This is a genomic window from Bradyrhizobium sp. RP6 (assembly GCF_003837805.1).
Classification (GTDB): domain Bacteria; phylum Pseudomonadota; class Alphaproteobacteria; order Rhizobiales; family Xanthobacteraceae; genus Bradyrhizobium.
The window spans coordinates 56079-110675 of record NZ_RQIT01000022.1; the positions used below are offsets into that span (position 1 = coordinate 56079).

Here is a 54597-nt window from a genome sequence, read left to right on the forward strand (position 1 = left end):
AGGCCGACCTCGTCCAGCGCCGCATCGACGAGCGGCGCGGCATCGCGAAGGCTGCACTCGCCTGCTCCCATCAGAACGACCTCCTCGACCGTGAACGGGAAGGTGACGTTGATGTGTTGAGAGAGCATCGCGCGGCGCGCGGCGAGCTCGCGCGGCGTGAAGCTGCGGATGTCGCGCTGCTTGAGCCGCACCTCGCCGGCGCTCGGGCGGAGATCGTCGGAGAGCAGCCGCAGCAGCGTCGATTTGCCGGCGCCGTTCGGGCCGATGATGGCGACCATCTCGCCGGCCGCAACCGTCAGGCCGACGCCATCGAGCAGCGTTGCGCGGCCCGCGCGCCTGCTCAACTGTCTTGCCTCGATCACCGCCGTCATAGCGCTGCGAGTGCGCGCTGGCGCAGCAGGATGAAGAGAAAGACGGGCGCACCGACCGTCGCGGTCAGGATGCCGATCGGCATCTCCGCGGGGGCCACGATGGTACGCGCCAGCGTGTCGGCGGCGATCATCAGGATCGCGCCTGATAGCACCGAGGCCGGCAGTAGCAGGCGATGCGCCGGCCCGATGACGAGTCGGAGCAGATGCGGTACGACGATGCCGACGAAGCCAATCACGCCGCTGATCGACACCGCGACGCCCGTCATGGCGGAGACCATGACGATCGCGATCCGCTTGAGACGCTCGACATCGACGCCGCCGTGGAAGGCGTCGGCCTCGCCGAGCACGAGGAGATCGAGGCCGCGCGCGATGAAAGCGCAGGCGCCAAGTCCGATGACCAGGACCGGCGCGAGCACGGCGGCCTTGGTCCAGGTCACCCCGCTCATCGAGCCGAGCATCCAGAACGTGATGTCGCGAAGCTGCCGGTCGTCGGCGATGAATACCAGGAGGCCGATGCCCGCATTGGCGATCGCGGTGATGGCGACGCCGGCGAGCAGGAAGATCGCGATCGAGGTCCGCCCCGAGCGACTCGAGATGCCGTAGAGAATCGCGGTGGTCGCCAGCGATCCCGCGAAGGCGGCGAGCGGCAGCAGCTCGGTCTGGAGAAAGCGCAGCGCCTCGCCGAAGCGCGAATCCGTGAAGACGATCGCGCTTGCGGCCGCGAGCGCGCCGCCGCTGGAGACCCCGACCAGGGCGGGATCGGCGAGCGGGTTGCGAAACAGCCCCTGCATGATCGCGCCGGCCGCGGCGAGCAGGCCGCCGATCATCGCGGCCGCTGCGATCCGGGGAATGCGGATCGACCACAGCACCAGCTGGTCGCGGGCCGTCATCGCAGTGCTTTCGCCGGCAAAGCCCAGCGCAGCAGGCAGCCGGGAGAGAGGGATGCCGGCGGCGCCGACGGTCAGCGCGACGATCGCCGTCACCGCGAGCACCGCGATCAGGACAGGAATCGCGAAGGATGCGGACCGCCGTCTGGCGCTTTGTCGCGGGCTCCGTGCTTCGATCCCGACCGCCACGCTCATTGCCGGCAGTTCGCCGCCGACAGCGCCGAGGTGAACGCGCCGCCCTGGTCGGCCAACGCCGGGTAGAGCCTGACGGAGAGATCGCGGGCCGCCGCCGCCGTCCGCGGCCCGAAGCCGAGCAGATAGAGCCCGTCCATGGTGATGAAGCTCTTGTTGGCCGCGACCGGCGTCAGAGCAAAGCCGGGATGAGCATAGATCGCGTCGGCCTGGAGCGACTCCTTGCCGCGCTCGATCGACAGCACGAATTCGGGCTTGGCCGCCACGATCGCCTCGTCGCCGATGATCTTGTAGCCGTCGTAATCGTTCACCGCATTGGTCGCGCCCGCGAGCTGGATGATCTCGTCGGCAGCGGTCTTGTGGCCGGCCACCATCGCCCGCCCGTTCTGGAGCGACATCACGAACATCACGCGTACCGGCTTCGTCACCTTGGCGCGCAGTGCGCGCAGTTGCGCAAGATCGGCACCGACAGCGGCGCTCAGACATTCGGCACGTGCATCGACACCCATGGCGTGGCCGACCAGTCTTATCTTCTCGATCAGTCCTTCCTCGGAGAAGGTCTCGGGCACCAGCACCAGCGGCACCTTCGCCGTTTCCAGGATGTCCATGGTCTCGCGCGGGCCCGAGCCCTGGATCGCCAGGATCAGGGTGGGGTTGAGGCCGAGCACGCCTTCGGCGGAGATCTGGCGCATGTAGCCGACATTGGGCTTGTCTTGCAGAGCCGCCGCCGGATAGAGGCTCGTGGTGTCGACGCCGACCAGTCGGCTCTCCAGCCCGAGCGCATAGAGGATTTCAGTGATGGCGCCGCCGATCGAGACCGTGCGCGCGAAGTCGGTGACGGCAACATCGCGGTTGCGCGCGTCATGCACGGTGATGCCGGCCGCGTGCGCGGCAGATGCGAGCGCGATTCCGCCGGAGAGCAGGAGATTGGCAAGGGTGCGACAAAATGCCATTGCAGGTTACTTCGTCAGGATCAGCTTGTTCTGCGAGGTCAGGCGCAGGCGATAGCTGTCCTCGCCGTGCGCGATGATGATCTCGCGCTCGGCCGCAAACAGCTCGCGACTGTCGATCCGGCTCCCCCGCATGGTGACGGTTCTCGTTGTCGCAGAAGCACTTCCCGCCGGCCCCGCCGTGACGCCGCTGCTGTCTCCGGATGTTGCTGACATTGTGTTGTGATGCGCTTTCGAAATTTCAGATCTAGCTTGTCCTGTATAAGCGGCGCGAGGCGTATTCCAACGGCCCCAACTTACAATCGATATAAACTGCAGTCAGTTGTCATTGACCGTCAGAGTGTTGCCCCGTAACCAATCATGGCAGCGGGTGACGTCCCCGCGGTTTGAGAAGATCAGCCAGCCAGTCGTTCGCGTTGCGAACGCGCGCCAGCCAAGTAACTCCAAAACTAAAGCGAAGTGCAGGCTGGGGCTGATATGGCTGACGGGGCTAGGTATTCGCGCGCCCTGATTTTGGGCGCGTCGGTGGTTTCAATTGCAGCAGCGATGACGGAGGGCAGTCTCGCGCAGGCCGCATCGCCGCAAACTGAAAGTGCGGCGTCGGAGCGGCCGAAGCAGGCAAAGCGCAAGCCGGCCAAACCGCAGGCGGCGCAGCAGGCAACGCCCGATGTCATGAATGCACACGCGCAAGTCGGCGGTACTGCACCCGTGCAGACGCTCGATACCATCACGGTCGCCGCGACCAAGACTCCGGAACGGGCGATCGATGCCCTCGCGCCCGTCAGCTCGATTTCGCTGGACAAGATCCAGGGACTCCAGCCGAACCGGCTGTCGGACATCTTCTACGCCATTCCCGGCGTATCGTTTCAGGAGCGCGGCGACGATCCCGCGACCGTCATCAACATTCGCGGCTTGCAGGATTTCGGGCGCGTCGCGGTCGTCGTCGATGGCGCGCGGCAGAACTATCAGCGTACCGGGCACAACGCCAACGGCTCCTTCTTCCTCGATCCCGAGTTGATCGGCGGGGTCGATGTCTTGCGCGGACCTACCGCCAACATCTACGGCTCCGGCGCGATCGGCGGTCTGGTCTCGTTCCGCACCAAGGACATCAACGACGTGCTGCGCCCCGGCGAGCGCTGGGGCGTCGATCTCTCGGGCTCCTACGGCTCCAACAACAATCGCGGCCTCGGTTCGGTGTTCGGCGGCGTGCGCGCCACGCCCGACGTCGATGTCTTCGGCGGCGCGGTCTACCGCACCCAAGGCGATTACAAGGACGGCAACGGCACCGAGATCGGCAACACCGGCAACCAGGTCGAGGCCGGGTTGATGAAGCTCACGGTGCGGCCGGCTCTCGGTCACGAGGTCAAGTTCGGCGCCGTCTTCCAAGACTATCAATACGATATCGGCCAGTTCAACCGCGGTCCGGTGGCGACGGCGGCCCAGCGCGCGCTTTATCAGGGCTCGTCGGTGTACGCTTCCGATGCGAAGAATTACACCGGCACCATCACCTGGAACTATTCGCTGCCGAGCGACAATCTGTTCGACTGGCACATGTCGATCTACGGCAATCGCGTCGACAACGACCAGACCAAGACCTATCACTATTCCACGTCCGGCGCCGCCTATTGCGGGACGGGCAATTTCGGCAACAACATTTCGGGTTGTGTCGGCGACAAGCGCGGCTATGTCCTCGATACCTACGGCATCGACGTCAACAACACCACGCGATTCAACGTGGGCGACTGGCGCAACGCCGTCACCTGGGGCATCGACGCCTTCCAGGACGATGTGATCACGACCGACAGCCGCGGCAATTCAAACATCACGACGCCGAGCGGCATCCGCACCGTGTCGGGTGGTTTCCTTCAGCTGAAGCAGAACTACGGCACCTGGTTCGAGGCGGTGAGCGCGATCCGCTATGACCGCTACGACCTCGATTCGGGGCGGACCAGCGCCGGCGGCGACCGCTTCTCGCCGAAGATCACCCTCGGTTTCACGCCTGTGCCAGGCTTCCAGCCCTATGTCAGCTACGCCGAAGGCTATCGCGCGCCCTCGATCACCGAGACGGTGATTTCCGGCGCACATGCGACTGGTGGCGGACCGGCCTTCTTTCCCTGTCCAGACGGTACCGTCGGGCTGTTCTGCTTCCTGCCCAACCCGAATCTTCGTCCCGAGGTCGGCAGGAACAAGGAAGTCGGCATCAACCTGAAGTACGACAACATCTTCAGCGCCAACGACTCGTTCCGCGGCAAGATCAATCTCTTCCGCAACGATGTCAGCGACTACATCGACCTCGTTGCTTCCACGCCGGTGCCGACCGGGTTCAGCTCGTTCAGCCAGTACTACCAGTATCAGAACATCGCCAACGCTCGCATCCAGGGCTTCGAGGCTGAGACGATGTACGATGCCGGCGACTGGTTTATCGGCGTCGCCGGGCACTACATCCAGGGCAAGAACGTCGCCACCAATATCGGGCTCGCAACCATCACCCCACGTAAGGTCGTCACGACCGGCGGTGTCCGCCTGCTCGATCGCACGCTGATCCTGTCGGCTCAGTGGGCCTCGTTCGGTCCCAACAACGACGTCCCCGCGGGCTATCTGCCGGCGACCGGCTACGAATTGGTCAACCTGTACCTGACCTACAACGCTACCAAGGACATCGTGTTCACGGCGTCGATCGACAATCTCTTGAACCAGTACTATCGGCCTTACGCCGTTCCCGGCAGCTCAACCGACGGCACGTCGCAGAACGACGTGCTGTGGTCGAGCCCGGGCCCGGGCAGGGTTTACAAGGCCGGCATGAAGATCCACTTCGGAGGTGCGTAAGCCGACCGGCGTCGCCGCAACACAACAACCTCCCGGGCCGCGCTGATGCTCCAGCGCGGCTTCGGCGCGCTTTCACTTTGATCAGAAGGAGAGACCAAATGTTCATCGCAATGAATCGTTTCCAGGTGAAGCCCGGCTCGGAAGCCGCGTTCGAGACCGTCTGGCGCACCCGGGAGTCCTATCTCGGCAGCATGGCGGGGTTCGTCGAATTCCATCTGCTCAGGGGGCCGGTCGCCGAGGACCACACGCTGTACTCCTCGCATACCGTGTGGGTCGACAAGGCGGCTTTCGAGGCCTGGACGCGTTCTGAGGAATTCCGCCGTGCTCATGCGCGCGCCGACAACAAGACCGGCGAGAGCCTCTATCTCGGCCACCCCAAGTTCGAGGGCTTCGAGGTCATCATGACCGAGGGCAAGACGAGCGCGGCCGCCTGAGACGGCGAGCCAGGGAGTCGGACATGCTGAGCACGGATCTCGCCGATCTCAGGGCGCATATGGCGGACAATCCCGGCGCGGTGATCGAGGATGTTGCGCGCGAGCGCAGCGTCACTCCGCGTGCGGTGATCGAGGCGCTGCCACCGTCCATGGTGCGCATGGGGAGCGGCGAGCATTTTGCCGCCGCCATGAAGGACATCGCAGAATGGGGCGAGGTCACCCTGATCGTCCACACCGATGATGCGATCTTCGAGTTCACCGGGACCGTTCCCGCGGGCGAGATCGGCCGCGGCTATTTCAACCTGACGCAGCCAAAGGGCCTGCATGGCCATCTCCGCCACGAGCGCTGCGCAGGCATCGCCTTCGTCGAGCGGCCCTTCATGGGTAAGTCCTCGGCCTTCGTTGCGTTCGTCAACGCCGACGGCGGCATCATGTTCAAGGTCTTCGTCGGCCGGGACGAGACCCGGGCGCTACGCGGAGACCAATTGGCGCGGTTTCGGCAACTTACGGACCGGATCGCGGCCGCCCCAGAGGCGTAGCTCGTTTCAATCGGACGGGAGATCGGGATGCAGCGCAATTCCAGGCTTCGGCATGCAATCCTAGCCATCGCGTTGGCGCTCGCGCCGGCACCGGCCTTCGCGATCGACGAGGCCCTGCTGCCGCGCAATCTGTCGCCCTGGGGCATGTTCCTCAGTGCCGACATCATCGTGAAGACGGTGATGGTCGGGCTCGCCATCGCGTCGCTGGTGACGTGGACGGTGTGGCTCGCCAAGACTATCGAGCTGCGCCGCAAGGGCTCACTCGCCGGGCAGCGGACGCGCGCCCTCGAGGGCAACATGACGCTGGCCGAGGCATCGGCGCGGACCGGCGACGCGCGCGACGCAGTCGCGCAGCTGATCCAGTCCTGCGCCAGGGAGGCCGAGCTCTCCGGCGGCACCCTCGACGACGGCCTGCAGGAGCGCGTCGCGTTGCGGCTGGAGCGGGTCGAGGCGGCGATGTCCAGGCAGATTGCGCGCGGCACCGGCGTGCTCGCGACCATCGGCGCCATCGCGCCGTTCGTCGGCCTGTTCGGCACCGTCTGGGGCATCATGGATTCCTTCATCGGCATCTCCGAGAGCCACACCACCAGCCTCGCGGTGGTCGCGCCCGGCATTGCGGAAGCGTTGCTCGCGACCGCGCTCGGGCTCGTCGCCGCGATTCCGGCCGTCGTGATCTACAATCACCTCGTCCGCGGCATCGCCAATTACCGCGCTTTGCTCGGCGACGCCTCGGCGCAGCTGATGCTGCTGGTGAGCCGCCAGCGCGACCACGGCCATTTCCGTCTGGCCCGGGCGGCGGAGTAGGCCATGGCCGCCAAGCTCGGGACATCGAAGCTCCGCTCCCGCGGTGACGCGAGCGATCTCGAAGTTACCCACGAGATCAACGTCACGCCATTCATCGACGTGATGCTGGTGCTGCTGATCATCTTCATGGTGGCCGCACCGCTCGCCACGGTCGACATCGGCGTCGATCTGCCGGCGACGGCCGCCGAGCCGGCGCCGCGGCCGGACAAGCCGGTCTTCGTCACCGTCAGGCCGGATCTTTCGATTGCGGTGGGTGAGGAACTCGTGGACCGCGAGGCGCTCGGCAGCTCGCTTGCCGCCGCCACCAAGGGCCGCAAGGACGAGCGCATCTATCTGCGCGCCGACAAGGCGGTCTCCTATGGCGACCTGATGGAGGTGATGAACACCTTACGCAATGCCGGCTATCTCAAGGTCGCGCTGGTCGGCCTCGACGGACGCAGCTGATGGCCGCGAACGCGTTTGCCCTGCACGAGCCGCTCTGCGAACGCGACGGCGCGCGCTGGGGTGTCTCGGCGGCCGTGATCGTGGTGTTGCATGTGGCTGCCGCGCTGCTTGCGACGAGCTGGCTCAGGTCGCAGCCCGAACAGGGCGTCAGCCTGCCGGCGATCTTGATCGACATGGCCCCGGTGACCTCGGCGCCGCAGCCGACGCAGGACGACGTCGCCCCAGGACCGGTGATGCAAGAGGCCGACGCCTCGCCGCCGGAACCCGTACAGCAGCAGGCCGTCGACGACACCGTCGCGCCGACGCCGCCGCAGGAGAAGCCGGACGTCGTCGCGCCACCGGAGCAGAAGCTGGAGCCGACGCCGGCCAAGCCCGAGCCGGCGAAGATGGTGCCGGTCGAAAGGCCCGCCCCAGTGAAGCCGAAGGCGGTTCGCCGCGAGGCGAAGAGGCCGTCGGAAGCGACGCCCGCCCCCCGCACCAGCGCGCCGCCGCGCGCCGAGCGCGATGCGCCGATGGCATCTGCCATGAATGCGGGTGCGATGGCCTCCGCGATTGCATCCTACAATCAACGCGTCCGCGCGCATCTGATGCGCTTCCACCAATATCCGTCAGGTGGGGGCGACCAGCGCGGCGTCGCGCGGCTGAGCTTCACCCTCAGCCGCAGCGGGCAAGTCACGTCCAGCCGCCTCGGCGGCTCGTCAGGCGTCGCCGTCTTCGACGCCCAGGCCATGGCGATGATCCGCCAAGCCTCGCCGTTCCCGCCGATCCCGGACGAGATCAAGAACGGTTCGATGAGCTTTTCGATCCCGGTGGAGTTCACGGTGAGGTGAGGATGCTCGCTCACACCCATCGACGGTCTGACGTGCAAAGGGTGCGAGGGGTTGGCTTCGCGCGACCTCATTGAGCGTGAGGGACTGAAGTTCTATCCTCGTCATTGCGAGCGCAGCGAAGCAATCCAGACTGTCTCCGTCGAAAAGATTCTGGATTGCTTCGCTGCGCTCGCAATGACGGAGGATGAGGCCGCTGTCATTTCCAACCCTCTCCCCGCAAGCGGGGAGAGGGAGAGGAGAGAACTCGTCCTACTTCGCCTTCAGGAAATCCGCGACCTCGAGCAGTACGAACTCGTTGTCGTCGGCCTTGTTGGGGTCGCGGCTGGAGGAGAACGGCAGGTTGTTGTCGTTGCCGACGATGATGTGGGTCTCGTCGACGCGATCGACGTTCTCGATGGTGAAGAACGGGAAGGTGTAGACGCCGTCGTTGAGCGGCTTCTTCGCCTTCTTGTCGGGATCCCTGATCTTCATCAGGTCGATATAGCCGATCTTGCGCACGGGCTTGCCGACATTGGCGTCGGTCAGCTCGATCTTGTAGACGCGCTTGAACTTGGCGAGGTCAGGGAAGCAGCTCTCGCCGCGGGTGCCTTGCGGGCAGGCCTTGTCCGCCGTGCCTTCGCCGTTGTCGCGCTCGATGACGAGGCCGGAGGCCTGATCGATCATGTTGAAGTCGCCGATGGCGTTGCCGTTCTGCTCGAACACATACTGCCAGTAGCGGCCGGTGAACTTCTCCGCGGCGACGTCGAATTCGAGGATGCGGGCGGCTTCCTTGCCGTCGACCTTCTCCCAGTCCTTCTTCTCGGCATCCCACAGCGGTCCTTCGAGCAGGCCGTAGAGGAACTTGCCGTCTTTGGACGCGGCGAAGCCCTCATAGCCCTTGGAGCGGCGGAGATTGACATTGGTGTAGGTCGCGCCCGGCGCACCGGGCGTCGCGACGGCCCAATTGTCCGGCGAACGCACCGGCTTGCCGTCGGCAACCGTGTCGAACACGCCGAGGATCTTGCCCGACTTGTCGGCCTTCAGGATATAGGGGCCGAACTCGTCGCCGATCCAGAAAGAGTCCCCGACGATCTGGAAGCCTTCGGTGTCGAAATCGGAGCCGGTGAGATAGCGCTTCCGGGTATCCTCATGCACGATGCGGAAGGGCACCTTCTTGTCGGGATCGTGCAGGAAGATGGTTTCCTGTCGCTCGATCTTGCCGCTCGCCCAATCCATCTTGTAGCGGTTCAGGTACAGCATCGAGTCCGGCGAGTTGGCGCGCGCACCCATGCCATTGTCAGTGATGACCCAGAAGCTGCCGTCGGGCATGGTCTTGATGCCCGAATGCCCCTGGAGCGGCTGGCCCTTGAACGGCAGCGACACGCCCGTCGGTCGCTCGTAGGACTTGCCCATGACGGTGCCAAGCGCGTCGACCCGCTTGCCGGTGGTGTATTTGCCTGCGGTCTTGAGATCGGCGGGTGCGTCAGCCGGCACATCGATGAACGAGCTGGCTGGCATCACCACGTGGCCGGCGAGCTTGGCCGGGAATTCGCCTTCGCTCTGCGCCAGCGCAGAACTGGCGGTGAGAATGATCATTGCGACGGTGCTGAGAAAAGTCGCGCGCATGTGCGTCCCCTGTTGGCGGACGCAACGCTTATGGGGACGGTGCATTGCAGTTTTGTGAAGCCGGGTCAAACGCCGCAGCCGCCCGCGGCGCGTCACACGCCTTCGTAGACCAGCCTGGTGAAATAGCCGGGATCTACGACGAACTGCCCCCATTTCGCGTCGAACGCTGCGGTCGGCTTGGCGGCAACAGCCTCGTCCCGGGTCTTGCCCTGCTTCTTGAGGTTGCCGACATTGTCGCGGATGGCAACCAGCATGTCGCGGAATTCCTGGAGTTCGGCTTTATTGCTGACGGGCTTGCCGTGACCAGGAATGATGATGGTATCGCTCTTGGTCGCGGCGAGATTGGCGTCAGATGCCGAGATCATGCCATCGATGCTGCCGCCAGTGGAATAGTCGATGAAGGGATAGATGCCGTTCCAGTAGGTATCGCCCGCATGCAGGATATTGGCCTCCGCCAACCAGACGGAAATGTCGCTATCGGTGTGTGCGGGTCCGTAGTGCTTTAGCAAGATCGATGCGCCGTTGAGCTTCAGCTTGTGCTCCTTGGCGAAGACCTCGGCCGGTAGGGCACCGGCGGGAGCGGGGAGGAAATTGTAGTCCCAGTCCTCGACCCGCTGAATGCCGGAAAGATGCTTGCGCGTGTTCTCGTGGGCTACGATCTTCGCGCCCGCCGCATGCAGCCACTCATTGCCGTCGGCATGGTCGAAGTGCCAGTGCGTGTTGATCAGATGCGTGACCGGCTCGCCACCGAGTTCGGCCAGCGCCTTGCTGAGCTGCGGCCGCGACACGCCGATTCCGGCATCGACCAGCACCTTGCCGTCTGGCCCGGTCAGGACGGCGATGTTGCCTCCGGACCCCTCGAGCACGCTGACGTCGTTGCGCAGCTTGTAAGTCGTGATAGGCGCTGCTGCAGCGCTGTCCTTGATCAAGCTGACGATGCCTCGGGCCTCGGCATAGGCCTGACGCGGCGTGAGCCAACCCGCGGTGGTCGCGAACGTTGCGCCACCGACGCAACACAAGCAGAAGCCGCGTCGGGATAACGAATTGAGTTTTGGCGATGCCATGCAATGCTCGCTTTCGCGCGATCATCGACGGCGCCGGCGATCGACGTCGTCTTCTGCGTGGCAGGTGGGACCGAAAGCGTGAAGCGGTCTATCACGATCGCACGATCGCTTGCGAAACCGCTGTCTACTCCTTCACCGCACCGGTCAGCGAGGACACGTAGTAATCCACGAACAGCGAGTAGAAGATCGCGACCGGCAGCGAGCCGAGCAGCGATCCCGCCATCAGTGCGCCCCACTGGTAGACGTCGCCGGTGACGAGCTCGGTCAGGATCGCGACCGGCACGGTCTTGTTGGCGCCGCTCTGGATGAAGGCGAGCGCGTAGATGAACTCGTTCCAGGACAACGTGAAGGAGAAGATGCCGGCCGAGATCAGCCCGGGCACCGCGAGCGGCAGCGTGATCCGCCGCAGGATCTGCAGGCGTGTGGCACCGTCGACCAGCGCGCATTCCTCGAGCTCGTAGGGGATCGACTTGAAATAGCCGATCAGGAGCCAGGTGCAGAACGGCACCAGGAAGGTCGGGTAGACCAGGATCAGGGCAAGCGGTGAGTCGAACAGGCCGAACTGCACCACGACGGTGGCAAGCGGAATGAACAGGATCGACGGCGGCACCAGATAGGCGAGATAGATGCCGAGGCCGATATAAGGACTGCCGCGGAAGCGCAGCCGTTCGATGGCATAGGCGGCCAGCGTGCTCGCGATCAGCGACAGCGTGGTCGAGCCGATCGCCACCAGCATCGTCGTCCACAGCCAGTGCGGATAGGCGGTGTTGAACAGCAGGTGCTTGATGTGCGCCAATGTCGGCGAGGAGATCCAGAACGGATTGTGCTCCTTGTAGTTCATCAGCTCCGCGTTCGGCTTGAACGACGTGATCGCCATCCAGTAGAACGGGAACAGCAGGATGAGCACGAAGCAGCCGAGCGGCAGGTAGATCATCATCAGCCGCCGCAGCCCGGAATCCCAGGCCATGGTATCGGGCGCCGCCTTCGCGTCGGCGACGGCCGGTTGGGCGACACTATCAGTCATTGCTTTCTCCCTGCTGCCATTTGCGGCGGGCCAAACCGAAATAGGAGAACAGCGTCGCGAACACCAGGAACGGGATCATCGACACCGCGATCGCCGCACCTTCGCCGAGCTCTCCGCCGGCGATGCCGCGCTGGAAGGCAAGCGTTGCCAGCAGGTGGGTCGAGTTGCCGGGCCCACCGCGTGTGATGGCGTAGACGAGCTGGAAGTCGGTGAAGGTGAAGATGATCGAGAAGGTCATGACGATGGCGAGGATCGGCATCATCATCGGGAAGGTGATGTAGCGGAAGCGCTGCCAGGCGCTGGCGCCGTCGAGCATCGCCGCCTCGTACAGCGAGGGCGAGATGGTCTGCAGGCCCGCGAGCAGCGAGATCGCGACGAACGGAATGCCGCGCCAGATATTGGCGGCGATCAACGAGAAGCGGGCCGGCCAGGGCGAACCGAGGAAGTCGATATTGCTGTCGCGCCAATGCAGCACATCGACCAGCAGGTAGGAGATGATCGAGAACTGGGGATCGTAGATCCACCAGAAAGCGAGCGCCGAGAGCACGGTCGGCACGATCCAGGGCAGCAGGATGATCGCACGCAGCACGCTCTTGAACGGAAAATGGTTGTTGAGCAGCAGCGCGAGCCAGAAGCCGAGGGCGAACTTCCCGAAGGTCGCGACGGCCGTGTAGAGGACGCTGTAGAACACCGCGTTCCACCACAGGGAGTCGGTGAGCAGGTACTGGAAGTTCTCGAGGCCGACGTAGATGCCACGCCGGCCGATCGTGGTGTCGGTGAAAGCGAGCCAGATGCCGAGCCCGAGCGGATAGGTCAGGAACACCGAGAGCAGCCCGATCGCGGGCGCGAGACACATCACGATCAGGAATGGCTTGTAGTCGAACAACCGCACCAGCCAGTTCGGCTGCCGGGCCGCGACGCTGTGCGTTGAAAGAGTGGTTACGGACATCGGACCTTTGTCTTTTCAGGGCTTCAAGGTCATTCCGGGGCGATGCGCAGCATCGAACCCGGAATCTCGAGATTTCCCGGTGCGCAATTGCGCACCCGAAGTCTGGTGCTTGCGCACCATCCCGGAATGACGGTTTGTCATTGCTCGGCGCAATGACGTCCGTCGTGCTTGCTTCTCACCGGTTCTGCCGCCGGAAGTACCGCTTGCAGCGCTGCTCGGCTTCGGCGGCGGCGGCCTCTGGCGTGGCCGTGCCGGTCGCGACGGACGAGAACATCTGGATCAGCACGTAGTCGGCGCTGACGGCACCCGTCGCCGTCGAGATCGGGCCCTTGTAGCCGTCGTAATAGGTGCTGTTCATCGTGTCCTTGAACAGCTTCACCTTGGGATCCTGCGACCACACGGCGGCCTCGGCATAGGCGGCCAGCGGCTGGGACCAGTAGCCGGAGTTGGCGTTGAGCCACGGCTCGTACTGGTCCTTTTCCAGCATGTATTGCAGGAAGGCCTTTGCCGCGTTGGGATACTGGCTGTGCTTGAACACCATGGCGTTCAGCGTCAGGCCCGCCATGGGCGAGATCTTCGCAAGGCCCTTGGGCAGCAGCTGATGCTCGCTGTCTTCTGCGATCGCCTTGGTCGCAGGGTCGTTCTTCAGCGAGAAGTACAGCGATACGCCGTTCGCAGTCAGCGAGATTTCCTGCGAAGAGTAGGCGCGGTTATTGCTGACGTCATTCCAGGATGGCGTGCCGGCGATGAAGGTTGGGTACAGCTGCTTCACCCAGTTCAGCGCCGCGATGGTCTCCTTGCTGTTGATGACGACGTTGCCCTCTTCGTCGAGCAGGGATCCGTTGTGCGACCACAGCGCCCAGTTGGCGAAGCCGTTGCCGTCGCCCTTGGCGTTGCCGAGCGCGAAGCCGGCCGGCTTGCCGGCCTTGTGCAGCTTTTGGCACAGGTCGACTATTCCGGCATGGTCTTCCGGCACCTTGTCGAAGCCGACCGATTGCAGGATGGATTTGCGGTAGATGAAAGGCCCCGCGGTGGCGCCGAACGGTAGTCCGATCCAGGCGTCGCTCTTGTTCTTCTTGCCATAGCGCTGCGCCAGCGGCAGCCAGCCGCCATATTTCTTACCAACATAATCGGCGACGTCGGTCAGCTCGATCAGCTTGTCGATGTAGATGTGCGGCGCATCGGAGAAGCCGATGATGATGTCGGGGCCGGCGCCGGAGTTGGCGGTCACCGCGGTCTGCTGGTTGATGTCTTCCCAGCCGACGAAATCGACCTTGACCTCGACCCCGGTCTCCTTGGTGAATTTTGCAGCATTGGCGCGGAACACGTCCTCATCCGCCTGGACGAAGCGCACCGGGCGCAGCATGCGCAAGGATGCGCCCTTCTCGATCTCGCGCTTGGGTGCCGGAACATCGGCAGCCTTGATGTTGGATGTTTGCGCTGCAGTACCGGTAGCAGCAAGGGTTGCAGCGGACAGGCCCAGCGCCAAGGCATCACGACGTGTGATGTCGTTCCTCATCAGTACCTCCCTATGATGTTCCCTTCCCGGCGTTGATCGCCGGTGAAGGGCCGTTTCGGTCGTCGGCGCTTCTACGCCGGCCGCCTAGCTGTTTGGGCCGCGGTCCATGCTGACGGGCTGCCAGCGGCGGAGCGCGGTGTTCTGCAGCACCGACGGATTGACGCAGCTTACCGGCCACATGCCCTGGAGCACCAGTGACAATTCGTAGCCCACGCGGCGCTTGCGCGCCTCGTCGAACCGTGCCGAGGCCGAGGCGACATGGGCTGTCAGGGTCACGTTCTCCATGCCGAGCAGCGGATTGTTGTGCGAGGGCGGTTCCTTCTCCAGAACGTCGAGGGCGGCGTGCGCGATCCACCCCTCTTGCAATGCCTTGATCAGGCTCTCCTCGTCCACGGTGGCCCCGCGCCCAGTGTTGATGAAAATCGAACCCTTCTTCATCTGCCGAAAATGCTTCTCGGTCAGCATGTGATGTACCTCGGGCCTCGCCGGGGCGTGCATCGAAACGAAGTCGGATTGCGACAGCACCTCGTTCAGCGTCGCCGGGATCACGCCGTGGTCGTACATCAGCGTTTCCTGGATGAAGGGATCGTAGGCCATCATGCGCAGGCCGAACGGCGCCGCGCGTTTCGCAACCGCACGCGCGACGCGGCCGAACGAGATGAAGCCGAGCGTCTGGCCCATCAGCCTCGGGATCTTGAGCAGCGCCGGCCGGCCCTCGGCCCAGCGGCCGTCTCGCGCCATCCGGTCCTGCTCGACCAGGCGGCGGAAGCCGGCGAGCAGCAGCATCATGGCGTGGTCGGCGACCTCCTCGATGAAGGTGTCGGGGATGTTGGTGACCGGAATTCCGCGGGAGGTGGCGGCCTTGACGTCGACACTGTCGACGCCGACCGAGCCGAGCGTGATGACCTTGCAGCGCTCCAGCGCGTCGATGATCGGTTGGGTGATCGGGATGCCCTTGGCGTAGATGGCGTCGGCGTTTTTCGCGGCGGCGATGAACCCGGCCTCGTCGGCAGGCGCCTCGACGATCTCGGCGTCGATCGGATCGAGCGCCTCGCGCTCGTAGGAATAATCGCTGCCCGCGACGGTGAAGCTCGCACCCTTCGGCGTCACCACCCTGTATTTCGGCATGTCATGCTCCCGATTTGGTTTCTTGTTGTGACCCGCCTTCGTGGCGGGCCTTTGCGTCTTTTACGCGAAATCGGGGCGGGCGCGTACAATTTCCGGTTGTCGTGAGTCAGGTATATTTCCGTTTTTCCGTGCGCGGTCCGGGCTTCTACGGAGGCACGTAAGTAACTTGCTAAGGGCTGCCCCCCTAAAAATTGATTCGATTTTGATCGATCTGTCGCGTGCCCGTATCCTTTTTTGCCGGAGCCATCCCGTGAAGTTGAGCAATCTGAAGATCGCCCCCAAGCTCGGCATCCTTGTCGGTGTCACCTTGTTGGGGCTGTGCATCTCCGGGGTCCTTGCCGGTTATCTGATGAAGCGCGAGATGGTGAATGCGCGCATCGACCAGGCCAAGGCGATCGTTGAGCTGGCGCGCAACTATGCCGCCGCGCTGAAGAAGCGCGTCGATGCCGGCGAGCTGACCAAGGACGCGGCGATGGCCGAGCTTCGCCGCTACGGCAACGCGATGACCTACGACAACGGCGCCGGTTATCTGTTCGGTACGTCCTACGACGGCATCACGCAGCTCGCGCCCGATCCCAAGCAGATCGGCGCTAACCGCATGGATGTCGTGACCAACGGCCGCAAGCTATCCGTCGAACTGATGGACGGCGTCAAGGCGAACGGGTCGATCCTGCTGTACTACGAATACGTAAAGCCTGGTCAGCCGACGCCCATCCGCAAGATCGGTTACGCCGTCGCAGTCCCCGGCTTCGACATGTATCTCGGCACCGGCGCCTATCTCGACGACATCGATGCCAAGATGGGCCCGGTCTACTGGATGCTCGGCCTTGCCATGCTTGGCATCGTCATCGTCGCCGGCAGTGTCGCCTGGCTGATCGGCCGCAGCATCAGCGCTCCGCTCGCCCTGCTCGGCACTCGGATGCGGGAGCTGGCCGACGGCAAGCTCGAAGGTGACATCCCCGGCGTCGGTCGCGGCGATGAGGTCGGCTCGATGGCTTCCACCGTGCAGACCTTCAAGGACAATGCGGTTCGCATCCGCGAGATCGAGCGAGCCGAGGCCGATGCCAAGGATCGTGCCGCGGCGGAACGTCGTAGCGCGATGGAAGAGATCGCCAACGACTTCGAACGCAGCGTCAACGGCATCGTCCGCTCGGTCTCCTCGGCCGCGGCCGGAATGCAGACGACCGCGCAGTCGATGACTGCAACCGCCAGCGACGCCTCGTCGCGTGCGGCGACGGTCGGCGCTGCCTCGCAAAAGGCCTCCGGCAATGTCGGCACGGTCGCGGCGGCCGCCGAAGAGCTGTCGAGCTCGGTTGCGGAAATCTCCCGCCAGGTCACGCGCTCGACCGAGGTGGCGAGCCGCGCCGTCAACGACGCCGAGCGTACCAACGCCACCGTTCAGGTGCTCTCCTCGGGCGCCGAGAAGATCGGCGAGGTCGTCAAGCTGATCCACTCGATTGCGGCGCAGACCAACCTGCTCGCGCTCAATGCCACCATCGAGGCGGCCCGCGCCGGCGAGTCCGGCCGCGGCTTCGCCGTGGTCGCCTCCGAGGTCAAGGCGCTCGCCAACCAGACCGCGAAGGCGACCGAGGAGATCTCGGCGCAGGTCGCGGCGATGCAGACCTCGACCAGCGACGCGGTCGCCGCCATCTCCGGCATCACCCAGACGATCGCCGAGATGAGCGAGATCACCGCGGGCATTTCCACATCGATCGAGCAGCAGGGCGAGGCGACCCGCGAGATCGCCCGCAACATCCAATCGGTCGCCGCCGGCTCGAGCGAAATCAACGCCCATATCGGCAGCGTCACCTCGGCCGCGGAAGCGACCGGCAGCGCGGCCACCGACGTGCTCTCCAACGCCCGCGAGTTGGACAACCAGTCCGGCGCGCTGCGCTCCGCCGTCGATGGCTTCCTCGCCAAGGTGCGGGCGGCGTAAATTCTTGCGCTGAACTCGTACGGTGGGCAAAGACGCGAAGCGTCGTGCCCACCTTTATTTTGAGTTCGGCGCCACTCGCGGTGGGCACGCTTCGCTTGCCCTCCCTACGAGACCGTCCTACTGCTTCTCGATCTTCGCGTTCGTGATCAGCTTCTCCCACAGTACGAGCTGATCCTTCACGAACGCCTGGAGTTCTTCCGGCGTGCCCGAGAAGGCGTCCATGCCGAGCGTGGCGAGCTTGGCCTTGATCTCCGGATTCTCGACGATCTTCCTGATCTCGGTGTTGAGCCGGGTCACGATCTCCTTCGGCATGCCGGCGGGGCCGAAATAGCCCTGCCAGGACGAGATGTCGAAGTCCGGCACGCCGGCCTCCTGCATCGAGGGCAGGTGCGGCACCAGCGGCGAGCGGTTCTTGGTGGTGACGGCGAGCGCGCGCAGCGCGTTGCCGTTGACGTGGGGCAGCCCGGTCAGGATGTCGACGAACATCATCGAAACGCGACCGCCCATGACGTCGTTGAGGGCCGGCGGCGAGCTCTTGTAGGGCACGTGGAGGAGGTCGAGGCCGGCATTGTGCGCGAAGGTCGCCCCCGAGACGATCGCCGAGGACGAGCCCGAGGCGTAGCTCAGCTTGCCCGGATTGGCCTTGCCGTACGCGACGAGCTCGCCGACGGTCTTGGCCGGCACCTCCGGATTGACGACCAGCATGAACGGCAGGTCGCCGGTGCGCGCGATCGGGGTGAAATCCTTGACCGGATCGTAAGTGAGGCTCTTGAGCAGATAGGGATTGGCCGAATGCGTGGTGTTGGTCGTCACCAGCAGCGTGTAGCCGTCGGGGGCAGCCTTCGCGACATAGGTTGCTGCGAGCATGCCGTTGGCGCCCGCCTTGTTCTCGATCACGATGCCTACGCCGAGCGCTTGCGACAGGTGCTGCGAGATCAGCCGCGTCGTGGTGTCGGTGCCGCTGCCGGCCGCAAACGGCAGTACCAGCGTGATGTTGCGGCTGGGATAGTTGTCGGCTTGAGCCGTGGATGCTGCGGCGAGGCAAAGTGCGGCGGCGCCGACGGTCCGCAGGTTTCGAATCAACGCTGAAATCATATTTGGTCGTTCCCTCTTTTCGTTGGCGGGGAACCTAGCTTCTCTTGGTCAAAATCGGAAGACGTGAGTTTCGCGCCCCGGGGCGCAGTGCAGCAGGCCGGTCTTCGCGGCGTGATGCACTGCTGAACCGGGGCCCACGCCGCGGCACACTGGGTCCCGGCTCTGCGATGCACCGCTTGCCCGCTGCATCTTGTCCGGGACACGAGAGCCCAATGACCGCGCTACGGAATTACTTCACCGCCGAGCCCTGCCGCGATGCGATCACGACGCCGGCGAGCACCAGCGCGTAGCCGATCAGGTGGAACGCTTGCAGCTTTTCGCCCAGCAGCAGGATCGCCATCGCCGAGCCGAACACCGGCACCAGATGGAAGAACGGTGCCGCCCGGTTCGGCCCGATCAGCGCCACGCCGCGATTGAAGAAGAGGTAGGCGAGGGTGGAGGGAAAGATCAGGATGTAGCCCAGCGTCGCCAGCGTCATCAGGTCGAGCTGCAGCACGCGGCCGCTTGCGGCCTCCCACATCGCCGTCGGCAGCAGCATCGTCGCGCCGCAGCAGGTGGTGAAGGACAGGAAGGAGAGCTGATGGATCCTCGGCCGCCGCGGGATGAAGGCGGAGTAGATGCCGAACGCCACCAGCGACGAGGCGAACATCATGTCGCCCCTGTTGAAGCTGATGCTCTTGAGCGCGGAGAGATCGCCGCGGAGGATGATGATCAGCACGCCGAGAAGCGAGATCGCGATGCCGCCGAGCTGCGCGCCCGTCAGCCGCACGCCGAACAGCACCAGCGACCACAACGCCACGAATAGGGGACCCGCCGACTGGATCAGGAGCGCGTTCAGCGCCTCGGTGTATTGCATCGCCCAGTACGAGATCGCGTTGTTGAAGGCAAAGCCGACCAGCGACAGGAACAGCATCAGCGGCAGGCTCTTGCGCAGGGCAGGCCAGTCGCGCTTCAGATGCGGCCAGGCGAACGGCAACAGGATCAGGAACACGCCGTACCAGCGGATCGTCGTCACCGTCAGCGGCGGCACATGTGCGCCGACATGGCGTGCGAGCACGATGTTGCCGGCCCAGAACAGCGAGGTCAGGCTGAGCAGCAGATAAGGCTGGTTGTTGAGCCAACTGGCCGGATTCGAGGCCGGTGGCGCGGGCGAGGCGGTCGTCATTGGCGTTGCATGGAAGCTTGCGCCGGATTGTCGTTGTGACACAAGTCACAGGGCCGCAATGCTACAATGCAGACACGACCCGAGGAGGTGCCATTGGCGGTCAATATGTTGAACGTTGAGGGCCTGGAGCAACTCGATCCGCAGGCGCCGGTGGTGATGCTGAACCTGATGCGTTTCCATGCGCGCTCGCGCGACGGCGACGGGTCCGGCTGGGACGCGTATCTGCGCTACAGCGCGATCACCGTGCCGATGATCAGGGCGCGCGGCGGCACGCTGCTCTGGACCGGTGAAGCCAAAGCCATCGCGCTCGGTTCGCGTGACGGCAACAATTGGGACTTCGTCGCGCTCGTCTATTATCCGACAGTCGCGGCCTTCCTCGACATGATGACATCTGAGGCTTACGAGACGCAGGCCGACCCGCATCGCGTCAACGGCTGCGCCGAGCACGTCATCATCGCGACAAGCGAGGCCTACAGCAAGTTCAAGGTCAAATAGCGCTTGTTCCTTCTTACCCTCCCCTGGAGGACCCTCCAGGGGAGGGTAAGAGGCACCTGCGTGTTTAGAAGGAGCGGCGCCTATGCCGCCTGCTTCCGCGACGCCGCGAACACGCCCGCGAGCACCAATGCAAATCCGATGAAGTGGAACGCCTGCGGGTGCTCACCGAGGAACGCCATCGCCATGATCGAACCGAACACCGGCACGACGTGGAAAAACGGCGCGGCGCGGTTGGCGCCGATCAGGCGCACGCCGCGATTGAAGCAGAGATAGGCGAGCGCAGAGGGGAAGACGGCGACGTAGAACAGGGTCAGCAGGTTCGGCCCGTCGAGCTTCATGACCGGACGCGCGGACAGTTCCCATATCTCCAGCGGAATGAGACAGGCGGCGCCGCAGCCGAAGGTGAAGGCGAGGAACGAGAGGCCGTGCATCGGCGGACGCTTCAGCGTCAGCACCGAATAGAGCGCGAAGATCAAGAGTGCGAGGAGGAAGATCAGGTCGCCCTTGTTGAAATCGATGTTCGACAGCGTGGTGAAGTCGCCATGCAACAGGATGATCAGCACACCGCACATCGACAGCAGCACACCGAGGGCCTGCGCCGCGGTGAGCCGGATGCCGAGAATGACCAGCGACCACAGCGCCACGAGCAGCGGCGCGGCCGACTGGAGCAGCAGCGTATTGAGCGCCTGGGTATGCTCCAGCGCCCAATATTGCAGCGTGTTGAAGGCACCGATGCCAGTGACCGAGAGCGTGACCATCAGGCCGAGCTTGCCGCGGATGGCCGGCCAGTCCTGCACGAGGTGCTTCCAGGCAAACGGCAGCACCAGCAGGAAGGCGAAGAACCAGCGCAGGAACGACAGCGTGACCGGCGGAATGTGTCCGGCGGCGAGCCGTCCGACGATGGCGTTGCCGGCCCAGCACAGCGCGGTGATGCTGAGCAGCAGATAAGGCTGATTGGCGATCCAGCTGTGACCGGATGTCTCCGCGCTCCTGGTGTGGCCGGTGGCGGACATTGTGGTTGTTGGGGCCCCGCGTGGAGTGCGCCAAGGCCTCCGGCCCGGCGAGGCCCGGGCCGGCTGATCACCCGGCATTGTCCAAAGACACGGAAATCGAGGTTGCATCAATGGGGGGCGGATGCATCACGACCATGCAGCGGTGAAGGCGGCCTCTCACGCTTTGGTCGAAGCCATTGCGCCGGCCTGGAAGGTTTCTGGATTTTCCGGGGATATCAAAGGCTTGGAGTGCACGCTGGGCCTGAAAAAAGCCCCGTTCTTGCTTGCCTAGAGAGGCTGCTTCCTTTATCCGGTTGGGCTGCCTCGCGTGCGAACGGCCTCGGCCGGGAATTGGGCTGGGCGCAGGCATGATCCCGGAAAAGTGGGTCCCGGTTTTCCGTTCGGATCGTGCCACTTACAGAGAAATCTTCGAAGGATTACCCGCGCATGGCCAATGTTGTCGTCGTCGGCGCCCAATGGGGCGACGAAGGGAAGGGCAAGATCGTCGACTGGTTGTCGGAGCAGGCGGATATCGTCGTCCGCTTCCAGGGCGGCCATAACGCCGGCCATACGCTGGTGATCAACGGCAAGACTTACAAGCTCGCACTGCTGCCCTCCGGCGTGCTGCGCGAGGGCAAGCTGTCGGTGATCGGCAACGGCGTGGTGTTCGATCCCGCCGCCTTCCTCGACGAGGTCGCGAAGCTCAGGTCGCAGGGAGTCGATGTCAGCCCCGACAACCTGCGTGTCGCCGAAAACGTCACCTTGATCCTGCCGCTGCATCGCGAGCTCGATGCGCACCGGGAATCCGCCAGCGCGGCGACCGCGATCGGCACCACGCGCCGCGGCATTGGGCCCGCCTATGAAGACAAGGTCGGCCGCCGCGCCATCCGCCTGATGGACCTCGCCGACCTCGACACGCTCCCGCACAAGATCGACCGGCTGCTGGCCCACCACAACGCCCTGCGCCGCGGCCTCAACCTGCCGGAGTTCGACGGCAAGATAATCCTGAAGGAGCTGAGCGCGCTGGCGCCGGAACTGCTGCCCTATGCCGAGACGGTCTGGCGGCTGCTCGACATCAAGCGGCGCGAGGGCAAGCGCATGCTGTTCGAGGGCGCGCAAGGGGCGCTGCTCGACGTCGACCACGGCACTTATCCCTATGTCACCTCGTCCAACACGGTGGCGGCGCAGGCCGCGACCGGCGCCGGCCTCGGGCCGGGCGCGGTCGGCTACGTGCTCGGCCTGTGCAAGGCCTACACGACCCGCGTCGGCCAGGGTCCGTTCCCGACCGAGCAGGACAACGAGATCGGCCGCAAGATCGGCGAACGCGGTCGCGAGTTCGGCACCAATACCGGCCGTCCGCGCCGCTGTGGCTGGTTCGACGCCGTGCTGGTCCGCCAGGCGGTTCGCACCTGCGGCATCAACGGCCTCGCGCTGACCAAGCTCGATATCCTCGACGGCTTCGATTCGATCGAGGTCTGTACCGGCTACAGGCTCGACGGCAAGGAGATCGACCATTTTCCGGCCGGCGAGGGCGCCCAGGCCCGGGTCGAGCCGATCTATGAGACCATCGAGGGCTGGAAGGAGCCGACCGCCAGTGCGCGGTCCTGGGCCGACCTGCCGGCCCAGGCCATCAAATATGTCCGCCGGATCGAGGAATTGGTGGGGTGCCCGGTCGCGCTGCTTTCCACCAGCCCCGAACGCGAAGATACTATCCTCGTGCAAAATCCGTTCGAGGCTTAACGATATCTTACCGGGACGCGCGTATAGTTGAGTAGAAATGGCTGATTACTATCCGCTGATCGCCCGTGCTATTGCCGCCCTGGACCCCAACGCTCCCGGCGAAAGCCGTCGCGCGCTCTATGAGCGGGCGCGCACGGCGCTGATCGCGCAGCTGCGCAGCGTGCAGCCGCCGCTCTCCGAATCCGAGATCACGCGCGAACGGCTGTCGCTCGAAGAGGCTGTCCGCAAGGTCGAATCGGAGGCTGCTCAGCGCGCCCGCGAGGCCTCGCGCCCCGGTGGCGGCGTCCGCTCCGGCAGCAGCGGCGATGCTTTTCGCCGGGCCAGCACCCGCGCCGCCGAACCCAACGCTCCCGCATCTCAGCCGGCTCCGCCGCGGACGCGACCGGCCCCGACGCCGCCGCGGGCCGACCGTCCGTCAATCAGCGTCGATGACCAGGGCGACGCCGCGCGTCCACCGCGCGCGCCCCGTTTCGACGCCCCGCGCCCGCCGGGACCGTCCGTCCTGCCGCCGGAGCCGCCGCCCGCCGGGCGCGATCGCGCCGGCGCGCGCCGTCCGCCAGACATAGGACCCCCGCCGCCGCCGGCACCGGGCGTGCGCGGCTTCCGCGACATCACGGCCGATGCCAATGATCTCGGCGGCGCTGCCGCGCAGGCCAGCCGCGCCGCGCGCCGCACCTATGCCAACGTGCCCTCGCCCTCGCCGGAATTCGACCGGCTGGAGCCGAGCCTGGAGAACCGCGCCGGCGAGTCCGAGGCGCCCTATTCCTACGACGAAGCGATCGAGGAGGCCGAGCGCTACGCGCCGCCGTCGCCGCGTCCGCGCGTCGCGCCCGAGGCCAAGAAGCGCGTCCGCACCGGCTCGGCATTTCCGTTCAAGAGCGCGATCGCCGTCGGCATCGTGCTGATCCTGGTCGGCGCCGGCATCCTTTGGGGCAAGCAGGCCGTTCAGATCGTCAACGGCTTCCTCAAACCGTCCGCGACTCAGGTTGCCGAGACGCCGAGCCCGGCGCAGCCGCAGAGCAAGCCGAAGATTCCGGATCGTGTCGGCCAGCCCTCGGCCAGCGACCAGCCTGTCGCGCCGGTGGCGCAGAAGGTCGTGCTCTATGACGAGGATCCGTCCGACCCCAAGGGCAAGCAATATGTCGGCTCGGTGGTGTGGCGGCTCGAGCCGATCAAGGCGTCCGGCAACCAGAAGGCCGACGTCGCCGTGCGCGCCGACATCGAGATCCCCGACCGCAAGTTCAAGATGACGATGTCGTTCCGCCGCAACACCGACTCCTCGCTGCCGGCGAGCCACACCGCGGAGCTGACCTTCATCCTGCCGCCGGATTTTCCGGGCGGCAGCGTCTCCAACGTGCCGGGCATCCTGATGAAGTCGAACGAGCAGGCGCGTGGCACGCCGCTCGCAGGCCTCGCGGTCAAGGTCACCGACGGCTTCTTCCTGGTCGGCCTCTCCAATGTCGACGCCGACCGCGCCCGCAACGTCCAACTCCTGAAGGAGCGTTCCTGGTTCGACGTGCCCCTGGTCTACGCCAACCAGCGCCGCGCCATCATCGCCATCGAGAAGGGCGCGCCCGGCGAGCGCGCCTTCAACGACGCCTTCGCGCAATGGGGCGATTAGGCACTTCTCCAGACAGAGAGATCGTCGTGCCCGGGCTTGTCCCCGGGCATCCACGTTCTTTGTACGTCGGGACGAGACGCGGATGGCCGGGGCGAGGCCCGGCCATGACGCTGCGGATAGTCTGGACTACCGCGCCGCCGCTTCCCGCTTGCGCGACGCCGCCGCGGCGGCGTGCTCGCGGTCCATCACGGCACGGCAGCCGGGGCTGACCTGCGACTTGTTCCGCACCATGCAGGCGGTGATCCGTGGGATGTCAGGGATCTCACTGGAGCACAGCCGCATCGCGTCGCCTGAGCACATCTGCTGTGCTTCGGACGAGAAGGCGAGGCCGGGCGAGGTCTGGAGTGCGAGGCCGGTGACGGCGAAAGCGAAGAGCGAAGCGATCGTCTGATGGCGTGTCATGCGGATGGGTCCCCGATTTCACTAGGGCTTGAGCCACTTGGTTTTTGGGGCGCCGCACGCGGCTTGATCTGCCGTACGTCACAGCCTTCACGCCGGGAACTCTGGTCCCGCATGTGGTCGCTCGATCTCTTGATGCTCGAATCGAAAGTGCTGCGCCGCCCGAGCGAAGTATGCGCCATTGGCACGCGGCTGCAATGGTCAGCGCAAAGGAATTCGCAATTGTTGCGCGCGAGTCACGTCGCGCGCAATCAGATCTGCCGATCGGAGGATGCGCTCGCTTGTTCCGGATCGCTCAAGCCGAGGGCGGCGGCGTGTTCCTCGACGGCGCTGACGCCCTTGGCCGTGAGCTCGAACAGATCGCCGTCCTTCATCACGTAGCCGTCGGCGATCAGTTGCCCGACCTTGCCCTGCCGGTCGTCGGCAAACGCAACGGATTGGCTGATGTCCCGCAGGATCGAGAGTTGTTCGTCGCGCAACATGGCATCACTCTCCGTTCGCGGGGGATGGGTTCCGATCCTCACATGCCGTGGCTCTCAAAGACCTTGCTGCAAGCGCGCGACAGCTTGGCGCGGTTGGCCTGGAGACAACCTTGCACGGCCATGTCGTTGCCGAGCTCCTTGCGGCAGAAGCGCGAGGCATCCCGCGAGCAGGCCTTCTGCTCCTTGGGCGTGCCCATATGGCCTTGGGCGAAAGCGGGGGCGCTCGAGAGACTGCTCAAGGCTGCCAGCGTGATTGTCGCCAGAACGAATTGACGGGCCATCGGCGGCTCCAATCTGCCAGGGCTAAATTCAGGTCCAGCATGAACTCGTCGCCTTGCCACTTGTTCCCCTCGGGCGGAGTCCGGCGCCCGCTGTTCAAGGTTCCCGTTGCGCTGCTATAACACCGGCGAAGTGTGAGGGCATTTGATGAAACGCTATCTGGTATTTGCGCTGGTCGGCCCATTCGTCGGCGGGTTCCTGCTGCTGCTGACGACGACCTACCAGTCCGGCTATTGGGCCCAGACCAATATCGGCGAGGTCGGCAAGCTGTTCGCGGTGTTCTTCAAGACCCTGCAATACAGCTATCTGTTCGGCTTCCTGCCCTCCCTGATGATCGGCGCACTCGACGACATCCTGATCCACATCCGCCGGATCGGTCCGGGCTTGCGGATGCTACTGGTCGGCCTGTTCGCCTTCGTCCTGGCGTCGCTCACCTACAGCTCGCGCGGGCCGGATTCGGGCGCGGTGCAGTTCATCCTGTATGGCCTCGTCGGGTTCGTGCCGGCGGTGATTTCGTCCTGGCTCGTGCATCGCTACGTCGAGGAGCCGCAAGCAGCGGCGGCGCCGACCTGACGCGCGGCGTTCGATCGCGGCGGCAACCTCCGCCGCGCTGGCGCGTTCACTGAAGGCCATGATGATGTCCGAGGACGATATCCTTGCTCCGCGCAAATCCCGTTCCGGGGGCGGCTCTCGCGCGAGTTCCTCGGCGACTCCTGAAGCTCGCGGGCCGATCATCGACCAGGAAGGCCACGAGATCAGGCCCGAAAGCCTGGAGCAGGGATTTCGCGAGTTTCGCTTCGAGTTCGGGCAGGCGGGCCCGTTCGGCAATCTGACGCGCGAGCAGCGGATCGCACGTCTCGATGCGATCGCAAGGCTGCTCGACGTCGCCTTCATCCTGCCCGGCACCAACATCCGCTACGGCATCGACGGGCTGATCGGCCTGATCCCCGTCGTCGGCGACATCATCACCACGGCCATCTCGCTGTGGCTTGTGCGCGAGGCCCGCGCGCTGGGGGCGCCCTGGTACATCACCGCGCGGATGCTCGGCAATGTCGCGCTCGACGGCGTGGTCGGCCTGGTCCCGTTCGCGGGCGACGCCTTCGACGTGATGTTCCGCGCCAACATGCGCAACGTGCGGCTCCTGCGCCGCTGGCTGGAAAAGCAGCCGCGGATGTAGCGCGCTCGCGGCAAATCCATCTGATCGACGGTGCTCCGGATTTATCAAAGCCGTCATTGCGCAATGACGGGTGAGAGGAAGCGGGCGAGAAAGTCCCCAAAACACAAAAGGCACGACGACCTTTCGGCCATCGCGCCTTCTGCGCACATCGGAGGCTTGCGAAAGGCTTACGCCGCGTCGGCGTCGGTTTCAGCGGCCGGCGCGGGCTTGGGCCGACGGGGCAGCGGGAAGGCTTCGCTTTCATAGAGTGAGCGGATGCCGTTCTGGTCGAAGCGGGCTTCCTCGACCTGGAGGTAGGCGCCATTCAGCGAATCCGTTGGCAACTGCTCCATCGCGAACTGCACGGCCTCGGCCGCGGTGCCGAACCGGCGATAGGTGAAGCCTGCGCGCTTCTTCTTGCGGATCGCGGCGGGAAAGAGTTCGGCGGAGGTGTTGAAGTTGAACGGACGCAGTGGACGCATGGTCAAAGACCTCGTGATCTTCTCTGGGGCTTTAAGCGCGTGGGGTTGGGGAGGGCAGGAGCCGCCAGGCGGGCCCGCCACATGTCATTCTCGCCCTCTAATATAGGCCGATTTGACAGAAATGCGACCCCTGCGACGCGAGATGATGAATCCGCGCATGGCAGCTCCGCAACCGAAATAACGCGAATTATTTCAATGGCTTAAATGATTTACATCTTGCCAAGAAGCAGCAGCACGATCAGCACCACCAGCACGACCCCGCCGATGCCCATGCCGGAATGGCCCAGACCATAGCCGTAGCCGCCGAACCGGCCGGACAGGCCGCCGAGCAGATAGATGATCACCAGGATGATCAGGATGGTCCCAAGCGTCATGGCAGCCTCCCTGGCGGCCGAATGCGTTGATCGGCCGCACCGCCAGAGGAGAAAAGCACATCGCGCTGCCGGGTTCCACGGGGGAACCCGGCAGCAGGCAAGCTTATTTGGGCTCGAGCTTCAGCGCCGCCGAGTTGATGCAGTAGCGCAGGCCGGTCGGCCCGGGACCGTCGGGGAAGACGTGGCCGAGATGACCGCTGCACTTGGCGCAGAGCACCTCGGTGCGGATCATGCCGTGACTCGTATCCCGCTCCTCGTCGATATGGCTCTCCGCCGCGGGCTGGGTGAAGCTCGGCCAGCCACAGCCGGAATCGAACTTGGCGTCGGAAGAGAACAGCACATTGCCGCAGCCGGCGCAGACATAGGTGCCGGCGCGCTCGTCGTGCTCATACTCGCCCGAGAAGGGACGCTCGGTCGCCTTCTCGCGCAGCACGGCGTACTGCATCGGCGTCAGTTCGCGCCGCCACTGCTCTTCGCTCTTGATGACCTTGTCGTCCGTGATCTTCGTTTTGGTGTCGGGCATGGGTCTCCCGTTTCTTTCGTGATCTCGATCAGTTGGTGGCCTTGCTGGCGTTCACCAGCGTCGGCTTCTCAATGTAGTTATCCGCGAACAGCTTTTTCAGGTTCTCGACCTTCGGGATGTCGTTGTAGGCGATGTAAGGCTGGTTCGGGTGCAGCGTCAGATAATCCTGGTGATAGGCTTCCGCCGGGTAGAATGCCTCCAGCGCGCCGACCTTGGTCACGATCGGCTTGTTGAAGACGCGGGCGGCGTTGAGCTGGGCGATATAGGCCTCCGCCACCTTCTTCTGCTCGTCCGAGGCGGTGAAGATGGCCGAGCGATATTGCGGGCCGACGTCGGGCCCCTGGCGGTTGAGCTGGGTCGGGTCGTGCACCACCGAGAAGTAGATCTGGAGGATCTTGCCGTAGGAAATCTTCTTCGGGTCGTATTTGATCTCGACCGACTCCGCGTGGCCGGTGCGCCCGCTCGAGACGGTCTGGTAGTCGGCGGTCGCCTTGGTGCCGCCGGCATAGCCGGAGACCGCGTTGACGACACCTGCGGTGTGCTGGAAGACGCCCTGCACGCCCCAGAAGCAGCCGCCGGCGACCACGGCGGTCTGGATGCCCCTCGCGGGCGCCACGTCCAGCGCGGGAGCGGGGATCACGACCGCCTCCTCCGCGGCGCGTGACGGTACGGCAAGGGCCAGCGTCAGGGCGGTGGTTGCGGCGAGCAGGAAGGCGAGGGCAGGTCGGCGCATGGCGGATCCTCTGGCAAGGGTGGGCAGTCTAAGGCGGGCCGGCCCGGGCGAATAGCCTCGCCGGCATTGTCGCTGCCGAAGATACGACTGACCCGCCCCGCTGTTACAGGCGGCCGGACACGAGTCCGTGAGGGCGCCGGCAGCCGGCGCACCGTCCCGCTCACACCAGCATATTGAACCAGTCGAACGTCGTCGGAGATCCGTTCAGAACGGTGCTTTCGCCACCATAGAGGCTCGCCAGGAAGGTTCCGCGGTGGCTCGCGCCGGTGACCGGAACGCCGCCGGCGAAGTGCCCGCCGGCGACGACGGCCGGCTGCACCAGGCGCGGCGGCAAGGCCTCGTCGGCCAGTCCGTAGTAGAACTTGATCGGGGAATCGTAGTCCCAGAACGTCGTGCCATTGTCGCCCAGCTGGCGCATGAGCTTGCTGTTCGTGTCGTTGGTGAAGCGCTCGAAGAAGCCATCGACGAGGAAATCGCCGGCGGGAGGAATGCTCTTCGCGATCTCGCCCTCGAGGTTGTAGTCGGACCAGTACTTTTCCGCAAAGGCCTGATATTGCGGCTTAATCGCGGTCTTGAACAGATCATTGAGCCCGTAATAGCGGCGATAGCTGCCGAGCAGGACGATCATGCAAGGCGTGATCCAGGCCGGCGGCATCGGATACGAGCTTTCCGAGGCTGGAAGATAGGCTCGCGGGTTCGCCCAGTAGTGGAAGCTCTCGGCGAGATTGTTGAACGGACTTTCTGTCGCAGCCGCCCGCACCTTGATGCCGCGGCGCTGCAACTCCTGTTTCAGCCATTGCGTGTTCAGGGCGCCTTGCGACCAACCGTTCAGGAACAGGGATGATTGGCGCAGACCGAGCTTGCGCAGTTCGAGCAGCCCCGCCTTCAGGATGTCGAGGCAGCATTGCACGGTCGCGCCCTTCACAGCATAGGCTTCGCTCCGACCATTGCGATAGGGCCCTTGCCGACATAGTCGGCCGCTACGACGGCATAGCCGTTGCCGGCGAAGCGCTGGATGTTGAACAGGGTCTCGATCGAATCGACATTGTCGCGCAGCTCATATGTCTGATCGGCCAGCCGCAGCAGGTTCGAGGGGACCTGGTCGAACGACAGGATCGTGCCGTGCTGCCATGACAGGACCGGAAGAGCGCCGCGCGCGCCCGCCGGGACGGCAAGCAGGCCGCTGACCTTGACGCGTTCGCCCGTCTCCGGAATCCGGGTGGAGGTGACGATCCGCCTCAGCTCGACGTTGTGGCGCGCCGCATGCTTGTCGGCAAAGCTCGTCGGCAGAATACTGCCTTCGTTGAAGACGGCATAGAATTTTGCCGCCAGCGTATTGAGCCGTTCCTTCGAGATTCGCACCGACGCGCCCGGCGCCGCAAGGGCAATCCCTGGAGCCGTGATCGACAGCGCGAGCGAACCGGCTGCCGCGCTCGCCGATTTCAGGAAGTCCCGGCGGCTCGCAGCGAGATTATCGAGATCGGTTTCGGGATGCTGCTTTGTTGCGCGCGCCGTCATTCGCTCCACTCCATTGCGGTTTTCGTACGGGATACATTGCAAAGCCTAGCGGGCAGTGAATGCATCTCGGTGAAGCCGCTCACCCGGAGATTGGCGAGTTCTACACCACCACGCTCAGCCGCTTCGCCGCCCGCGTGATGCCGGTATAGAGCCACCGCGCCCGGGACTCCTGGAACGCAAAGCTCTCGTCGAACAGCACGACATCGTCCCATTGCGAGCCCTGCGACTTGTGCACGGTCAGCACGTAGCCGTAGTCGAACTCGTCATAGGGCTTGCGCTGCTCCCAGGCGATCTGCTCGATGCCGCCCTCGAAGCAGTCGGCGCGCACCGAGACCTTCGTCACCTTGTGGCCGAAATCCTCGTCCGGCGACAGCCGCATGCTGAGAATGCGTGATTTCGAGCGCGAGGTGTTGCGCGACTTCACGCGCCACAGGCCGCCGTTGAACAGGCCCTTCTTGCGGTTGTTGCGCAGGCACACCAGCTTGTCGCCGGCGACCGGAAACTGATCCTCGATGTTCTGGCGCTGGCGCACCCGCATATTGTAGGCGCGGCGGGTGTTGTTGCGCCCGACCAGCACCTGGTCGGCGCCCATGACGCGATCGGGATCGAGCTCTTTCCGCGACACCACCTCGCTCTCGCCGTAGCGGCCGATGTCGAGCTCGCGGCCCTCGCGGACGTCCATCGACATCCGCACGATGGGATCGTCCTGGGCCTGGCGGTGCACCTCGGTCAGCATCGCATCCGGTGTGGTGTTGGTGAAGAAGCCGCCGCCCTGGATCGGCGGCAGCTGCGCGGGATCGCCCAGCACCAGGAGAGGGCAGTCGAACGACATCAGGTCGCGCCCCAATTCGGCATCGACCATCGAGCATTCGTCGATCACGATCAGCTTCGCCTTCGAGGCCGGCGCATCGTCCCATAATTCGAAGCTCGGCTGCTCCTCGCCGGATTCGCGGGCGCGGTAGATCAGGGAGTGGATGGTCGAGGCGTCGTCGCAGCCCTTGTTGCGCATGACGAGGGCCGCCTTGCCGGTGAAGGCGGCGAATTTCACTTCGCCATCGACGCCCTCGGCGATGTGCCGCGCCAGCGTGGTCTTGCCGGTGCCGGCAAAGCCGAACAGGCGGAACACCGGCGGCGTGCCGTTACGGCCCGGCTTGGCCTTGAGCCAGTCGCCGACGGCCTTCAGAGCGGCATCCTGATGCGGGGTGAAAGTGGCCATATCTGTCTTGAGGGTGCGAAACGAGGCGATTCGCTACCCGCCAAAACTAACCATTCGCTCCGCCCGTTCAAGCGCAGGGAGCTCGCTCTCTGCGGCCATCCTTCGAGACGCCCGCCTTCGGCGGGCCTTCAGGATGAGGACGGAGTGTGTGGCAGCAGTTCCGGCAAGCAAAGGTGTCGCCTAGCCTCATCCTGAGGAGGCTGCGAAGCAGCCGTCTCGAAGGACGAGGCGCCTGCCAAGTATCCCTACTGCCAGCCGGGAACGCCGCGCATGTCCGGCAATTGGTGGGCGATGCCCTTGTGGCAGTCGATGCAGGTCTTTTCCTTGGTGAACAGGAAGCGCTGGTGCGCGACCGAGGCCCGCGGCGACTGCTTGGTGATGTCCATGGAATCGGCGCTGTGGCAGTTGCGGCATTCCAGCGAATCGTTCGCCTTGAAGCGTGCCCATTCGTGCGCCGCCAATTCGAGCCGGTGATCCTGGAATTTCTCTCTCGTGTCGATCGTACCGAAGATCTTGCCCCAGACCTCCTTGGAGGCCTGCATCTTGCGCGCGATCTTGTCGGTCCAGTTGTGAGGCACGTGGCAATCCGGGCAGGTCGCGCGCACGCCGGAGCGGTTGGTGAAGTGGACGGTCGACTTCAGCTCGGCGTAGACATTGTCCTTCATCTCATGACAGCCGGTGCAGAACTTCTCGGTGTTGGTTATCTCCAGCGCGGTGTTGAAGCCGCCCCAGAAGATCACGCCGGCAACGAAGCCGGCGAGCACCAGGGTGCCGAGCGCGAACACCGAGCTCGGCCGGGTCAGCACCTGCCACAGCTCGAGCACGAAAGCCCAGCTCCGCGCGATGAAGCCGCGCTTGGCCTTCAGCTCTGCGTTGGGCTCGTCAGCGGTCGTCGTCATCGGCGGCCACCGGGGCTTGCGCGCGAGAGCAGCGTGTCGATGTCGATGAAATCGTTGCTGACCGGCGGATTGGCGGTGTTCTGCGGCACGTGGCACTCGGTGCAGAAGAAGCGTCGCGGCGAGACCGAGCCCAGGAACTGGCCGTCGCGGTCCATGAAATGCGTGATCGACACCATCGGCGCCTGCGACTCGGCGGTGCGCGCCCGTGCATGGCAGGACAGGCATTTGTTGCCGTTGAGGTCGATCTGGTAGCCGTCGATCGTGTGCGGGATGACAGGCGGCTGCTCCGGATAGTTGCGCACCTCCTTCTCGGAGGTGTTGCGGTTCGGCAGCATCGGCGGCGCCGGGCCCTCGTCATTGAGCGGGGTCGGGCCGCGAAGGCCTGACGTCACCGTCTGCGCCGTCAGTGAGCTCGTGCCCGCAGCGATTGCGAAGGCGAGCAGGATCATTGCGGATCGTTTCATCATGACATGTTCACCCGCTCGATGCGCACGGCGCATTTCTTGAAATCGGTTTGCAGCGAGATCGGATCGGTGGCGTCCAGCGTCACCTTGTTGATCAGCTTGGATTCGTCGAACCACGGCACGAAGACAAGGCCGCGCGGCGGCCGGTCGCGGCCGCGGGTCTCGACGCGGGCACGGATGAAGCCGCGGCGCGAGACCACCTTCACTTCGTCGCCACGGCGCAGCTTCATGTCCTGCGCATCGTCCGGATGCATGAAGCAGACCGTCTCGGGGAACGCCTTGTAGAGCTCGGGCACGCGGCGCGTCATGGTGCCGGAATGCCAGTGCTCCAGCACGCGGCCGGTCGAGAGCCAGTAGGGATATTCGTTGTCGGGCGACTCTGCCGGCGGTTCGTAAGGCAGCGCGAAGATGCGTGCCTTGCCGTCGGGATGGCCGTAGAACTGCACGTCGGTGCCCTGCTTGACGTAGGGGTCGCTGCCCTCGCGGAAGCGCCACTTCGTCTCCTGGCCGTTGACCACCGGCCATCGCAGGCCGCGCTCTCGGTGATAGGTGTCGAACGGCGCGAGGTCGTGGCCATGGCCGCGGCCGAACTGGGCATATTCCTCGAACAGGCCCTTGTGCACGTAGAAGCCGAACGCCTTGGATTCGTCGTTGGCATAGCCCGGCTCGATGTCGGTGACAGGGAATTTGTCGACCTGGCCGTTCCTGTAGAGCACGTCGAACAGCGTCTTGCCGCGAACGTCGGGCTTCTTGGCGATCAGCTCCTCGGGCCAGACCTCCTCGATCTTGAAGCGCTTCGAAAACTCCATGAGCTGCCAGAGGTCGGATTTCGACTCGCCCGGCGCCGAGACGAGCTGATGCCAGAACTGGGTGCGCCGCTCGGCGTTGCCATAGGCGCCTTCTTTCTCCACCCACATCGCGGTGGGCAGGATCAGATCGGCCGCGAGCGCGGTCACCGAGGGGTAGGCGTCCGAGACCACGATGAAGTTCTCGGGGTTGCGGAAGCCCGGATAGGTTTCTTCGTTGATGTTGGGGCCGGCCTGGAGATTGTTGTTGACCTGCACCCAATAGGCGTTGATCAGCCCGTCCTTCAGCATCCGGCTTTGCAGCACGGCATGTGCGCCCGGTTTGTCGGGAATAGTGCCTTCGGGCAGCCGCCAGATGTGCTCGGCGTGATCGCGGTGCGCCTTGTTGGTGACGACCATGTCGGCCGGCAGGCGGTGCGAGAAGGTGCCGACCTCGCGCGCGGTGCCGCAGGCCGAAGGCTGGCCGGTCAGCGAGAAGGGACTGTTGCCGGGCGAGGAGATCTTCCCGGTCAGAAGATGGATGTTGTAGACGAGGTTGTTGCACCAGACGCCGCGGGTGTGCTGGTTGAAGCCCATGGTCCAGAACGAGACCACTTTCGTTTTTGGATCGGCATAGAGCTCGGCGAGCGCCTCGAGACGGTTGAGCGGCACGCCCGACATCTGGGCGGCTTTCTCCAGCGTGTACTCGGACACGAACTTGGCGAATTCGTCATAGCTCATGTCGGTGGCGTCGTTGGGTTTCGCTGCGCCGGTCGCCTTCTTCTGCAGCGGATGCTCGGGCCGCAGACCATAGCCGATGTCGGTCTGGCCGCGCTTGAACACGGTATGCGCGGCGACGAAATCCTTGTTGACGCGGCCGGTCTTGATGATGTGGTTGGCGATGGCGTTGAGGATGTAGAGATCGGTCTGCGGCTTGAACACCATGCCGATGTCGGCGAGGTCGAACGAGCGGTGCTCGAAGGTCGAGAGCACGGCGACGCGAACGTGCGGCGCGGACAGCCGGCGGTCGGCCAGGCGCGTCCACAGGATCGGGTGCATCTCCGCCATGTTGGAGCCCCACAGCACGAAGGCGTCGGTGGCCTCGATGTCATCGTAGCAGCCCGGGGGCTCGTCGATGCCGAAGGTGCGCATCATGCCGGCGACGGCCGAGGCCATGCAGTGCCGGGCATTGGGGTCGATGTTGTTGGTGCGGAAGCCGGCCTTGAACAGCTTCGAGGCGGCATAGCCTTCCCAGATCGTCCACTGGCCGGAGCCGAACATGGCGACGCCGTTCGGTCCGCGCTTCCTGATCGCCTCCTTCCACTTCAGCTCCATGATGTCGAAGGCTTCGGTCCAGGACACAGGCGTGAACTCGCCGTTCTTGTCGTACTTGCCGTTCGTCTTGCGCAGCAGCGGCTGCGTCAGGCGATCGTGGCCGTACATGATCTTGGAGAGGAAGTAGCCCTTGACGCAGTTGAGGCCGCGATTGACTTCGGCCTTGATGTCGCCATGGGTGGCGACCACCCGGTTGTCCTTGGTCGCGACCATCACCGAGCAGCCGGTGCCGCAGAAGCGGCAAGCGGCCTTGTCCCATTTCATTTCGCTGTTGGTGCGCTCGCTGACCAGATTGGCGGCCAGCGCCGGGACGGGCATGCCGGCGGCAGCGGCGGCAATGGCGGCCGCCTCGAGCTTGAGCATCTGGCGGCGGTCGAGCTTGGGCGATGTCATGATGGCTCTTCCTGACTCAGGCGGTTTCGATGGCGTGGAAGACGAGCGCTGCGGAATAGACGTTCGGCAGCGACTGGATGGTGTTGAGCAGCGTGCCGAGGCTGCCGGCATCGGGCGCTTCGGTCACGACGACGAGCTTGCCGCGCGGATCGCGGCCGTGGATCTCACAGCCCGGCAGCGCGGTGATCTTGGCTTCGACCTCGGCGAGGCGTTCGGGACGCGCCTGCACCAGGATGCTGGCGATCTCCGCGCCCGGTGGCGCGATGACGCGATCGGCGCCGAGCACCCGGCCGGTGATCAAGGCGCGGCGGTTCAGTGTGGCGTGAGCCATGATGCCTGTCTTTCGCTGGTTGCGGATCAATGCGGGGAGGGCGGCGGGCCGGGAGGGCCGGCAAACATCTGGTAGATCCAGACGCCAAGGCCGTAAGTACCGACCGTTCCGACCGCGAGCACGGGCATCACGACCGCGGTCAGGAACAGGAAGGCGAAAATCTCCATGCGCTTACGGCGCACGCGCGTCGTCGCGTCGTCAGTGGCCGACATATTCGGTCTCTTGAAATGCTGTGGGGAATCGAGACGGCATCCGGGCCGTCGCCTTGGCCAACCTTAGATACCAGCGAGCCAACAAGGCGTTGATTTGGATCAATCGGCCGCCCAACCGGATGTCGCAGCACGCTCTGTCCGTGCCCGAGGTATGAGGGCCGGCTGCCCGGATAAATCCTCCCGCGCGGCGGAATGAGCGCTCCGTAGACAGCGCCGTCTCACGCATTAAGATGCGATTAACAAAAAGAATGCGGGAGAGCGACGCCATGAAGTTCGGCATCTTCTACGAGCTGCAACTGCCGCGGCCCTGGGGAGCGGGTGACGAGCTCAGGCTCTATCAGAACGCGCTCTCGCAGATGGAGCTCGCCGACGAGCTCGGCTACGACCATGCCTGGGTGGTCGAGCATCACTTCCTCGAAGAGTATTCGCATTCGCCTTCGCCGGAATCCTTCCTCGCCGCGGCCAGCCAGCGCACGCAGAAGATCAGGCTCGGCCACGGCATCCTCCAGCTCACCACCAACCATCCGGCGCGCGTCGCCGAGCGTGTTGCGGTGCTCGATCTGCTCAGCAACGGCCGCTGCGAATTCGGCATGGGCGAGAGCGCATCGATCACCGAGCTGGAGCCGTTCGGCCGCGACATGGAGACCAAGAAGGAGGTGTTCGAGGAGGCCGTCGCTGCGATCTTTCCGATGTTCAAGGACGCCGGCAGCGAGCATCACGGCAAATATTTCGACATCGCCTTGCGCAACGTCGTGCCGAAGCCGGTGCAGAAGCCGCATCCGCCACTGTGGATGGCCTGCTCGCAGCTGCCGACAATCGAGCGCGCCGGCCGTCACGGCTTCGGCGCGCTCGGCTTCCAGTTCGTCAGCGCCGATGCCGCGCATGCCTGGGTGCACGCCTATTACAACGCAATGACCAAGCGTCTGCACAAGCTGGCCGACTACGAGATCAACCCGAACATGGCGCTGGTCTCGTTCTTCATGTGCGCGAAGACGGACGAGGAGGCGCGTGCGCGCGCCGATGGCGCTACCTTCTTCCAGTTCGCGCTGCGCTTCTACGGCGCCGCGCAGAACCGCCAGCGGCCCGCGCCCTACACCGTCAACATGTGGGACGAATACAACAAGTGGAAGCGCGACAATCCGGAAGCCCAGGAGGCAAGCTTGCGCGGCGGCCTGATCGGCTCGCCCGAAACGATCCGGAGGAAGCTGAAGCGCTTCCAGTCCTCGCACATCGACCAGGTCATCCTGCTCAATCAGGCCGGCAAGAACAGCCACGAGCACATCTGCGAATCGCTGGAACTGTTCGGCCGCGAGGTGATGCCGGAGTTTCAGAACGATCCGGCGCAGGCAGCCTGGAAGCAAGGCGTGATGAGCGGCGAGATCAAGCTGGAGGAGATCGACACCGAGGCCTTCACCGACCGCTACGGCAAGGTCGCGATCAATGTGGCGCCGGTGAAGGCGGTGGGATAGACGCGCGAACCTAGTCCCAATATGGAATGGCTGGGCGGGCGATCATCAGCCAGAAGATGACCAGCACGGCTGCGAACGCCGGAAATCCGAAGGCAAACCACCAGCGGAAGAGACGGTAATACCTGCCAGGCAGCTTGGTGTTGGTCGCGACCGCTAGGACGGCAAGATCGCGCATCTGCATCTGCATCCACACCACCGGCAGCCAGAAGGCGCCGGTCACCAGATAAAGTGCGATCGACGCCGCAACCCACCCGTCGCCGAGGGAGTACCCGCTCGACCAGGCGAGCCATGTGCCGGTGATCGGCTGCAGGATCACGGCACTCGCCGTGAACAGGAAGTCGGCCAGCACCACCGTCCGCGCGACCCCCGCGATCTCGCGCGGGTCGCCGCGCAGATGCGCAACGAGCATGAAGAAGGCGATGCCCGCACCGGTGCCGAGCAGGACCGCAGCGCCGATGATGTGCGCCATCTTCACGAGGAAGTAGAGCATCAGCGATCCTCCCGGATCGCCATCGCGACCAGGTTGAGCATGATCACCGGCCAGATCTTCAGCATCGGCCCCAGCGGATCGGTCCACAGCCGCGGCACCAGCGCCGTGCCGATCACGGCATAGGTCAGTGAGATGATCAATGCGGCCCACAGCCCGTAGCGGCTCAGAGGACGGTAAAGGATGGCGCAGCCGATGGCGAGGTCGGCGAGCGCGCCTGCGGTGACGGTGAGCGCCGCGACGTTTTCTTGCAGCCCGCCTTCCCGCAGCAACGACATGCCGATATCCCAGCCCGCGCTCAGCGAGATGATGCCCGTGGCGATCCAGAACGCGCCGAGGACGACGAAGATCAGCGGCTTGAGCGCATAGAGCCGCGCGAACCAGCGCTCCTGCACCGAGGCAGGCTCACGTGCGAGCGCGGCCTCGAGATCGCGTGGCGCAACGCCTGTCACTTGACGCCAGAGCCCGGGGTCGCCGGTCGCGCCGCGGCGCATTTCCGCCTGTGCGGTCGCATTGATGGGCGTTCGCCACCCCAGCAGCTGTGCAACGTCACCCGCGCGGTACGCGGCCGAAGCCAGCCAGGAGGGTAGGTGCAGGCGGTAGGCTGGCCGCCAGCGCAGCCAGGCGCGAAACAGCGCGACCGCGTCGCTGAAGGCGATCCGCCTCGGGCCGGCGAGATCAAGTGCGACCCGGGAGGGAGCGCCGGGTTGCAGGAAGAACAGCACGGTTTCGACGACGTCGTCGAGATGCACCGGTTGAATGGCGGCGGTGCCGGGCATCACCGGCAGGACCGGCAGCGCGGCCAGCCCCCGCAACAGCGCACTGCCGCCGTAGGCCGGCCGGCCCACCACGACCGAAGGACGCAGCACGACCCAATCGAGCTCCCGTGCCGTCAAGGCGGCTTCGCCCTCCCGCTTGGTGCGGGAAAAATCGCTGAGCGCATCGACATTGCTGCCGATCGCCGAGAACAGGATGACGCGGCGGACGCCCGCGCTTTCGCAGGCAGCATAAAGCGCCGCGCTGCCGGCGACATGGACGCCTTGCATATCCTGTCCCTGCAGCGCGCCCGCCGCATTGATGACGGCATCGACGCCCGCAAGAACGCCCTTCCATTCTGAAATGTCGGTGCGAGCGAGATCGAGGGTGATGTGGTGCCGGTCGAACGCCGTCGGTGGATGTCGCGACACCAATACGCATTCATGTCCTTCGGCGGACAGTCTGGCGTAGATGGCCGATCCGATAAGCCCTGTGCCCCCGACGAGAAGAATGCGCATAGACTGCTTCTTCGATCGGCGGCCAGGACGGCGCAAACCGCTGATCAAGCTCCAAAGATGTGGAGAATAAAGCGGGTGTGATGCGATCGTTCCTCGCGGCTCCGGCGTCCAAACGTCGTGATCGACTCGCTACGTCGGCAGGTCGGGTCGGCCATTGCATGGTATTTGCGCTGAGCCGGGCGGGCGCCGCAACCTGTCTGCTCGATGCCGGCGAATATCCCGATCGGCGGCGCTCTCGGTGCGGCCCGCTGATCAGTCGGATCGGGTCCGTTAAGTCATGTTGCTGACGCAATCTCTGTCTTAGTCGGTGACAACTTAAAAACACTGCGTGGGAACCTCCCCGGTTCGCACAACGGTTCCAAGCCAAGGTTGGCTCGAGTCCGCAAAACATCAGCGCAAGCTTCATGGACGCTTTCGCGTTCGCTTGCCCTGTTTGCGGTTCCGGGAACCGGATCGGAAAATCACAGGAGTTATGATGCTGTTCCGCTCGAGCGCCGCACTTTGCGGCGCCCTGGTTGCGCTTGCCGTTTCTGTTGCCGTTGCGCGAAGTGAAACGCGTGGAGTTCACTCAAGTGCCGTCGTCGATGCCGCCTCCGGTGATGCGGTCGTTGGCGCTGCATCCATGTACAATCCGTTCAAGCCGGGCAAGGAGGAGGGCGGTCCGAAGACAGCCTCCGGCGAGCGTTATGATCCCTCTGTCTGGTCGGCTGCCATCAAGACGAGCCTGCGCCGGAAATTCGGCGGGGTCCAATTCGGTGCGAGGCCGAAATATGCCCTCGTCGAGGCCGTCGGCAAGAAGGTCATCGTCAAGATCAATGACGTCGGACCGCTCAGGCCCGGCCGCATCATCGACTTCAACGAGCGCACGATGCGCCATTTCGATCCGAGCCTTGAACTCGGAGTCATCGATGACGTGCGAGTTAGCCCGCTTTCAGGGGACTACTGGACAACGGGGCCGGTGGGCTGAACATCGCTCGCGATTGAATTACACCTGCGTTGGCGACTTCCGTTGCTGGACCCGAAGCAGACCTGCCAAGCGCTTGTCGCCGGAGATCGTCTGTGACCCGAAGCAAGACGTGAAGAGATGAAGTGGTTGCCTTGCATCTGCCCTATCTGCTCACTGCGGTTCGGGTGGCATCATTGTCGGCAAGGACAAGCGAATCCGCTGTGAGAAATCGGCTGCGCCATCGGCCGCCTGTGCGGCTTCGTTGATCAAGGACGCCCGCCTCAGTTCATCAAACGGCAGCGTCGTCTCTATCCGGCCGGAGTGGTAGAGGTAGCTGTCGATCAGTCCGTTGAATAGGTGTCGAATGTCGAAGCGCCCCCGCCGGCCCGCCGCATTTGCATAGCGCACGATGTTGATCGTGCAGCTGTTCGTCAACAGATGGTAGAACTCCGGCTGATCGGCGAGTTCGTTGATGCGCGTCAAATAGATCATCAGCAGCCGGCGCGCGTCGTCAGCCGATGTATTGAGGCGATACAGGTACACCGGCTCGTGGCGATGGTTGGTGCGTACGCCCACAACGTCACGCTCTTCACCCACGACGTAGATCAGCTCGAATTGCTTGAACAAGGAGGCGACGGGCGCGAAGCCTTCGCCAACCTCGGGACGCGTCTCGATGGAGATGGCCAGTGGTGGCGCATTATCGAAGACAAAACTCACGAACGTGTGTCCGACCGGCCCCTCGGTGAAGTAGGAAACGTAGAAATCGAGGGCCATCAAGTGCGACAACGACACCTCGCGCTCCTCGTACCGCACCGTGAAGTCGCTTCGACTCCGGTAGTCGAAATTACGGACACCGGTCAGGTGCACGCGGTCGCCGTCGATGACCGCCCGCGGCATCACCGCGACTTCCGGTCGCCAATGGCGGTCGTGCGATGGAGGGATCGAGATCCACCATGCGACGACACCGAGAAACATGACGAGGAAGAGAACGGACATCCGCCGTTGGCGCGAACGCCAGAGCGCCCAGATTGCAAAGCCCGCAAACGCTCCGGCCGCAACCGTGCGCAGCCCGCCCCAAGGCAAGTTCGAATAATAGATGGCCAGCACGGCCCATGTGACGAGCATGATCCGAATGAGAAAGCCAATTGGCTTTCTCGGCCAGCTGACCAACATCGATACGAATTTACGGACTGAAATCACCTGGCTGCTCCTGCCGCAAGCTTTGGCGATGCCTTTCGACAGCTCCGTTGTGTCAGTTCACCTGTCGTTTCATTGCGAATGTTTACACGCTACAGTAGCTCTTCGCGAGCTGGAAGCGATGGCCTCGTTCTTTACCGCGCGTTGGCAGGGCTGCGCGCCACTCGGATGATGCTGCTGTCCGGCGCATTCGGAATTCCTCGTTGTCCTCAGTGGAGTCCCAATGACAGGCCTTTGGGTGCTTGGATTTGTGCTCGGCATCGACCTGATCTCCCACGGCATAGCCTGGCTGACCTATGCATGGCGGCCGGCGGCGAGAACGGCATAGCGGAAACGAGTCGATAAAAGGGAGTGCGCTGGTGGCGATCGCAGTTGAAAGACCAATGCTCCTGATCAAGAAGCTCGCGGGTATGCTTCTCCTGCTCTTCGGTTTGCTGATGACGGCGATCGGCTTGAGCAGCGAGTCCAGCGGATTCACCGCGATCGGTGTTGCCTTCCTTGTTGCTGGCGCGATCTTCCTGGTTCTCAAGATCATGAGGCGCAACCAGGGCGATCCGCTCTGACCGAGGTCGCGAGATCGGTCTGTCGCCGCGAGAGCCATGCACAGCATCGCCATCGCGAAGGTCTGGCCGCTTCGACCGAACGCAGCCGATACGCAACGAAAGGGGCCGGGCGCGGTGATGTCAGGAACTCTCCTGAATGAATTGTACAGCGCGCTGCGGATTCGACCGTCGATGAGCGGAACATGCCGATCGTTGTCGATCGCGGTGGTGCTCTCGACCTGGATCGATGGAGCGAGCCTGGCGCAGCAAGCGTTTCAGGCAGGTGGCCCGGCCACGCTCTTTCAGAACGTCCGCATCTTCGATGGCAAGAGCGCCACGCTGTCCGCCTCCTCCAACGTTCTGGTGCGCGGCAACAAGATAGAATCAATCTCGCTACAGCCTATAGCGGTGGATAGCCGGGCGGACATTCGCATTGTCGAAGGCGGCGGGCGCACACTGATGCCCGGCCTCATCGACAACCATTGGCATGCGATGTTGATCCGGGTCACGCCGGCACAGTCGTTCGGCGACGTCGGCTACGTCAATCTTGTCGCTGGCGACGAGGCCACGCACACTCTCATGCGCGGCTTTACCAGCGTTCGAGATGTGGGCGGGCCGGTGTTCGGGCTCAAAAGCGCCATCGACGAAGGTATCATCAAGGGCCCGCGCATTTATCCGTCCGGCGCGGTCATTACGGTCACGAGCGGGCATGGGGACTTCCGCCAGCTTACCGACCTGCCGCGGACGATCGGCGGCATGCTCACCCGCATGGAACAGACCGGTGGGGCAATGATTGCGGACAGCCCCGACGAGGTCCGCGTCCGTGTCCGCGAGCAGCTCATGCAAGGCGCTTCCCAGGTCAAGTTGACGGCCGGCGGCGGAGTGTCGTCGCCTTTCAGCCCGATCGACGTGACCACGTTCACCGAACCCGAAATACGCGCCGCCGTTGAAGCGGCTGAGAATTGGGGCACGTATGTCGCTGCGCATGCCTTTACGGCTGCTGCGATTCGGGGAGCCATTGCGGCCGGGGTGAAGTGTATCGAACACGGCTTCCTGATGGACGACGCAACAGCGCAACTGATGGCGGAGAAGGGTGTTTGGCTGAGCATACAGCCTCTCCCCGAGGATCTGAGGCTGGGCTTTCCCGTAGGCTCCATCCAGCGAGCCAAGGCGGATGAGGTCTGGCCCGGCATAGCCAGATCCTACGAGTTGGCGAGGAAGTACAAGATCAAGACGGCGTGGGGCACCGACGTCCTGTTCTCTGCAGCGCTGGCGCGCCAACAGGGGGCCATCCTGGCCTCGCTCGCTCGCTGGTACACGCCCGCCGAGGCGCTGACCATGGCGACATCGACAAACGCCGAATTGCTGGCGCTGTCGGGCAAGCGGAATCCCTATCCCGGCAAACTCGGCGTCGTGGAGCAGGGCGCACTCGCGGATCTGCTGCTCGTCGACGGAAATCCGCTGGACAATATCGGCCTTCTTGCCGACCCCGCCAACAATCTCAAGATCATCATGAAGGATGGAATTATCTACAAGGATGCGCTTGCCCGTTAGCTAGCAACGTCATCGCCCTGTTCGATTGACAAGGTCGCGCACGATCCCGAAGCTAAGTACGAACCCATGCCGGGCAACTCGGCTCGTGGTCCCTCAGCGAAGTGGCGGCGCACCTCGTTGAGGTCCGCTTAGTGAGGCATGGCGGACTGGACTTGCATGGGGAGTTCTTCGCATTTTGACCCTAAGCGGACGCCGCGTTGATCTAATAGCCGCCCTTCGAGAATGGGGCAGCAGCGCGCACAGCATCGCCCAAGTCAATACTCAAGCGTGCCCTTGCCTCGATTGGGTCCATAGCTTGCGCCACAAAGGGCACTTTGGGCAAAACGACGGTAAGCACGCGCACGATAGCTGCCTGCTCCATTTTTTGTCCCTCATCGTGAGGGGCGTCGGGGGCAAGGCCACCTTCTTCATCATCTCCCAGATACCGAGAGTGTGGTCCTCTAACGCTGCAATCGCGTCCTGCATCTGCTCGTCGGTAAAGAACGTGCCCATTAGAAGCTCTCGGTGCGGCTTGGTGGTCACTTGAGAGCGCCGTCTCGCCTCATTGCCGACTTCATCTCGGCTATGGTTGCGCTCGCAGGAAGACGCCACTCCTTGAGAACCCAAACGCCACAGAACCAGCCCAATCCCGCTCCAATGATCGGAGCGACGATCAACGGCAAAAGTCCAAAATTGAGAACGAGATTTCCCAAGAAGAAGCCAAAGGCCCCAAGGGCCGCGATAACCCCCGCGTAGGAAAACTTGTCCAGAGATCCCACGGGCCACCAACTGCAGTTGTATCTCGCAACTTAGATCATCTTAAAACAACTAAATGATTGTTAGCGGAATGCCTCAGATTGCATGACCAAAGAGTCCGCTGCTGGCCCATCGCTTCCGTCAGGGAATAGCGGCGAGTTGTCCGCAGCGGGGTAAACCGGAAGCGCTGGAGCGCTGGTCAAATCGGCCCTTCTGACCCGAAGCGGCCATGAGAGGGATGTCCCAAATGCGTTGACCGACTCTCCTCCCCGTGTAGTCTCTGCAACCTGACGCTTAATTTGTGGAGTTGTGGAATGAAGAGGTCGGCTATCGCTATCTCATCGACGCTCACGTTCGCATCCGTCGCAAGTGCGCAGAATGCTATTCCGGTTACGGTCGACAATTTCCCAAGGGCGGAAACTGATCATTATCTTACCACCAACACAAAAGAGGCAGGTGGGATCGGCAAATTACATCACAATCGCGAGGCGACTGCGATAGATAACCAAACGGTCATCCGTATGAACCGGGATACTCTTTATTCGTTCGCAGCGTTCGATCTTGCCACTGGGCCAGTGACGATCACGCTGCCGGACGCCGGAAAGCGATTCATGTCGCTGATGGTCATCGACGAAGACCACTATGTCCCCATGGTGATTTACGACGCAAAGCCGCATACACTTACCAAAGAAAATATAGGCACTCGATATGCAGTTGTAGCGATCCGCACCTTGATTGATCCAACTGATCCCAAGGATGTCGATGCTGTGCACAAATTGCAGGATGCGATTAAAGTAAACCAGAGAGACCCGGCAAGCTCGAGCTTCCCAATTGGGACGAAGCCAGCTTGAAAGAGGTGCGAGATGCCTTGCTCGCTCTGGCGAAGCACTCTCCGAGCTTTGCTCGTGCATTTGGAAGAAGAGGCAAGTCGATCCGGTTAAGCATTTGATCGGAACAGCAGCCGGTTGGGGCGGAAATCCCGACAAGGACGCGAGCTATGCGAGTTTCAACCCGCTCAAGAACGACGGTAAGACGATTTACAAATTAGTCGTTCCTAAGAACGTTCCAGTAGATGCGTTCTGGTCTATCAGCCTCTACAATGCGAAGGGCTTCTTCGAGAAGAATTCCTATGACGCCTACTCGGTGAACAACATCACTGCCAAAAAGAATGCTGATGGCTCCGTCACGGTCCAATTCGGCGGCTGTGACGGCAGGATCGCAAATTGTTTGCCAATTATGGACGGTTGGAACTACACGGTGCGAATGTATCGGCCTCGGGAAGAAATTCTCAGCGGCAATTGGAAGTTTCCTGAGGCGCAGCCGGTAAACTGAATCAACGAGCGTCTGCTACTGGCCCGTGCCTGACCTTGGCCCAAAGCGCCGCAAGGTCCGCTTCCTGTAGCTGACCCGAACAGGCGATGCGAGCGGACAAAGACGGCCTTTGGGACCCACTACGGCCATTGTTGTGAGCAAAAGCGGATACTTCTATCGAACCAGGTAGTGTCTTCGATCTCCAGTACCAATGTATATCGAGACGACCGCGCCTGAAACTTGGGAGGAGAGAGGGCATGCTCATAAACGCCAAGGCGGCAACCAGGCTTCCTGCCCGGGACCTGAATCGGGCGCGGGCGTTCTATTCGGAAAAACTTGGGCTTGATCCGGTCGAACAGCGTGAGGGTGGGCTCCGCTACGTCTGTGCGGGCGGTGAGTTTGCGATCTTCGTCTCGGCTGGAATGCAATCCGGCACGCACACGCAGATGGCCTGGGAAGTCGAGGACATCGAGACGACCGTGCGCGAGCTTCGTGCCCGGGGAGTTGAGTTCGAGGAGTATGACCTGCCAGGTCTGAAGACCGTTGATGGGATCGCGGAGATTAACGGGAATTATCCCAGCAAGGGGATCGGTGAGAGAGGCGCTTGGTTCCGCGACAGTGAAGGCAACGTGCTGGGAATCGGGCAGCCAATCCGATCATAAGGTACGCTCCGCCGTTCGGCGTTAACCACAGCCAGCGGTTCCGGTCTGAGCGAAATCGCTTGGAAGTTTCTTAAATTTTGCTGGGTACCTCTCTTGGGCATGGTGACCTGGGGAGAGACGTGAGCAAGCGAACCAAACGTGGAAAGGCGGAGACGCTCGCACTCCCAGTGGTCGCGAGAGTTGCAATTGGCGCAGTGGCCGTCGCCGCATTGGGTTACGGTTTGCTGTCTCGCCCGGCGAGCGTGCAACCGGTGCGAAAGCCGTCCGCGCACCAGGCCATGGCATCGTCAACTCCGGTCTACGTGGCAACTCCAGTTCATGCATCGGCGCCCGCTCCCGCTCCGGCGCCGATTCCAGCCCCGGCGCCCCTGGTCGAACCGCCAAGGGCCGACGCTGATGCTCCCGGAGCATTGGTCCGCCAGGTGGTTGACTACACGAGCCGCCAGGCGCCGGGTACCGTCATCATCGATACCGGAAACACTTTCCTCTATTTCGTCCTGAACGACAGGCAGGCGATGCGCTATGGCATCGGTGTTGGCCGCGAAGGTTTCACATGGTCCGGTGAGCAGACCGTGGCCCGCAAGGCCGAATGGCCGGATTGGCATCCGCCTGCGGAGATGGTCTCGCGTCAGCCCTATCTGCCGCGGTTCATGGCGGGCGGCCCCGGCAACCCGCTCGGCGCCCGGGCGATGTACCTGGGCGAGACCGAATATCGAATTCACGGCACCAACAATCCCGCGACGATCGGGAAGAAGGTGTCGTCTGGCTGCATCCGGCTGACCAACGAGGACGTCACGGATCTCTACGAGCGGGTGAAGGTCGGAGCGAAAGTGATCGTGCTTCCGGCAACCGCTGCCCGTCGTCCGGGAACGCCGCCCGACGTCGCCTTCCGATTGCCGGATCCGGCATCGCCGTCGAAGCGGCCCTTGGCGGCCAACGCGCAGATGATGTCACCTGGACCGAAGATCGCCGAGGCCCGGTAGTTCCAATTCAGCCCGTCCCTGTCGTTGGGGACAGACGCCGGCGTCGGACTTCGCTAGTCTCCTGGAAACGAGAATCTGGGAGAGACCGCCTTGAGCACCGCGCCGCGCATCGACATCGACCCTGATACATTCTGGACCGATCCCTATCCGATGCTCGCGAAGATGCGGAAGGAGACGCCGATCGCGTTCGTGCCGCAGCTCGGCTCGACACTGCTGACGAGCCGGGACGACATCTCGATCTCAGAGAAGCAGATCGACGTGTTCTCCTCGCATCAGCCCGGCGGCCTGATGAACCGGCTGATGGGCCACAACATGATGCGCAAGGACGGCGAGGCGCACCAGGTCGAGCGCCGCGCGATGTTTCCGACGGTGTCGCCGAAGACCGTGAAGGCGCACTGGACCGCGCAATTCCAGGCCCATGCCGACCGTATTCTCGATTCGATCGAGCCGGGCCGGATCGATTTCATGCGTGACTTCGCGCTGCCCTTCTCCGGCGAATGCCTGAAGTCGATCACGGGCCTCACCAATATCGGCTTTCGCGACATGGATGCGTGGTCGCAAGGCATGATCGAGGGCATCGCCAATTATGCCGGCGACCCCGAGGTCGAGGCGCGCTGCCACGCGGCGACCTCGGGCATCGACGCCGCGATCGATGACATCCTGCCGGTGATGCGCAAGAACCCCGACCAGAGCATTCTCGGCATCCTGCTCGCCTCGGGCATGCCGATGGAGAGCGTGCGCGCCAACGTCAAGCTCGCGATATCAGGCGGCCAGAACGAGCCGCGCAAGGCGATCGCCGGCACGGTGTGGGCGCTGCTGACGCATCCCGAGCAGCTCGATCTGGTCCTGCGCGGTGAAGTGTCCTGGCTCCAGGCGTTCGAGGAATACGCCCGCTGGATCTCGCCGATCGGCATGTCGCCGCGACGGATCGCAAGGCCGTGGAGCATCCGCGACGTCTCGTTCGAAACCGACGAGCGCGTGTTCCTGATGTTCGGCTCCGCCAACCGCGACGAGAAGCACTTCGAGCGCGCCGATGCGTTCGACGTGAGACGAGATACGACCAAGAGCGTCGCCTTCGGCGCCGGCCCGCACTTCTGCGCCGGCGCCTTCGCCTCGCGCGCCATGATCGCCGATGTCGCCCTGCCGACCGTGTTCGCCCGTGCGCCGCGGATCGAAATCGCTGACGACGAGCCGGTCCGGATCGGCGGCTGGGCGTTCCGCGGGCTGCTCAATCTGCCGGTGAAGTGGCAGCACTAGGCGACGAGGGGCCCGCCTGTCCTCCTGGCGCAGGATGACATTCTGCTACTGTGTCGCCCGACGGGTCAAGTTTGTTTCGCTAAAAGCGAAATTCGTTTCGAAACAAGACCTTGGCTACTGTGCATGGGGTTGTTTTCGCATTTCTTTGGTTCTTGGCCCCCGTGCGTTGCGATTGTCACATTCGCGTGCGGAAAAAATTCGCGCTGCATTCGTTCCGCGGATTGAAAGATTAATCATGCGCTGCACCTCGCGCACAGTGCGCGCATCGCTATTTTTCCGCACGTCTCGACACCTCCGATCAGCCGCACCATCATTCCCGAACGCAGATGAATGACGGCCGCGCGGCCGGGAGTGTGGAATGCAGCGTCGGGACTTTCTGAAACTGTCGATTGGAACAGCGGCCGCCGCTGCCTTCGCCTCGCCCGCAATCGCGCAAGGCGCGGTGAAGGAGATTCGTATCGGTTACCAGAAGAACGGCGTGCTGGTCATCACGCGCCAGCAGGCCGCTCTGGAAAAACATTTCACCCCGCAGGGCATTGAGGTGAAATGGGTCGAATTCTCCTCTGGTCCGCCCATGATGGAGGCGATGAATGTCGGCAGCGTCGATTACGGCGCGGTCGGCGATTCCCCGCCGGTGTTCGCACAGGCCGCCGGGGCCGCGATCGTCTATGCCGCCGGCCAGCCGATCACCAACGGCCAGGGCATCCTGGTGCCGAAGGATTCGCCGATCCGCACCATCGCCGAATTGAAAGGCAGGCGCGTCGGCTTCACCAAGGGCTCCAGCGCCCACAACATCGTGGTGCAGACGCTGGAGCAGGCGGGCCTTACCTATGCCGACATCACGCCGGTCTATCTGACGCCGCCGGACGCCGGCCCGGCCTTTGCCAATGGCGGTATCGAGGCCTGGGCAATCTGGGATCCTTACTTCGCGATCGGCGAGACCAGGCAGAGCGGCCGCATCCTGATCAATGCGCGCGAGGTCACCAAGACCAATTCGTTCTACATCGCCAATCGTGACTTTGCGAAGAACCACGGCGCGATCCTGCAACAGATCGTCGAGGTCACCACCGCGACCGCCAAATGGGCCGAGCAGCACCGCGACGAGGTCGCGAAATCGCTCGCTGCAGTGACCGGCATTCCTCTCGACATCCAGACCATCGCGGCGAACCGCTCGTCGTTCGTGGTCGGCCCCGTCACCGACGACATCGTCGCGACCCAGCAGGGCGTCGCCGATCGCTTCCACAGGCTCGGCCTGATCCCGAAGCCGATCGTGATTCGCGACATCGTGTGGCGCAACCCGGCAGCCTGATCGTGCCGACCGGCCTGCCCATCAAAAAGGGTTTGAAGATGAGACGCATCGTTCAACGTCTGATCGCGGCCATCGCGCTGTCGATCGGCATCGTCGCCGCGGCGGTCGGCACGACCTACGGTTAGGGGAACATCCATGAGCCAATCCAAAAGCAACATCCTCTGGTTCCTGCCGACCCATGGTGACGGCCGCTATCTCGGCACCGGCATCGGCGGACGCGAGGTCGACTTCAACTATCTGCGCCAGATCGCGCAGGCCGCCGACCAGCTCGGCTATTTCGGCGTGCTGATCCCGACCGGCCGGTCCTGCGAGGATTCCTGGATCGTCGCCTCGAGCGTGGCGCCGTTCACCGAGCGGCTGCGCTATCTCGTGGCGGTACGTCCCGGCCTGCAATCGCCGAGCGTGGCGGCGCGCTTGACGGCGACGCTCGATCGCATCTCGAACGGCCGGCTGCTCGTCAACGTCGTCACCGGCGGCGATCCGGTCGAGAACAAGGGCGACGGAGTCTTCCTCGGCCATGACGAGCGCTACGAGGTCACCCGCGAGTTCCTGGGCGTCTACAGCGACCTGCTTGCCGGCAAGACCGTCAATGTCGAAGGCAAGCACATCCGCATCGAGGGCGGCAGGCTGCTGTTTCCTCCGGTGCAGTCGCCGCGGCCGCCGCTCTATTTCGGCGGATCGTCCGATGCCGGCATCGACGTCGCGGTCGACACCGTCGACAAATATCTCACCTGGGGCGAGCCGCCGGCGCAGGTCGCCGAGAAGATCGCGAAGGTGAGGGAGGTTGCCGCCGCGCGGGGCAGAAGACTCTCCTTCGGCATCCGTCTGCACGTGATCGTCCGCGAGACCAACGAGCAGGCTTGGCGCGCCGCGAACGAGCTGATCAGGCATGTCAACGACGACACCATCGCGCTGGCGCAGAAGAACTTCGCCCGTATGGATTCCGTTGGCCAGCAGCGTATGGCGCAGCTCCATGGCGGCAGGCGCGACAAGCTCGAGATCGCGCCGAATCTGTGGGCCGGCGTCGGGCTCGTGCGCGGCGGGGCCGGCACCGCGCTGGTCGGCGACGCCCAGACCGTCGCGGCGCGCATCAGGGAGTATCAGGATCTCGGCATCGATACCTTCATCATGTCGGGCTATCCGCATCTGGAGGAAGCCTATCGCTTCGCCGAGCTGGTGTTCCCGCTACTTTCGCTGGAGCGGCCGAGCAACGTGACGAAGCTCCATTTCAACGGCGGTCCGTTCGGCGAGACGGTCGGCAGCGATCTCCGTCCGCAGCACCGGGTGTCGCAGTCATGAGCCTGATCGACAGCATTTCGTTTCCGCGCAGCCTGCGCCTGCCGCGCCTCGACGGCCTGATCCAGTGGATCGTGCCGCTCGCCATCATCGCGATCTGGCAGGTCGCGAGCGTGACCGGCTTCGTGCCGACCCGCGTGCTGCCGGCGCCGAGCGACGTCGTGCTGGCCGGCTGGAAGCTGCTGCTCTCCGGCGAGCTCGTCCGCAACATCTGGGTCTCGTTCTGGCGCGCCTCGATCGGCTTCCTGATCGGCGGCGGCATCGGCTTCGCGTTCGGCCTCGCCAACGGCCTGTCTCAGCTCTCGGCCAAGCTCACCGACACCACGCTGCAGATGGTGCGCAACGTGCCGCATCTGGCGCTGATCCCGCTGGTCATCCTCTGGTTCGGCATCGACGAGAGCGCAAAGCTGTTCCTGGTGGCGCTGGGCGTGTTCTTCCCGATCTATCTCAACACGCTGCACGGCATCCGCACCGTTGATCCGCAGCTGATCGAGATGGGCCGCATCTACGGCATGACCGACGGCGAATTGTTCTGACGCGTCATCTTCCCTGGCGCGCTGCCCTCGATCTTCGTCGGCATCCGCTTCGCGCTCGGAATCATGTGGCTGACCCTGATCGTCGCCGAGACCATCGCGGCGTCCTCAGGGCTTGGCTACATGGCGATGCAGGCGCGTGAGTTCATGCTGATCGACGTCGTCGTGCTCTCGATCCTGATCTACGCTCTGCTCGGCAAGCTCGCCGACAGCGCCTCCCGGGTGCTGGAGCGCCTGACGCTCTCCTGGCACTCCGCCTTCCAGAAACGTTGAGCCAAAATACTGGGAATCACATGCAGACAGCGCTTCGTACGTCCCTTCCCGAGACCGAGCTCGCCAGCCGCGCCGATTTCGTCCCTCATGCTCGTGTCGTGCATGGGGAGCGTCCGGTTCACACCGGCGGCCGGCCGCTTAGCATCCGGGGCTTGCGCAAATCCTTCTGCGACAACGAGGTGCTGCGCGGCATCGACCTGCACATCCCCGCCGGCCAGTTCGTCGCGATTGTCGGAAAAAGCGGCTGCGGCAAGAGCACGCTGCTGCGTCTGATCGCCGGCCTGGACGGGATCGACGCCGGCAGCATCAGCTTCGGCGGTGACGTCCAGCCCGAAGACATCCGCGTGATGTTCCAGGAGCCGCGGCTCTTACCCTGGGCCCGCGTGCTCGCCAATGTCGAGGTCGGCCTCGGCCGCGATCGTGCCTCCAGCGATGCGCATGCGCGTGCCGAGAAAGCCTTGAGCGAGGTCAGTCTCGCCGACAAGCGCGACCAATGGCCCTCGGTGCTGTCGGGCGGACAGAAGCAGCGCGTCGCGCTCGGCCGCGCGCTGGTCTCGCGCCCGCGCGTGCTCGCCTTCGACGAGCCGCTCGGCGCACTGGACGCTTTGACCCGCATCTCGATGCAGCGGCTCCTGGAGCGCGTCTGGCGGGACCAGGGCTTTACCGCGATCCTGGTGACCCACGACGTCTCCGAGGCCGTCGCCCTGGCGGACCGGGTGCTGGTGATCGAGGAGGGCCGCATCGCCCATGACGTCACGGTCAACGCGCTCCGGCCGCGCCAGCGTGGCTCGGCAGAGCTTGCAAGCCTTGAAGGCTCGATCCTGAGCCACCTTTTGTCGGCGGACGATCGTACCTAAATGAGAGGGAACCCCGCTTCGGGGAGCAATGCCATGAATGTAGTGCCCCGCGATCTCATGACCGAAATCCCCGTCTCGTCCGCCGATTTCCGCGGCGCCATGCGCCACCTCACCGGCGGTGTCAGCGTCATCACCGCCGGGCGGGGCAAGGATATTACGGGTATGACGGTGACCTCGGTCTCCTCGCTATCGGTCGAGCCGCCGACGCTGCTGGTCAGCATCAACCGCGATGCGTCGTCCTTTCCGCTGATCAGGCGCCACGGCGCCTTCGGCGTGAACATTCTCAATGCCGACCAGCTCGATATTGCCGAGCGCTTTTCCGGCAAGGGCGGGCTGAAGGGTGCCGATCGTTTCAAAGGCGCCGAATGGGTGACGGCGGTCTCCGGCGTTCCGCTCCTGGTTGGCGCGCTCTCGGCCTTCGATTGCGAGGTCGAGGAGATCGTCGAACGCCACTCGCACGGCATCGTTATCGGCCGTGTCAGGAATATCAGGAACTCGGCCCGCACCGCCGCGCTGGCCTATTGGCACGGCCAGTATGTGGCGGTCGATCAGGACGAAGACGCGGCCAGGCTCGCGGATGTCAGCCTTCCCGCGCGCGGCCGGCGCGGCATTTGATCGCCGCGCGTGGCGGCGCCGAAGGCTGGCCTTTTCCCCATCATCGCTCTAGAAGCGCCCTGAGCCTTCCCGCCGGGACGGCAGAGGAGCGGAACGATGAAGCGCATCGCGATCCTAGCGTTCTACGCCGTCGGCGCGCTCGCGATCGCCTATCTCGCGCTCTACGCCTATGCGACGTTCCGCGGCCAGCCGATCGTGCCGGGCGACCCCATCCACATCTTCCGCAAGCCCGACGCGCCGAGTTATTCGTGACGACACTGTGCCCTCGTCATGGCCGGGCTTGACCCGGCCATTCACGTGCACCGGCGATTTCGGAGAACGTGGATGCCCGGGTCAAGCCCGGGCATGACGGAAGAGTGTGGGCTACCCCCGCAAAATCGCCAGCGCTAGCGCCTGCGCGCGGGGCACGATGCTGTCGAGCTCGAGATATTCCTCCGGCGTGTGCGCGAGCCCGCCGACCGGCCCGAGGCCGCAGATGGTCGGCGTGCCGACAGCGGCGGTGAAGCCGGAATCGGCGCAGCCGCCGGAGAATTCGCCCTGCAGCGTGGTGAGCCCGACCTGTCTTGCGGCAGCCTGATAATTTTCGAACAGCGCCTTCGAATCCGCGCTCTGCACCACCGGCACGAACTCGCCCTTGATCGTGAGCGTTGCACTCGTGCCCGGCACGTAGGACGTCGCGACGATCGTCTCGATTGCGGCCATCACCCTCGCGCGATCCGCCGGATCGACGTAACGCAGGTCGATCTGACCCTCGGCGTAAGGCGCCGTGGTGTTGACGGACTGCCCGCCCGAGACCAGGCCGACATTCAGCGTGATGCCCTTGTCGAGATCGGTCAGCGCATGGATATGGACGATCTTGTGCGCGAGCTCGCCGATCGCGCTGATGCCGGCAGCAAAGTTGGCGCCGGAATGCGCGGCTTTGCCTGTGACGGCCATGTGCATGAAGATGCCGCCCTTGCGCCCGGTGACGACGTTGCCCGTGGGCCGGCCGGGCTCGGAATTGAACACCGCGCGCGCGGCGCGTCCCTCGCGTTCGATCACCGGGCGCGAGGAGGGCGAGCCGATCTCCTCGTCGGAGGTGATCAATACCTTGATCGGGTGCGGCG

59 protein-coding genes and 3 pseudogenes (2 of these 62 running past the window's edge) are annotated in these 54597 nt (G+C 64.1%); 30 read left to right on the top strand and 32 right to left on the bottom strand.

Annotated elements, in window-relative coordinates; translation table 11 throughout:
- The 4 genes in view from EHH60_RS29420 to EHH60_RS38180 are tightly spaced (at most 6 nt apart) and all read right to left on the bottom strand, a layout consistent with a single transcriptional unit that may run on beyond the window.
- A protein-coding gene (locus EHH60_RS29420) for a heme ABC transporter ATP-binding protein (protein ID WP_124162871.1) crosses the window boundary here: on the bottom strand, nt 1-371 show its 5' portion. The gene continues 430 nt to the left of window position 1, outside the view; the window shows 371 of its 801 coding nt (coding positions 1-371); it begins with the start codon at nt 369-371; its stop codon lies beyond the left edge, outside the window.
- On the bottom strand, nt 368-1453 hold the full coding sequence (locus EHH60_RS29425; protein WP_124162872.1) for a FecCD family ABC transporter permease: 1086 nt from the start codon (nt 1451-1453) through the stop codon (nt 368-370). The genes EHH60_RS29420 and EHH60_RS29425 overlap by 4 nt, the downstream gene beginning before the upstream one ends.
- The gene (locus tag EHH60_RS29430; protein ID WP_124162873.1) at nt 1450-2403 is read right to left on the bottom strand and encodes a heme/hemin ABC transporter substrate-binding protein; all 954 of its coding nucleotides are present in this window, start codon (nt 2401-2403) and stop codon (nt 1450-1452) included. Before EHH60_RS29430 ends, EHH60_RS29425 begins: the two co-directional genes overlap by 4 nt.
- Before the next feature lie 6 nt (nt 2404-2409).
- Entirely contained in the window at nt 2410-2616 is a 207-nt protein-coding gene (locus tag EHH60_RS38180; RefSeq protein ID WP_245454620.1) for a hemin uptake protein HemP, read from the bottom strand.
- Between the two features lie 261 nt (nt 2617-2877).
- Between EHH60_RS38180 and EHH60_RS29440 the strand changes: the two genes are divergently transcribed.
- The 6 genes from EHH60_RS29440 (at nt 2878) to EHH60_RS29465 (ending at nt 8277) form a co-directional block, all read left to right on the top strand.
- On the top strand, nt 2878-5226 hold the full coding sequence (locus tag EHH60_RS29440) for a TonB-dependent hemoglobin/transferrin/lactoferrin family receptor (RefSeq protein WP_199752154.1): 2349 nt from the start codon (nt 2878-2880) through the stop codon (nt 5224-5226).
- A 98-nt stretch (nt 5227-5324) separates the two neighbouring features.
- Entirely contained in the window at nt 5325-5660 is a 336-nt protein-coding gene (gene hmuQ / locus EHH60_RS29445) for a heme-degrading protein HmuQ (RefSeq protein WP_124162875.1), read from the top strand.
- 23 nt (nt 5661-5683) lie between these two features.
- Nucleotides 5684-6199 carry a heme utilization cystosolic carrier protein HutX gene (gene hutX, locus EHH60_RS29450; RefSeq protein ID WP_124162876.1) on the top strand — a complete coding sequence of 172 codons (516 nt, stop codon included), beginning with the start codon at nt 5684-5686 and terminating at the stop codon, nt 6197-6199.
- Between the two features lie 27 nt (nt 6200-6226).
- On the top strand, nt 6227-7003 hold the full coding sequence (exbB, locus tag EHH60_RS29455; RefSeq protein WP_124162877.1) for a tonB-system energizer ExbB: 777 nt from the start codon (nt 6227-6229) through the stop codon (nt 7001-7003).
- 3 nt (nt 7004-7006) lie between these two features.
- On the top strand, nt 7007-7447 hold the full coding sequence (gene exbD, locus EHH60_RS29460) for a TonB system transport protein ExbD (protein ID WP_124162878.1): 441 nt from the start codon (nt 7007-7009) through the stop codon (nt 7445-7447).
- Nucleotides 7447-8277: a TonB family protein gene (locus tag EHH60_RS29465; protein WP_124162879.1), complete on the top strand. Its 831-nt coding sequence runs from the start codon at nt 7447-7449 to the stop codon at nt 8275-8277. Before exbD ends, EHH60_RS29465 begins: the two co-directional genes overlap by 1 nt.
- Nucleotides 8278-8526: 249 nt before the next feature.
- On the opposite strand, the gene EHH60_RS29470 is transcribed toward EHH60_RS29465, so the two are convergent.
- From EHH60_RS29470 to EHH60_RS29495, 6 genes are all read right to left on the bottom strand, one after another.
- Complete coding sequence (locus tag EHH60_RS29470) at nt 8527-9882, bottom strand: esterase-like activity of phytase family protein (protein ID WP_124162880.1); 1356 nt, start codon at nt 9880-9882, stop codon at nt 8527-8529.
- Nucleotides 9883-9974: 92 nt separating this feature from the next.
- Nucleotides 9975-10946, bottom strand: a complete 972-nt coding sequence (locus tag EHH60_RS29475; RefSeq protein WP_124162881.1) for an MBL fold metallo-hydrolase — start codon at nt 10944-10946, stop codon at nt 9975-9977.
- A gap of 124 nt (nt 10947-11070) precedes the next feature.
- Nucleotides 11071-11970 carry a carbohydrate ABC transporter permease gene (locus EHH60_RS29480; RefSeq protein ID WP_124162882.1) on the bottom strand — a complete coding sequence of 300 codons (900 nt, stop codon included), beginning with the start codon at nt 11968-11970 and terminating at the stop codon, nt 11071-11073.
- Nucleotides 11963-12919 carry a carbohydrate ABC transporter permease gene (locus EHH60_RS29485; RefSeq protein WP_124162883.1) on the bottom strand — a complete coding sequence of 319 codons (957 nt, stop codon included), beginning with the start codon at nt 12917-12919 and terminating at the stop codon, nt 11963-11965. The genes EHH60_RS29480 and EHH60_RS29485 overlap by 8 nt, the downstream gene beginning before the upstream one ends.
- Nucleotides 12920-13094: 175 nt before the next feature.
- Nucleotides 13095-14438 (bottom strand): ABC transporter substrate-binding protein, encoded by a 1344-nt coding sequence (locus EHH60_RS29490; protein WP_124162884.1) that lies wholly within the window; start codon nt 14436-14438, stop codon nt 13095-13097.
- 84 nt (nt 14439-14522) lie between these two features.
- Nucleotides 14523-15566 (bottom strand): C-terminal binding protein, encoded by a 1044-nt coding sequence (locus EHH60_RS29495; RefSeq protein ID WP_124162885.1) that lies wholly within the window; start codon nt 15564-15566, stop codon nt 14523-14525.
- 250 nt (nt 15567-15816) lie between these two features.
- Between EHH60_RS29495 and EHH60_RS29500 the strand changes: the two genes are divergently transcribed.
- A complete protein-coding gene (locus EHH60_RS29500) occupies nt 15817-17502 on the top strand; it encodes a methyl-accepting chemotaxis protein (protein WP_124162886.1) in 1686 nt (561 codons plus the stop codon).
- Nucleotides 17503-17619: 117 nt separating this feature from the next.
- Here the strand turns inward: EHH60_RS29500 and EHH60_RS29505 are convergent, their stop codons facing one another.
- Together EHH60_RS29505 and EHH60_RS29510 are read right to left on the bottom strand one after the other, a co-directional pair.
- Nucleotides 17620-18597 carry a Bug family tripartite tricarboxylate transporter substrate binding protein gene (locus EHH60_RS29505; RefSeq protein ID WP_124162887.1) on the bottom strand — a complete coding sequence of 326 codons (978 nt, stop codon included), beginning with the start codon at nt 18595-18597 and terminating at the stop codon, nt 17620-17622.
- A gap of 229 nt (nt 18598-18826) precedes the next feature.
- Nucleotides 18827-19762 (bottom strand): DMT family transporter, encoded by a 936-nt coding sequence (locus EHH60_RS29510; protein ID WP_199752156.1) that lies wholly within the window; start codon nt 19760-19762, stop codon nt 18827-18829.
- A 105-nt stretch (nt 19763-19867) separates the two neighbouring features.
- Here EHH60_RS29510 and EHH60_RS29515 point away from each other — a divergent pair, with 105 nt between their 5' ends.
- A complete protein-coding gene (locus tag EHH60_RS29515; protein ID WP_199752158.1) occupies nt 19868-20257 on the top strand; it encodes a DUF1330 domain-containing protein in 390 nt (129 codons plus the stop codon).
- A gap of 80 nt (nt 20258-20337) precedes the next feature.
- On the opposite strand, the gene EHH60_RS29520 is transcribed toward EHH60_RS29515, so the two are convergent.
- On the bottom strand, nt 20338-21270 hold the full coding sequence (locus EHH60_RS29520) for a DMT family transporter (RefSeq protein ID WP_124162889.1): 933 nt from the start codon (nt 21268-21270) through the stop codon (nt 20338-20340).
- A gap of 121 nt (nt 21271-21391) precedes the next feature.
- Between EHH60_RS29520 and EHH60_RS37255 the strand changes: the two genes are divergently transcribed.
- The 3 genes from EHH60_RS37255 (at nt 21392) to EHH60_RS29530 (ending at nt 24610) form a co-directional block, all read left to right on the top strand.
- On the top strand, nt 21392-21541 hold the full coding sequence (locus tag EHH60_RS37255) for a hypothetical protein (protein WP_158626786.1): 150 nt from the start codon (nt 21392-21394) through the stop codon (nt 21539-21541).
- A 155-nt stretch (nt 21542-21696) separates the two neighbouring features.
- The gene (locus EHH60_RS29525; protein ID WP_124162890.1) at nt 21697-22989 is read left to right on the top strand and encodes an adenylosuccinate synthase; all 1293 of its coding nucleotides are present in this window, start codon (nt 21697-21699) and stop codon (nt 22987-22989) included.
- Nucleotides 22990-23026: 37 nt separating this feature from the next.
- Nucleotides 23027-24610: a hypothetical protein gene (locus EHH60_RS29530; protein ID WP_124162891.1), complete on the top strand. Its 1584-nt coding sequence runs from the start codon at nt 23027-23029 to the stop codon at nt 24608-24610.
- A gap of 126 nt (nt 24611-24736) precedes the next feature.
- Here the strand turns inward: EHH60_RS29530 and EHH60_RS29535 are convergent, their stop codons facing one another.
- The 3 genes from EHH60_RS29535 to EHH60_RS29545 all read right to left on the bottom strand — a co-directional run bounded on the left by EHH60_RS29535 (nt 24737) and on the right by EHH60_RS29545 (nt 25772).
- Nucleotides 24737-25012, bottom strand: coding sequence for a hypothetical protein (locus EHH60_RS29535; RefSeq protein WP_245454621.1), 276 nt, complete (start codon nt 25010-25012; stop codon nt 24737-24739).
- Nucleotides 25013-25260: 248 nt separating this feature from the next.
- Complete coding sequence (locus tag EHH60_RS29540; RefSeq protein ID WP_124162892.1) at nt 25261-25491, bottom strand: hypothetical protein; 231 nt, start codon at nt 25489-25491, stop codon at nt 25261-25263.
- A 38-nt stretch (nt 25492-25529) separates the two neighbouring features.
- The gene (locus tag EHH60_RS29545; protein WP_124162893.1) at nt 25530-25772 is read right to left on the bottom strand and encodes a hypothetical protein; all 243 of its coding nucleotides are present in this window, start codon (nt 25770-25772) and stop codon (nt 25530-25532) included.
- Nucleotides 25773-25917: 145 nt separating this feature from the next.
- On the opposite strand from EHH60_RS29545, the gene EHH60_RS29550 reads away from it, so the two are divergent.
- The gene (locus EHH60_RS29550) at nt 25918-26343 is read left to right on the top strand and encodes a DUF5413 family protein (RefSeq protein WP_124162894.1); all 426 of its coding nucleotides are present in this window, start codon (nt 25918-25920) and stop codon (nt 26341-26343) included.
- A 58-nt stretch (nt 26344-26401) separates the two neighbouring features.
- Nucleotides 26402-26947 (top strand): DUF4112 domain-containing protein, encoded by a 546-nt coding sequence (locus EHH60_RS29555; RefSeq protein WP_124162895.1) that lies wholly within the window; start codon nt 26402-26404, stop codon nt 26945-26947.
- 167 nt (nt 26948-27114) lie between these two features.
- Here EHH60_RS29555 and EHH60_RS29560 read toward each other — a convergent pair whose 3' ends face one another.
- From EHH60_RS29560 to napE, 12 genes are all read right to left on the bottom strand, one after another.
- Nucleotides 27115-27408 carry a hypothetical protein gene (locus EHH60_RS29560; RefSeq protein ID WP_027560969.1) on the bottom strand — a complete coding sequence of 98 codons (294 nt, stop codon included), beginning with the start codon at nt 27406-27408 and terminating at the stop codon, nt 27115-27117.
- Between the two features lie 209 nt (nt 27409-27617).
- Nucleotides 27618-27782, bottom strand: a complete 165-nt coding sequence (locus EHH60_RS29565; protein ID WP_035677634.1) for a DUF3309 family protein — start codon at nt 27780-27782, stop codon at nt 27618-27620.
- Between the two features lie 103 nt (nt 27783-27885).
- Complete coding sequence (gene msrB, locus EHH60_RS29570; protein WP_124162896.1) at nt 27886-28305, bottom strand: peptide-methionine (R)-S-oxide reductase MsrB; 420 nt, start codon at nt 28303-28305, stop codon at nt 27886-27888.
- 28 nt (nt 28306-28333) lie between these two features.
- On the bottom strand, nt 28334-29038 hold the full coding sequence (msrA, locus tag EHH60_RS29575) for a peptide-methionine (S)-S-oxide reductase MsrA (protein ID WP_124162897.1): 705 nt from the start codon (nt 29036-29038) through the stop codon (nt 28334-28336).
- A 160-nt stretch (nt 29039-29198) separates the two neighbouring features.
- Entirely contained in the window at nt 29199-29963 is a 765-nt protein-coding gene (locus EHH60_RS37725; RefSeq protein WP_199752160.1) for a hypothetical protein, read from the bottom strand.
- Nucleotides 29960-30556, bottom strand: coding sequence for a twin-arginine translocation signal domain-containing protein (locus EHH60_RS37730; RefSeq protein WP_199752162.1), 597 nt, complete (start codon nt 30554-30556; stop codon nt 29960-29962). The genes EHH60_RS37725 and EHH60_RS37730 overlap by 4 nt, the downstream gene beginning before the upstream one ends.
- A gap of 100 nt (nt 30557-30656) precedes the next feature.
- The gene (locus tag EHH60_RS29585) at nt 30657-31772 is read right to left on the bottom strand and encodes an ATP-dependent DNA helicase (protein ID WP_124162898.1); all 1116 of its coding nucleotides are present in this window, start codon (nt 31770-31772) and stop codon (nt 30657-30659) included.
- A 245-nt stretch (nt 31773-32017) separates the two neighbouring features.
- Complete coding sequence (locus EHH60_RS29590; RefSeq protein WP_124162899.1) at nt 32018-32671, bottom strand: NapC/NirT family cytochrome c; 654 nt, start codon at nt 32669-32671, stop codon at nt 32018-32020.
- On the bottom strand, nt 32668-33138 hold the full coding sequence (locus EHH60_RS29595; protein WP_199752164.1) for a nitrate reductase cytochrome c-type subunit: 471 nt from the start codon (nt 33136-33138) through the stop codon (nt 32668-32670). Before EHH60_RS29595 ends, EHH60_RS29590 begins: the two co-directional genes overlap by 4 nt.
- On the bottom strand, nt 33135-35648 hold the full coding sequence (napA, locus tag EHH60_RS29600) for a nitrate reductase catalytic subunit NapA (RefSeq protein WP_124162901.1): 2514 nt from the start codon (nt 35646-35648) through the stop codon (nt 33135-33137). The genes EHH60_RS29595 and napA overlap by 4 nt, the downstream gene beginning before the upstream one ends.
- Nucleotides 35649-35664: 16 nt before the next feature.
- Nucleotides 35665-35979 (bottom strand): chaperone NapD, encoded by a 315-nt coding sequence (locus EHH60_RS29605; RefSeq protein ID WP_124162902.1) that lies wholly within the window; start codon nt 35977-35979, stop codon nt 35665-35667.
- A gap of 26 nt (nt 35980-36005) precedes the next feature.
- Nucleotides 36006-36191: a periplasmic nitrate reductase, NapE protein gene (gene napE / locus EHH60_RS29610; RefSeq protein WP_124162903.1), complete on the bottom strand. Its 186-nt coding sequence runs from the start codon at nt 36189-36191 to the stop codon at nt 36006-36008.
- Between the two features lie 266 nt (nt 36192-36457).
- Here napE and EHH60_RS29615 point away from each other — a divergent pair, with 266 nt between their 5' ends.
- Nucleotides 36458-37660, top strand: coding sequence for an LLM class flavin-dependent oxidoreductase (locus EHH60_RS29615; protein ID WP_199752166.1), 1203 nt, complete (start codon nt 36458-36460; stop codon nt 37658-37660).
- 10 nt (nt 37661-37670) lie between these two features.
- Here EHH60_RS29615 and EHH60_RS29620 read toward each other — a convergent pair whose 3' ends face one another.
- Together EHH60_RS29620 and EHH60_RS29625 are read right to left on the bottom strand one after the other, a co-directional pair.
- Entirely contained in the window at nt 37671-38150 is a 480-nt protein-coding gene (locus tag EHH60_RS29620) for a DUF2269 family protein (RefSeq protein WP_124162905.1), read from the bottom strand.
- On the bottom strand, nt 38150-39421 hold the full coding sequence (locus EHH60_RS29625; RefSeq protein WP_124162906.1) for an SDR family oxidoreductase: 1272 nt from the start codon (nt 39419-39421) through the stop codon (nt 38150-38152). Before EHH60_RS29625 ends, EHH60_RS29620 begins: the two co-directional genes overlap by 1 nt.
- A 108-nt stretch (nt 39422-39529) precedes the next feature.
- Between EHH60_RS29625 and EHH60_RS38185 the strand changes: the two are divergent.
- Both EHH60_RS38185 and EHH60_RS29635 read left to right on the top strand, forming a co-directional pair.
- Nucleotides 39530-39667 (top strand): annotated as a pseudogene (locus tag EHH60_RS38185) (LuxR family transcriptional regulator); the annotation flags it as partial.
- A 226-nt stretch (nt 39668-39893) separates the two neighbouring features.
- Nucleotides 39894-40388 carry an RlpA-like double-psi beta-barrel domain-containing protein gene (locus EHH60_RS29635; protein ID WP_199752168.1) on the top strand — a complete coding sequence of 165 codons (495 nt, stop codon included), beginning with the start codon at nt 39894-39896 and terminating at the stop codon, nt 40386-40388.
- Between the two features lie 150 nt (nt 40389-40538).
- On the opposite strand, the gene EHH60_RS29640 is transcribed toward EHH60_RS29635, so the two are convergent.
- Nucleotides 40539-41474: an Lnb N-terminal periplasmic domain-containing protein gene (locus EHH60_RS29640; RefSeq protein ID WP_245454622.1), complete on the bottom strand. Its 936-nt coding sequence runs from the start codon at nt 41472-41474 to the stop codon at nt 40539-40541.
- On the opposite strand from EHH60_RS29640, the gene EHH60_RS37735 reads away from it, so the two are divergent.
- From EHH60_RS37735 to EHH60_RS37740, 14 genes and pseudogenes are all read left to right on the top strand, one after another.
- A complete protein-coding gene (locus tag EHH60_RS37735) occupies nt 41464-41736 on the top strand; it encodes a hypothetical protein (RefSeq protein ID WP_199752181.1) in 273 nt (90 codons plus the stop codon). The two genes, EHH60_RS29640 and EHH60_RS37735, sit on opposite strands and share 11 nt — an antisense overlap.
- Before the next feature lie 187 nt (nt 41737-41923).
- Complete coding sequence (locus tag EHH60_RS29650; protein ID WP_349629086.1) at nt 41924-42127, top strand: hypothetical protein; 204 nt, start codon at nt 41924-41926, stop codon at nt 42125-42127.
- 171 nt (nt 42128-42298) lie between these two features.
- Nucleotides 42299-43660 (top strand): metal-dependent hydrolase family protein, encoded by a 1362-nt coding sequence (locus tag EHH60_RS29655; protein WP_124162929.1) that lies wholly within the window; start codon nt 42299-42301, stop codon nt 43658-43660.
- 1049 nt (nt 43661-44709) lie between these two features.
- Nucleotides 44710-45727 (top strand): annotated as a pseudogene (locus EHH60_RS29660) (DUF1214 domain-containing protein).
- Between the two features lie 236 nt (nt 45728-45963).
- Nucleotides 45964-46368 carry a VOC family protein gene (locus EHH60_RS29665; protein ID WP_124162909.1) on the top strand — a complete coding sequence of 135 codons (405 nt, stop codon included), beginning with the start codon at nt 45964-45966 and terminating at the stop codon, nt 46366-46368.
- Nucleotides 46369-46487: 119 nt separating this feature from the next.
- Nucleotides 46488-47351, top strand: coding sequence for a L,D-transpeptidase (locus EHH60_RS29670; protein ID WP_199752179.1), 864 nt, complete (start codon nt 46488-46490; stop codon nt 47349-47351).
- Between the two features lie 90 nt (nt 47352-47441).
- The gene (locus tag EHH60_RS29675) at nt 47442-48608 is read left to right on the top strand and encodes a cytochrome P450 (RefSeq protein WP_124162911.1); all 1167 of its coding nucleotides are present in this window, start codon (nt 47442-47444) and stop codon (nt 48606-48608) included.
- 358 nt (nt 48609-48966) lie between these two features.
- Entirely contained in the window at nt 48967-49917 is a 951-nt protein-coding gene (locus EHH60_RS29680) for a sulfonate ABC transporter substrate-binding protein (protein ID WP_124162912.1), read from the top strand.
- Complete coding sequence (locus tag EHH60_RS37260) at nt 49896-50042, top strand: hypothetical protein (RefSeq protein WP_158626787.1); 147 nt, start codon at nt 49896-49898, stop codon at nt 50040-50042. The genes EHH60_RS29680 and EHH60_RS37260 overlap by 22 nt, the downstream gene beginning before the upstream one ends.
- Before the next feature lie 10 nt (nt 50043-50052).
- Nucleotides 50053-51216, top strand: a complete 1164-nt coding sequence (ssuD, locus tag EHH60_RS29685) for an FMNH2-dependent alkanesulfonate monooxygenase (RefSeq protein WP_124162913.1) — start codon at nt 50053-50055, stop codon at nt 51214-51216.
- Nucleotides 51213-52019, top strand: a pseudogene (locus EHH60_RS29690) (ABC transporter permease subunit). Before ssuD ends, EHH60_RS29690 begins: the two are co-directional and overlap by 4 nt.
- Nucleotides 52020-52039: 20 nt before the next feature.
- Nucleotides 52040-52876, top strand: a complete 837-nt coding sequence (locus tag EHH60_RS29695) for an ATP-binding cassette domain-containing protein (protein ID WP_124162914.1) — start codon at nt 52040-52042, stop codon at nt 52874-52876.
- A gap of 33 nt (nt 52877-52909) precedes the next feature.
- Nucleotides 52910-53491 (top strand): flavin reductase family protein, encoded by a 582-nt coding sequence (locus EHH60_RS29700; protein ID WP_124162915.1) that lies wholly within the window; start codon nt 52910-52912, stop codon nt 53489-53491.
- Nucleotides 53492-53587: 96 nt separating this feature from the next.
- Complete coding sequence (locus tag EHH60_RS37740) at nt 53588-53743, top strand: hypothetical protein (protein WP_199752170.1); 156 nt, start codon at nt 53588-53590, stop codon at nt 53741-53743.
- 111 nt (nt 53744-53854) lie between these two features.
- On the opposite strand, the gene EHH60_RS29705 is transcribed toward EHH60_RS37740, so the two are convergent.
- On the bottom strand, nt 53855-54597 hold the 3' portion of the coding sequence (locus EHH60_RS29705) for a M20 family metallopeptidase (RefSeq protein WP_124162916.1). The gene runs 406 nt beyond the window's last position; only the last 743 of its 1149 coding nucleotides appear in the window; the start codon falls outside the window, past its right edge — the gene reads right to left on this strand; the stop codon is at nt 53855-53857.

Bases quoted from the DNA above. Each gene is read 5' to 3' on its own strand.
- EHH60_RS29635 (WP_199752168.1), top strand. From the start codon at position 39,894: ATGATGCTGTTCCGCTCGAGCGCCGCACTTTGCGGCGCCCTGGTTGCG.
- hutX (WP_124162876.1), top strand. From the start codon at position 5,684: ATGCTGAGCACGGATCTCGCCGATCTCAGGGCGCATATGGCGGACAAT.
- EHH60_RS29545 (WP_124162893.1), bottom strand. From the start codon at position 25,772: ATGGCCCGTCAATTCGTTCTGGCGACAATCACGCTGGCAGCCTTGAGC.
- EHH60_RS29550 (WP_124162894.1), top strand. From the start codon at position 25,918: ATGAAACGCTATCTGGTATTTGCGCTGGTCGGCCCATTCGTCGGCGGG.
- EHH60_RS29465 (WP_124162879.1), top strand. From the start codon at position 7,447: ATGGCCGCGAACGCGTTTGCCCTGCACGAGCCGCTCTGCGAACGCGAC.
- EHH60_RS29505 (WP_124162887.1), bottom strand. From the start codon at position 18,597: ATGATTTCAGCGTTGATTCGAAACCTGCGGACCGTCGGCGCCGCCGCA.
- EHH60_RS29430 (WP_124162873.1), bottom strand. From the start codon at position 2,403: ATGGCATTTTGTCGCACCCTTGCCAATCTCCTGCTCTCCGGCGGAATC.
- EHH60_RS29595 (WP_199752164.1), bottom strand. From the start codon at position 33,138: ATGATGAAACGATCCGCAATGATCCTGCTCGCCTTCGCAATCGCTGCG.
- exbB (WP_124162877.1), top strand. From the start codon at position 6,227: ATGCAGCGCAATTCCAGGCTTCGGCATGCAATCCTAGCCATCGCGTTG.
- EHH60_RS29490 (WP_124162884.1), bottom strand. From the start codon at position 14,438: ATGAGGAACGACATCACACGTCGTGATGCCTTGGCGCTGGGCCTGTCC.
- EHH60_RS37255 (WP_158626786.1), top strand. From the start codon at position 21,392: ATGCATCACGACCATGCAGCGGTGAAGGCGGCCTCTCACGCTTTGGTC.
- EHH60_RS29540 (WP_124162892.1), bottom strand. From the start codon at position 25,491: ATGTTGCGCGACGAACAACTCTCGATCCTGCGGGACATCAGCCAATCC.
- EHH60_RS29555 (WP_124162895.1), top strand. From the start codon at position 26,402: ATGATGATGTCCGAGGACGATATCCTTGCTCCGCGCAAATCCCGTTCC.
- EHH60_RS29485 (WP_124162883.1), bottom strand. From the start codon at position 12,919: ATGTCCGTAACCACTCTTTCAACGCACAGCGTCGCGGCCCGGCAGCCG.
- EHH60_RS29680 (WP_124162912.1), top strand. From the start codon at position 48,967: ATGCAGCGTCGGGACTTTCTGAAACTGTCGATTGGAACAGCGGCCGCC.
- EHH60_RS29590 (WP_124162899.1), bottom strand. From the start codon at position 32,671: ATGACGACGACCGCTGACGAGCCCAACGCAGAGCTGAAGGCCAAGCGC.
- EHH60_RS29700 (WP_124162915.1), top strand. From the start codon at position 52,910: ATGAATGTAGTGCCCCGCGATCTCATGACCGAAATCCCCGTCTCGTCC.
- EHH60_RS29620 (WP_124162905.1), bottom strand. From the start codon at position 38,150: ATGCTCTACTTCCTCGTGAAGATGGCGCACATCATCGGCGCTGCGGTC.
- EHH60_RS29565 (WP_035677634.1), bottom strand. From the start codon at position 27,782: ATGACGCTTGGGACCATCCTGATCATCCTGGTGATCATCTATCTGCTC.
- EHH60_RS29585 (WP_124162898.1), bottom strand. From the start codon at position 31,772: ATGGCCACTTTCACCCCGCATCAGGATGCCGCTCTGAAGGCCGTCGGC.
- EHH60_RS29475 (WP_124162881.1), bottom strand. From the start codon at position 10,946: ATGGCATCGCCAAAACTCAATTCGTTATCCCGACGCGGCTTCTGCTTG.
- napE (WP_124162903.1), bottom strand. From the start codon at position 36,191: ATGTCGGCCACTGACGACGCGACGACGCGCGTGCGCCGTAAGCGCATG.
- EHH60_RS29615 (WP_199752166.1), top strand. From the start codon at position 36,458: ATGAAGTTCGGCATCTTCTACGAGCTGCAACTGCCGCGGCCCTGGGGA.
- EHH60_RS29520 (WP_124162889.1), bottom strand. From the start codon at position 21,270: ATGTCCGCCACCGGCCACACCAGGAGCGCGGAGACATCCGGTCACAGC.
- EHH60_RS29425 (WP_124162872.1), bottom strand. From the start codon at position 1,453: ATGAGCGTGGCGGTCGGGATCGAAGCACGGAGCCCGCGACAAAGCGCC.
- ssuD (WP_124162913.1), top strand. From the start codon at position 50,053: ATGAGCCAATCCAAAAGCAACATCCTCTGGTTCCTGCCGACCCATGGT.
- EHH60_RS29560 (WP_027560969.1), bottom strand. From the start codon at position 27,408: ATGCGTCCACTGCGTCCGTTCAACTTCAACACCTCCGCCGAACTCTTT.
- EHH60_RS29655 (WP_124162929.1), top strand. From the start codon at position 42,299: ATGAGCGGAACATGCCGATCGTTGTCGATCGCGGTGGTGCTCTCGACC.
- msrA (WP_124162897.1), bottom strand. From the start codon at position 29,038: ATGCGCCGACCTGCCCTCGCCTTCCTGCTCGCCGCAACCACCGCCCTG.
- EHH60_RS29440 (WP_199752154.1), top strand. From the start codon at position 2,878: ATGGCTGACGGGGCTAGGTATTCGCGCGCCCTGATTTTGGGCGCGTCG.
- EHH60_RS37735 (WP_199752181.1), top strand. From the start codon at position 41,464: ATGGCCAGCACGGCCCATGTGACGAGCATGATCCGAATGAGAAAGCCA.
- EHH60_RS29535 (WP_245454621.1), bottom strand. From the start codon at position 25,012: ATGACACGCCATCAGACGATCGCTTCGCTCTTCGCTTTCGCCGTCACC.
- EHH60_RS38180 (WP_245454620.1), bottom strand. From the start codon at position 2,616: ATGTCAGCAACATCCGGAGACAGCAGCGGCGTCACGGCGGGGCCGGCG.
- napA (WP_124162901.1), bottom strand. From the start codon at position 35,648: ATGACATCGCCCAAGCTCGACCGCCGCCAGATGCTCAAGCTCGAGGCG.
- EHH60_RS29695 (WP_124162914.1), top strand. From the start codon at position 52,040: ATGCAGACAGCGCTTCGTACGTCCCTTCCCGAGACCGAGCTCGCCAGC.
- EHH60_RS29605 (WP_124162902.1), bottom strand. From the start codon at position 35,979: ATGGCTCACGCCACACTGAACCGCCGCGCCTTGATCACCGGCCGGGTG.
- EHH60_RS29625 (WP_124162906.1), bottom strand. From the start codon at position 39,421: ATGCGCATTCTTCTCGTCGGGGGCACAGGGCTTATCGGATCGGCCATC.
- EHH60_RS29665 (WP_124162909.1), top strand. From the start codon at position 45,964: ATGCTCATAAACGCCAAGGCGGCAACCAGGCTTCCTGCCCGGGACCTG.
- msrB (WP_124162896.1), bottom strand. From the start codon at position 28,305: ATGCCCGACACCAAAACGAAGATCACGGACGACAAGGTCATCAAGAGC.
- EHH60_RS29530 (WP_124162891.1), top strand. From the start codon at position 23,027: ATGGCTGATTACTATCCGCTGATCGCCCGTGCTATTGCCGCCCTGGAC.
- EHH60_RS29495 (WP_124162885.1), bottom strand. From the start codon at position 15,566: ATGCCGAAATACAGGGTGGTGACGCCGAAGGGTGCGAGCTTCACCGTC.
- EHH60_RS37730 (WP_199752162.1), bottom strand. From the start codon at position 30,556: ATGACGGCGCGCGCAACAAAGCAGCATCCCGAAACCGATCTCGATAAT.
- EHH60_RS29525 (WP_124162890.1), top strand. From the start codon at position 21,697: ATGGCCAATGTTGTCGTCGTCGGCGCCCAATGGGGCGACGAAGGGAAG.
- exbD (WP_124162878.1), top strand. From the start codon at position 7,007: ATGGCCGCCAAGCTCGGGACATCGAAGCTCCGCTCCCGCGGTGACGCG.
- EHH60_RS29515 (WP_199752158.1), top strand. From the start codon at position 19,868: ATGTTGAACGTTGAGGGCCTGGAGCAACTCGATCCGCAGGCGCCGGTG.
- EHH60_RS37740 (WP_199752170.1), top strand. From the start codon at position 53,588: ATGAAGCGCATCGCGATCCTAGCGTTCTACGCCGTCGGCGCGCTCGCG.
- EHH60_RS29470 (WP_124162880.1), bottom strand. From the start codon at position 9,882: ATGCGCGCGACTTTTCTCAGCACCGTCGCAATGATCATTCTCACCGCC.
- EHH60_RS29510 (WP_199752156.1), bottom strand. From the start codon at position 19,762: ATGACGACCGCCTCGCCCGCGCCACCGGCCTCGAATCCGGCCAGTTGG.
- hmuQ (WP_124162875.1), top strand. From the start codon at position 5,325: ATGTTCATCGCAATGAATCGTTTCCAGGTGAAGCCCGGCTCGGAAGCC.
- EHH60_RS29480 (WP_124162882.1), bottom strand. From the start codon at position 11,970: ATGACTGATAGTGTCGCCCAACCGGCCGTCGCCGACGCGAAGGCGGCG.